57 protein-coding genes and 1 tRNA gene (1 of these 58 only partly in view) are annotated in these 55,464 nt (G+C 56.7%); 36 read left to right on the top strand and 22 right to left on the bottom strand.

What is annotated here, in order from left to right:
* Positions 1–339, bottom strand: partial view of a murein transglycosylase D gene (gene mltD / locus AFL22_RS20225; protein ID WP_022625195.1) — the 5' portion only. Its footprint begins 1,038 nt before the window's first position; only the first 339 of its 1,377 coding nucleotides appear in the window; the start codon lies at positions 337–339; its stop codon lies beyond the left edge, outside the window.
* A 71-nt stretch (positions 340–410) separates the two neighbouring features.
* Positions 411–1,166 carry a hydroxyacylglutathione hydrolase gene (gene gloB, locus AFL22_RS20220; protein ID WP_052272058.1) on the bottom strand — a complete coding sequence of 252 codons (756 nt, stop codon included), beginning with the start codon at positions 1,164–1,166 and terminating at the stop codon, positions 411–413.
* 42 nt (positions 1,167–1,208) lie between these two features.
* Here gloB and AFL22_RS20215 point away from each other — a divergent pair, with 42 nt between their 5' ends.
* Positions 1,209–1,946: a class I SAM-dependent methyltransferase gene (locus tag AFL22_RS20215; RefSeq protein WP_010671138.1), complete on the top strand. Its 738-nt coding sequence runs from the start codon at positions 1,209–1,211 to the stop codon at positions 1,944–1,946.
* Here the strand turns inward: AFL22_RS20215 and rnhA are convergent.
* Positions 1,928–2,395 carry a ribonuclease HI gene (gene rnhA / locus AFL22_RS20210; RefSeq protein WP_010255125.1) on the bottom strand — a complete coding sequence of 156 codons (468 nt, stop codon included), beginning with the start codon at positions 2,393–2,395 and terminating at the stop codon, positions 1,928–1,930. The genes AFL22_RS20215 and rnhA overlap by 19 nt on opposite strands.
* A gap of 51 nt (positions 2,396–2,446) precedes the next feature.
* On the opposite strand from rnhA, the gene dnaQ reads away from it, so the two are divergent.
* Both dnaQ and AFL22_RS20200 read left to right on the top strand, forming a co-directional pair.
* Positions 2,447–3,178: a DNA polymerase III subunit epsilon gene (dnaQ, locus tag AFL22_RS20205; protein ID WP_010255127.1), complete on the top strand. Its 732-nt coding sequence runs from the start codon at positions 2,447–2,449 to the stop codon at positions 3,176–3,178.
* 134 nt (positions 3,179–3,312) lie between these two features.
* Positions 3,313–3,389: transfer RNA gene (locus tag AFL22_RS20200), tRNA-Asp, on the top strand.
* Positions 3,390–3,438: 49 nt separating this feature from the next.
* Here AFL22_RS20200 and AFL22_RS20195 read toward each other — a convergent pair.
* The gene (locus tag AFL22_RS20195; protein WP_033756668.1) at positions 3,439–4,947 is read right to left on the bottom strand and encodes an NCS1 family nucleobase:cation symporter-1; all 1,509 of its coding nucleotides are present in this window, start codon (positions 4,945–4,947) and stop codon (positions 3,439–3,441) included.
* A 144-nt stretch (positions 4,948–5,091) separates the two neighbouring features.
* Here AFL22_RS20195 and AFL22_RS20190 point away from each other — a divergent pair, with 144 nt between their 5' ends.
* From AFL22_RS20190 to puuE, 3 genes are read left to right on the top strand one after another with little or no spacing between them, the layout of a single operon-like run.
* A complete protein-coding gene (locus AFL22_RS20190) occupies positions 5,092–5,814 on the top strand; it encodes a GntR family transcriptional regulator (RefSeq protein ID WP_010255133.1) in 723 nt (240 codons plus the stop codon).
* Positions 5,811–6,542 (top strand): allantoin racemase, encoded by a 732-nt coding sequence (gene hpxA, locus AFL22_RS20185; protein ID WP_010671141.1) that lies wholly within the window; start codon positions 5,811–5,813, stop codon positions 6,540–6,542. Before AFL22_RS20190 ends, hpxA begins: the two co-directional genes overlap by 4 nt.
* Positions 6,543–6,574: 32 nt before the next feature.
* Positions 6,575–7,528 carry an allantoinase PuuE gene (gene puuE, locus AFL22_RS20180; RefSeq protein ID WP_010255138.1) on the top strand — a complete coding sequence of 318 codons (954 nt, stop codon included), beginning with the start codon at positions 6,575–6,577 and terminating at the stop codon, positions 7,526–7,528.
* Between the two features lie 50 nt (positions 7,529–7,578).
* Here the strand turns inward: puuE and hpxZ are convergent, their stop codons facing one another.
* Genes hpxZ through AFL22_RS20160 form a run of 4 tightly spaced genes read right to left on the bottom strand, consistent with a single transcriptional unit; the run spans position 7,579 to position 11,134 of the window.
* Positions 7,579–7,959, bottom strand: a complete 381-nt coding sequence (gene hpxZ, locus AFL22_RS20175; protein WP_052272057.1) for an oxalurate catabolism protein HpxZ — start codon at positions 7,957–7,959, stop codon at positions 7,579–7,581.
* Complete coding sequence (locus tag AFL22_RS20170; RefSeq protein WP_052272056.1) at positions 7,959–9,356, bottom strand: AtzE family amidohydrolase; 1,398 nt, start codon at positions 9,354–9,356, stop codon at positions 7,959–7,961. Before AFL22_RS20170 ends, hpxZ begins: the two co-directional genes overlap by 1 nt.
* Positions 9,353–9,535: an oxalurate catabolism protein HpxX gene (gene hpxX / locus AFL22_RS20165; protein ID WP_003852562.1), complete on the bottom strand. Its 183-nt coding sequence runs from the start codon at positions 9,533–9,535 to the stop codon at positions 9,353–9,355. The genes AFL22_RS20170 and hpxX overlap by 4 nt, the downstream gene beginning before the upstream one ends.
* 12 nt (positions 9,536–9,547) lie before the next feature.
* Entirely contained in the window at positions 9,548–11,134 is a 1,587-nt protein-coding gene (locus AFL22_RS20160; protein WP_033779712.1) for a gamma-glutamyltransferase family protein, read from the bottom strand.
* Between the two features lie 138 nt (positions 11,135–11,272).
* Between AFL22_RS20160 and hpxU the strand changes: the two genes are divergently transcribed.
* The 9 genes from hpxU to uraH all read left to right on the top strand — a co-directional run bounded on the left by hpxU (position 11,273) and on the right by uraH (position 18,472).
* Entirely contained in the window at positions 11,273–12,112 is an 840-nt protein-coding gene (hpxU, locus tag AFL22_RS20155) for a MurR/RpiR family transcriptional regulator HpxU (RefSeq protein ID WP_033771018.1), read from the top strand.
* Positions 12,113–12,304: 192 nt separating this feature from the next.
* A complete protein-coding gene (locus tag AFL22_RS20150) occupies positions 12,305–13,090 on the top strand; it encodes a transporter substrate-binding domain-containing protein (RefSeq protein WP_010255154.1) in 786 nt (261 codons plus the stop codon).
* 10 nt (positions 13,091–13,100) lie between these two features.
* On the top strand, positions 13,101–13,769 hold the full coding sequence (locus tag AFL22_RS20145; RefSeq protein WP_010255155.1) for an amino acid ABC transporter permease: 669 nt from the start codon (positions 13,101–13,103) through the stop codon (positions 13,767–13,769).
* Positions 13,769–14,425, top strand: coding sequence for an amino acid ABC transporter permease (locus AFL22_RS20140; RefSeq protein ID WP_010255156.1), 657 nt, complete (start codon positions 13,769–13,771; stop codon positions 14,423–14,425). Before AFL22_RS20145 ends, AFL22_RS20140 begins: the two co-directional genes overlap by 1 nt.
* Positions 14,406–15,137, top strand: a complete 732-nt coding sequence (locus AFL22_RS20135) for an amino acid ABC transporter ATP-binding protein (RefSeq protein WP_052272055.1) — start codon at positions 14,406–14,408, stop codon at positions 15,135–15,137. Before AFL22_RS20140 ends, AFL22_RS20135 begins: the two co-directional genes overlap by 20 nt.
* Before the next feature lie 20 nt (positions 15,138–15,157).
* The gene (locus AFL22_RS20130) at positions 15,158–16,393 is read left to right on the top strand and encodes an alanine--glyoxylate aminotransferase family protein (RefSeq protein WP_010671148.1); all 1,236 of its coding nucleotides are present in this window, start codon (positions 15,158–15,160) and stop codon (positions 16,391–16,393) included.
* Complete coding sequence (gene hpxK / locus AFL22_RS20125) at positions 16,390–17,643, top strand: allantoate amidohydrolase (RefSeq protein ID WP_022625186.1); 1,254 nt, start codon at positions 16,390–16,392, stop codon at positions 17,641–17,643. The genes AFL22_RS20130 and hpxK overlap by 4 nt, the downstream gene beginning before the upstream one ends.
* A 2-nt stretch (positions 17,644–17,645) precedes the next feature.
* On the top strand, positions 17,646–18,140 hold the full coding sequence (uraD, locus tag AFL22_RS20120) for a 2-oxo-4-hydroxy-4-carboxy-5-ureidoimidazoline decarboxylase (protein WP_052272054.1): 495 nt from the start codon (positions 17,646–17,648) through the stop codon (positions 18,138–18,140).
* Complete coding sequence (gene uraH, locus AFL22_RS20115) at positions 18,137–18,472, top strand: hydroxyisourate hydrolase (protein ID WP_010671151.1); 336 nt, start codon at positions 18,137–18,139, stop codon at positions 18,470–18,472. The genes uraD and uraH overlap by 4 nt, the downstream gene beginning before the upstream one ends.
* Positions 18,473–18,499: 27 nt before the next feature.
* On the opposite strand, the gene AFL22_RS20110 is transcribed toward uraH, so the two are convergent.
* Both AFL22_RS20110 and AFL22_RS20105 read right to left on the bottom strand, forming a co-directional pair.
* Positions 18,500–19,267 (bottom strand): amidohydrolase, encoded by a 768-nt coding sequence (locus tag AFL22_RS20110; RefSeq protein ID WP_052272053.1) that lies wholly within the window; start codon positions 19,265–19,267, stop codon positions 18,500–18,502.
* Positions 19,255–20,415: a pyridoxal phosphate-dependent aminotransferase gene (locus tag AFL22_RS20105; protein WP_033771023.1), complete on the bottom strand. Its 1,161-nt coding sequence runs from the start codon at positions 20,413–20,415 to the stop codon at positions 19,255–19,257. Before AFL22_RS20105 ends, AFL22_RS20110 begins: the two co-directional genes overlap by 13 nt.
* 481 nt (positions 20,416–20,896) lie before the next feature.
* Here AFL22_RS20105 and AFL22_RS20100 point away from each other — a divergent pair, with 481 nt between their 5' ends.
* Genes AFL22_RS20100 through AFL22_RS20090 form a run of 3 tightly spaced genes read left to right on the top strand, consistent with a single transcriptional unit; the run spans position 20,897 to position 22,735 of the window.
* Positions 20,897–21,511, top strand: coding sequence for a methylthioribulose 1-phosphate dehydratase (locus tag AFL22_RS20100; protein ID WP_010255165.1), 615 nt, complete (start codon positions 20,897–20,899; stop codon positions 21,509–21,511).
* On the top strand, positions 21,508–22,191 hold the full coding sequence (gene mtnC, locus AFL22_RS20095; RefSeq protein ID WP_033756691.1) for an acireductone synthase: 684 nt from the start codon (positions 21,508–21,510) through the stop codon (positions 22,189–22,191). Before AFL22_RS20100 ends, mtnC begins: the two co-directional genes overlap by 4 nt.
* Position 22,192: 1 nt before the next feature.
* A complete protein-coding gene (locus AFL22_RS20090; protein WP_010671156.1) occupies positions 22,193–22,735 on the top strand; it encodes an acireductone dioxygenase in 543 nt (180 codons plus the stop codon).
* A gap of 56 nt (positions 22,736–22,791) precedes the next feature.
* Here AFL22_RS20090 and mtnA read toward each other — a convergent pair whose 3' ends face one another.
* Complete coding sequence (gene mtnA / locus AFL22_RS20085) at positions 22,792–23,814, bottom strand: S-methyl-5-thioribose-1-phosphate isomerase (RefSeq protein ID WP_052272052.1); 1,023 nt, start codon at positions 23,812–23,814, stop codon at positions 22,792–22,794.
* Positions 23,815–23,936: 122 nt separating this feature from the next.
* Here mtnA and mtnK point away from each other — a divergent pair, with 122 nt between their 5' ends.
* Positions 23,937–25,136, top strand: coding sequence for an S-methyl-5-thioribose kinase (mtnK, locus tag AFL22_RS20080; RefSeq protein WP_033756697.1), 1,200 nt, complete (start codon positions 23,937–23,939; stop codon positions 25,134–25,136).
* A gap of 192 nt (positions 25,137–25,328) precedes the next feature.
* Here the strand turns inward: mtnK and fadE are convergent, their stop codons facing one another.
* On the bottom strand, positions 25,329–27,779 hold the full coding sequence (gene fadE / locus AFL22_RS20075) for an acyl-CoA dehydrogenase FadE (protein WP_052272051.1): 2,451 nt from the start codon (positions 27,777–27,779) through the stop codon (positions 25,329–25,331).
* 253 nt (positions 27,780–28,032) lie between these two features.
* Here fadE and lpcA point away from each other — a divergent pair, with 253 nt between their 5' ends.
* The gene (lpcA, locus tag AFL22_RS20070; protein ID WP_010255178.1) at positions 28,033–28,611 is read left to right on the top strand and encodes a D-sedoheptulose 7-phosphate isomerase; all 579 of its coding nucleotides are present in this window, start codon (positions 28,033–28,035) and stop codon (positions 28,609–28,611) included.
* A 51-nt stretch (positions 28,612–28,662) separates the two neighbouring features.
* Complete coding sequence (locus tag AFL22_RS20065; RefSeq protein WP_010255181.1) at positions 28,663–29,430, top strand: class II glutamine amidotransferase; 768 nt, start codon at positions 28,663–28,665, stop codon at positions 29,428–29,430.
* Here the strand turns inward: AFL22_RS20065 and dpaA are convergent.
* Positions 29,401–30,144 carry a peptidoglycan meso-diaminopimelic acid protein amidase gene (gene dpaA / locus AFL22_RS20060; RefSeq protein WP_010255183.1) on the bottom strand — a complete coding sequence of 248 codons (744 nt, stop codon included), beginning with the start codon at positions 30,142–30,144 and terminating at the stop codon, positions 29,401–29,403. The genes AFL22_RS20065 and dpaA overlap by 30 nt on opposite strands.
* Before the next feature lie 244 nt (positions 30,145–30,388).
* Here dpaA and dinB point away from each other — a divergent pair, with 244 nt between their 5' ends.
* Positions 30,389–31,444 carry a DNA polymerase IV gene (gene dinB / locus AFL22_RS20055; protein WP_010255185.1) on the top strand — a complete coding sequence of 352 codons (1,056 nt, stop codon included), beginning with the start codon at positions 30,389–30,391 and terminating at the stop codon, positions 31,442–31,444.
* A gap of 36 nt (positions 31,445–31,480) precedes the next feature.
* Here dinB and AFL22_RS20050 read toward each other — a convergent pair whose 3' ends face one another.
* The 4 genes from AFL22_RS20050 to pepD form a co-directional block, all read right to left on the bottom strand.
* Positions 31,481–32,548 carry a sugar ABC transporter substrate-binding protein gene (locus AFL22_RS20050; RefSeq protein WP_010255186.1) on the bottom strand — a complete coding sequence of 356 codons (1,068 nt, stop codon included), beginning with the start codon at positions 32,546–32,548 and terminating at the stop codon, positions 31,481–31,483.
* Positions 32,549–32,573: 25 nt separating this feature from the next.
* Positions 32,574–33,575 carry an ABC transporter permease gene (locus AFL22_RS20045; protein ID WP_010671160.1) on the bottom strand — a complete coding sequence of 334 codons (1,002 nt, stop codon included), beginning with the start codon at positions 33,573–33,575 and terminating at the stop codon, positions 32,574–32,576.
* Positions 33,572–35,077 carry a sugar ABC transporter ATP-binding protein gene (locus AFL22_RS20040; RefSeq protein ID WP_031292786.1) on the bottom strand — a complete coding sequence of 502 codons (1,506 nt, stop codon included), beginning with the start codon at positions 35,075–35,077 and terminating at the stop codon, positions 33,572–33,574. The genes AFL22_RS20045 and AFL22_RS20040 overlap by 4 nt, the downstream gene beginning before the upstream one ends.
* 260 nt (positions 35,078–35,337) lie before the next feature.
* Positions 35,338–36,795, bottom strand: coding sequence for a beta-Ala-His dipeptidase (gene pepD, locus AFL22_RS20035; protein WP_010671162.1), 1,458 nt, complete (start codon positions 36,793–36,795; stop codon positions 35,338–35,340).
* 254 nt (positions 36,796–37,049) lie between these two features.
* Between pepD and gpt the strand changes: the two genes are divergently transcribed.
* From gpt to crl, 3 genes are all read left to right on the top strand, one after another.
* Complete coding sequence (gpt, locus tag AFL22_RS20030; protein WP_009091894.1) at positions 37,050–37,508, top strand: xanthine phosphoribosyltransferase; 459 nt, start codon at positions 37,050–37,052, stop codon at positions 37,506–37,508.
* 116 nt (positions 37,509–37,624) lie between these two features.
* Positions 37,625–38,872, top strand: a complete 1,248-nt coding sequence (frsA, locus tag AFL22_RS20025) for an esterase FrsA (protein ID WP_033779697.1) — start codon at positions 37,625–37,627, stop codon at positions 38,870–38,872.
* A gap of 132 nt (positions 38,873–39,004) precedes the next feature.
* Entirely contained in the window at positions 39,005–39,406 is a 402-nt protein-coding gene (gene crl / locus AFL22_RS20020) for a sigma factor-binding protein Crl (protein WP_003851176.1), read from the top strand.
* Between the two features lie 333 nt (positions 39,407–39,739).
* Here the strand turns inward: crl and ompC are convergent, their stop codons facing one another.
* Positions 39,740–40,852 (bottom strand): porin OmpC, encoded by a 1,113-nt coding sequence (gene ompC, locus AFL22_RS20015; RefSeq protein ID WP_052272050.1) that lies wholly within the window; start codon positions 40,850–40,852, stop codon positions 39,740–39,742.
* Positions 40,853–41,090: 238 nt separating this feature from the next.
* Here ompC and proB point away from each other — a divergent pair, with 238 nt between their 5' ends.
* The 10 genes from proB (at position 41,091) to AFL22_RS24580 (ending at position 49,284) form a co-directional block, all read left to right on the top strand.
* On the top strand, positions 41,091–42,194 hold the full coding sequence (gene proB / locus AFL22_RS20010) for a glutamate 5-kinase (RefSeq protein WP_010255198.1): 1,104 nt from the start codon (positions 41,091–41,093) through the stop codon (positions 42,192–42,194).
* Positions 42,195–42,204: 10 nt separating this feature from the next.
* Entirely contained in the window at positions 42,205–43,458 is a 1,254-nt protein-coding gene (gene proA, locus AFL22_RS20005; protein WP_052272049.1) for a glutamate-5-semialdehyde dehydrogenase, read from the top strand.
* A gap of 360 nt (positions 43,459–43,818) precedes the next feature.
* Complete coding sequence (locus AFL22_RS20000; RefSeq protein WP_010255201.1) at positions 43,819–44,550, top strand: S24 family peptidase; 732 nt, start codon at positions 43,819–43,821, stop codon at positions 44,548–44,550.
* Between the two features lie 423 nt (positions 44,551–44,973).
* Complete coding sequence (locus AFL22_RS24735) at positions 44,974–45,252, top strand: hypothetical protein (protein WP_071785064.1); 279 nt, start codon at positions 44,974–44,976, stop codon at positions 45,250–45,252.
* A gap of 204 nt (positions 45,253–45,456) precedes the next feature.
* A complete protein-coding gene (locus AFL22_RS19990; RefSeq protein ID WP_010255203.1) occupies positions 45,457–45,924 on the top strand; it encodes a glycoside hydrolase family protein in 468 nt (155 codons plus the stop codon).
* A complete protein-coding gene (locus AFL22_RS19985; protein WP_010255205.1) occupies positions 45,921–46,268 on the top strand; it encodes a hypothetical protein in 348 nt (115 codons plus the stop codon). The genes AFL22_RS19990 and AFL22_RS19985 overlap by 4 nt, the downstream gene beginning before the upstream one ends.
* Positions 46,265–46,558, top strand: a complete 294-nt coding sequence (locus tag AFL22_RS19980) for a hypothetical protein (RefSeq protein WP_010255207.1) — start codon at positions 46,265–46,267, stop codon at positions 46,556–46,558. Before AFL22_RS19985 ends, AFL22_RS19980 begins: the two co-directional genes overlap by 4 nt.
* 203 nt (positions 46,559–46,761) lie before the next feature.
* Positions 46,762–48,516: a glycosyl hydrolase family 28-related protein gene (locus tag AFL22_RS19975; RefSeq protein ID WP_033779695.1), complete on the top strand. Its 1,755-nt coding sequence runs from the start codon at positions 46,762–46,764 to the stop codon at positions 48,514–48,516.
* A gap of 381 nt (positions 48,517–48,897) precedes the next feature.
* Positions 48,898–49,110 (top strand): cold-shock protein, encoded by a 213-nt coding sequence (locus AFL22_RS19970; RefSeq protein ID WP_003854408.1) that lies wholly within the window; start codon positions 48,898–48,900, stop codon positions 49,108–49,110.
* A gap of 3 nt (positions 49,111–49,113) precedes the next feature.
* Positions 49,114–49,284, top strand: coding sequence for a cold-shock protein (locus AFL22_RS24580; RefSeq protein ID WP_085978710.1), 171 nt, complete (start codon positions 49,114–49,116; stop codon positions 49,282–49,284).
* A gap of 302 nt (positions 49,285–49,586) precedes the next feature.
* Here AFL22_RS24580 and AFL22_RS19965 read toward each other — a convergent pair whose 3' ends face one another.
* The 3 genes from AFL22_RS19965 to AFL22_RS19960 all read right to left on the bottom strand — a co-directional run bounded on the left by AFL22_RS19965 (position 49,587) and on the right by AFL22_RS19960 (position 52,655).
* On the bottom strand, positions 49,587–51,164 hold the full coding sequence (locus AFL22_RS19965; RefSeq protein ID WP_010255214.1) for a methyl-accepting chemotaxis protein: 1,578 nt from the start codon (positions 51,162–51,164) through the stop codon (positions 49,587–49,589).
* 298 nt (positions 51,165–51,462) lie between these two features.
* Positions 51,463–51,612 (bottom strand): hypothetical protein, encoded by a 150-nt coding sequence (locus AFL22_RS24310; RefSeq protein ID WP_197276793.1) that lies wholly within the window; start codon positions 51,610–51,612, stop codon positions 51,463–51,465.
* Positions 51,613–51,692: 80 nt separating this feature from the next.
* Positions 51,693–52,655, bottom strand: a complete 963-nt coding sequence (locus tag AFL22_RS19960) for a chemotaxis protein (protein ID WP_052272048.1) — start codon at positions 52,653–52,655, stop codon at positions 51,693–51,695.
* A gap of 167 nt (positions 52,656–52,822) precedes the next feature.
* On the opposite strand from AFL22_RS19960, the gene AFL22_RS19955 reads away from it, so the two are divergent.
* Positions 52,823–53,215, top strand: a complete 393-nt coding sequence (locus AFL22_RS19955) for a NirD/YgiW/YdeI family stress tolerance protein (protein ID WP_033779693.1) — start codon at positions 52,823–52,825, stop codon at positions 53,213–53,215.
* 35 nt (positions 53,216–53,250) lie between these two features.
* Here the strand turns inward: AFL22_RS19955 and dbpA are convergent, their stop codons facing one another.
* Positions 53,251–54,633: an ATP-dependent RNA helicase DbpA gene (gene dbpA, locus AFL22_RS19950; protein WP_010255222.1), complete on the bottom strand. Its 1,383-nt coding sequence runs from the start codon at positions 54,631–54,633 to the stop codon at positions 53,251–53,253.
* Positions 54,634–55,464 lie beyond the last annotated feature (831 nt).

The raw sequence follows: 55,464 nt of genomic DNA, 5'->3' as shown, positions 1-55,464 counted from the left end.
GACTATCCAGTACATGTACGGCTCTGCCCGTAATGTTACATCGTGGAGATAGCTCTTATTTTTTAAAAATTTACTTTTTTGTTCGCGGATTGCCGGGTTTTCCGGAATCCCCATCTTCAACTCGTCACTAATGAAACTCCAGAGATCTGCGTCTGCTGCGAGGCCAGTTCCATCTTCCTGCCATCGCGGCGACAAAAACTCGTCTCCGTACTTTCCATTTTCACCTTGACCAGCTGAAGACAGACTCTGTGCATGCTGTACCGGGATATTGGCATCGTTCCTGGACGCCTGACATCCTACCAGCAAGACTGAGGCGAGTAAGATCGCTTTAGCCTTCATGTGTGTGTCAATAGTTCGCTTAAAAGACGAGCAACTATACGTGACGACTTTTCACAACACAACCCGAAAAATCAAAAAGCGTCTTTCTTCTCGCGTAGAACGGCAAATGAACGCCATACGGGTTCATCAGTAACGTTAACGTTTAATGCCCTTTGTAAATCAACGTCTTGCGTGCGAAGAAATAAATTTATTGTCCGTTCGTGCGCCAGTTTTGTGGGCAAACTAATGCCATTTTCAGCGCGTAAGTCCTTAATTTTCTGATATTCGGCCGTTATTTGTGGGTCATGGGGCAGAATAGCCGCAGCAAACTTCAGATTGGATAAAGTATATTCATGTGCGCAGCAGACTAATGTCTCACCTGGAAGCTGGTTAAGCTTTTGAAAGGAATCATACATCTGCTCTGCCGTGCCCTCAAAAAGGCGTCCGCAGCCGCCCGAAAAGAGTGTGTCACCACAGAAAAGATAAGGTGAGCTGTAATATGAGATATGTCCTAAAGTGTGACCAGGGGTGTGGATCACCTCAAACGTCAGGCCCAGTACCGTGACCTTATCGCCTTCGCTGACTATGGTTCTGGCCCCTTTAGCCGCAGTTTCCTGGGGACCATAGACCTCAAGCTGAGGGAAATGCTCGCACAGTGTTTTCACTCCGCCCGTGTGGTCGTTATGGTGGTGAGTCAGCAGAATAGCGACCGGCTGCCAGCCGTTGGAGGCCATTTTTTCTAACACCGGTTGGGCTTCGCCGGGATCGACAATCAGGCATTTACCCTCATCATCAGTCAGCGTCCAGATGTAGTTGTCCTGCAACGCAGGAATACTGGTAAGATTCATCATCACCTCTCGCAGGTCGTAGGAAAAGGAAGAGCGTAAAGCATGAAGCCCGCTAAATCACGCCAGATTCTGAACGCACCGCTGTCATGGCGCGATATGCCGTGGGGAGATTATTTCCGCGACGCGCTAACGCAGCAGCTTCAGCCTTACCTTGGAAAGCTTTATGGCTTTCATATGCTTAAGCTTGGCAACCTCAGCGCAGAAATCAACACCGAAAACTGTGCTATTTCACATCAGGTCAATGTTGGCAGGGAAGGTGAGCTGTTACAGGTGCTGGCTGACCCGATGCAACTGCCGTTTGAGTCGAAGTCGATCGATGCCTGTTTGCTGGCCCATACGCTCGCCTGGAGCCAGGATCCTCACCGGGTGTTACGTGAAGTAGATAGGGTGTTAATTGATGATGGCTGGATGATTATCAGCGGCTTCAATCCATTCAGTCTGCTCGGCGTGAGTAAGATGGTGCCGGGCCTGAACCGCAAAGCCCCCTGGAGCGGACGGATGTTCAGCCAGGTGCGGTTAGTCGACTGGCTGGGACTGTTGAATTATGAGGTGGTCTATCGCACCCGCTTTCAGGTGCTGCCGTGGCATCGGCAGGGCGGAAAACTGATCAGCGCCCACTTACCGGCGCTGGGCTGTCTGAATATTGTGGTGGCACGTAAACGCACCTTCCCGCTGCTGCCGACCCGGGCTAAGAAGAGTATGAGCACCAGCAAGATCCGCCAGACGGTCAATGCCACACGCCAGTTCCGGCAGGCAGAGGATCAGGATTCGGTTTTATAACCGATATCCTCAAAAGCGGGATTTTCAGCTGCGCTGCGGGCCAGCACGTCGCAGCGCTCATTTTCCGGATGTCCGGCATGGCCTTTAACCCACTCCCACTGAATCTTATGGGTGCTGAGTGCTAAGTCGAGACGCTGCCAGAGATCGACATTCTTCACCGGCTTTTTGTCGGCGGTTTTCCAGCCACGCTTTTTCCAGTTATGGATCCAGCTGGTAATTCCCTGACGCACATACTGACTGTCGGTACTGAGCACCACATCGCACGGCTGAGTCAGCGCTTCCAGTGAGACAATCGCCGCCATCAGCTCCATCCGGTTATTGGTGGTAAGGTGATAGCCCGCGCTGAAGGTTTTCTCATGCTGACCGTAGCGTAAAATCGCCCCATAACCGCCGGGGCCGGGATTTCCAAGACAGGATCCATCGGTGAATATTTCTACCTGTTTGCGCATCTCTGGTAGACTTCCTCTCAAAAACGCTAAGTCTGACATAAAACGGGTCTTATGAGCACTGCAAATAACCGCCAGATCGTTCTCGATACTGAAACCACCGGCATGAACATGATCGGGGTACATTATGAGGGGCACCGCATCATTGAGATTGGTGCGGTAGAGGTGATTAACCGTCGCCTGACCGGTAACAATTTTCATATGTATCTCAAGCCCGATCGGCTGGTCGATCCCGAAGCCTTTGGCGTACACGGCATTGCCGATGAGTTCCTGGCCGACAAGCCTGCATTCAGCGAGATTGCCGATGAGTTTCTCGACTACATTCGCGGTGCTGAATTAGTGATCCATAATGCCCCGTTTGATATCGGCTTTATGGACTACGAGTTTGCAAAGCTGAACCGCGGCATTGAGAAAACCGAAACTTTCTGCAAAATCACCGACAGTCTGGCGCTGGCGCGCCGTATGTTTCCCGGCAAGCGCAACAGCCTTGATGCGCTTTGCTCGCGTTACGAAATAGACAACAGCAAACGAACCCTGCACGGCGCACTGCTCGATGCCGAGATTCTGGCTGAAGTCTTCCTGACGATGACCGGCGGACAGACTTCACTCTCCTTTTTATCGGAAAGTGAAAGCGCCCGACAGGCGCAGGGAGAGAGCATCCAGCGCATCGTGCGTCCCACCTCTGCACTGCGAGTGGTCACGGCCAGCGATGAAGAAGTGGTTGCCCATGAGTCACGTCTGGATCTGGTGATGAAAAAGGGTGGCAGCTGCCTGTGGCGCGGCTGAATTACGCATTTTTGTGGATAAAATCAACGGCAAGCTGAAAAAAACAGCAAACGATTTGTTCGCCTGGAAAAAGCGTTGACGTCGCAACAGGCTGCCATTACTATGCGCCTCGTTCCCGACGGGGAACAAAGCGCGGAGCGGTAGTTCAGTTGGTTAGAATACCTGCCTGTCACGCAGGGGGTCGCGGGTTCGAGCCCCGTCCGTTCCGCCAATCTCTTTAAAAAAGCCGATTCAGAAATGAATCGGCTTTTTGCTGTCTGCTATTCAGCGGTGGCCTGGTTCTTCTGCGGCATCACCTCGCCTTGCCAGCGGGCACCATCCTCCGCCTCACGATCTTCACGGGCGATAAAGCGATAGCAGCCTGCCGCCAGACCGGCGCCAATAAACCAGCTGAAATTCGCCACCTGATGCAGGGAAGGGATAAAGCTAATCACCAGGCAAATCGCCACCGATGGCAGCAGTGCGCCAATCGCTTTAGGGTTAAAGCCACCGCGATACCAGTAACGGCCTGCTGGCGTATCGTTAAAAAGATCGTCGACCGAGATACGTCCACGTTTAATCAGATAGAAATCGGTCAGCAGAATCCCGAACAGCGGCCCGATAAACGATCCCAGCACATCCAGCGTATAGTGAATCAGCTCAGGAGACTGGAACAGATTCCACGGCGTTAACAGCACCGACCCCACCGCAGCGATCATCCCGCCGGTACGGAAACTGATTTTCTGCGGTGAACAGTTGGAGAAGTCAAAAGCGGGCGAGACGAAGTTCGCCACGATATTGATACCGATGGTGGCGGTAATCATGGTCAGCAATCCAATCGCGACCGCCAGATCGTTGCCGACCATGCTTACGGTTTCGATGGGATCGGTAATCATTTTGCCAAACAGCGACTGGGTGCCCGACACAATCACTACGGTCACCACCGAGAACAGCAGAAAGTTAAACGGCAGTCCCCAGCGGTTGCCGCGACGGATCTCTGACATGCTTTTGCCGTAGCGTGAGAAGTCACCGAAGTTCAGCAGCGGCCCGGAGAAGTAAGAGACCACCAGCGCCGTCGCCGTAATCATCTGCCACGTCTGCTCGCCTGCGGTCAGCGATTTGCTGGCGAGAGTAAACGAGATCCCATCGAAGCCGGTCTTGTATACAATCCAGCCCGCCAGCGCCACCATCACCACATAGACCGCCGGTCCGGCGACATCAATAAACCGTTTGATGGCGTTCATGCCATGCCAGAACACCATCGCCTGCAGTAACCACATAATGCCGAAGCAGCACCAGCCCAGCAGCGACAGACCAAGCCAGTGCGGCACGGTCATCGACGTCAGCGACGGCGCGAACTTCAGCAGCACCAGCATCAGCGCATTCGCCGCCAGATAGGTCTGGATGCCATACCAGGCGAACGCGATCAGACCGCGTATCACTGCCGGGATATTGGCACCAAACACCCCAAACGCCTGACGGCAGATCACCGCATAGGGGACGCCCGCCATCTGGCTCGGTTTCGCCACCAGATTCGCACAGATCTGCACGATGCAGATCCCCGCCAGCAGGCAGAGCAGCACCTGCCAGCTGGCTAATCCCAGCGTGAAGAAGCTGGCGGCCACCACATAGCCGCCCATGCTGTGCACATCCGACATCCAGAAAGAAAAAATGTTGTACCACGACCAGTTCTGATCGCGAGTCGGTGCCAGGTCGTCGTTACAGAGTCGTGGGCTGTAACGGGCGTTGGCTTCAGAGGCCGTGCTGGCCACCGTTGATTGATTTGGCATGAAACCTGCTCCTCTACCCGAGAGTGGAATGAATAATCTGGTAAAGCGGTATTGCAGGATCCAGGCCAGATCTCTTTTCTTGTATACAATATTTATTTTTCACGTATACGATATGTGGCGTACAGCAAGCGACCGGAGCGGGTAATGACGAGTAAAACAGGACAGCGAGACGCCACCAGGCTGCAGGATAAAGATGAAGGGATTTACCAGGCGTTGATGAACGCCATTGTTGAGCATCAGCTGCCGCCGGGCAGTAAACTGCCGGAAGAGGCCCTTTCCGGGGTCTTTGGCGTGAGCCGCACCGGCATCCGCAAAGTGCTGCAACGCCTCGCGGCGGTGCAAATGGTCACTCTGACGCCCAAACGTGGTGCGCAGGTCTCCACACCCGGCGTTGAAGAGGCGCGGGATATCTTCTCAACCCGCAGTTTAATGGAGTGCGCTAATCTGCCAGCGGTCCTGGCCCATCTGCAGCCCCCGCATCTGGTGGCGCTGGAGCAGCTCATCGCGCAGGAGAACCAGGCGCACGCCGATCATGATGGCCCGGCAGCCATCCGGCTGTCAGCGGCCTTTCATATTCAGTTACAGGCGATCTCCGGGAATCAGGTGCTCACCGGCATGGTGACCAGCCTGACGCAGCGCTCATCACTGGTGATCGCCGCCTATGGCGCACCCTGGCAGCGTGGCTGCCGCTGTGACGATCATGCGAATCTGCTTCAGTTACTGCGCGCGCGTGCGCTGCAGCCGCTGACGCAGGCGCTACAGCATCACTTCGAGCACATCGTCTCCAGCCTGCACTTCGAGCGCAGCGGGGAAACGCTGCCCGACTTTTCCCGACTGTTTGCCGCAGGCTCTGGAGCGGCCTCATGAGCCTGATTCAGGTTATTAACCCTAATACCAGCCTGGCGATGACCGAAACTATCGGTCAGGCCGCGCGTGCGGTCGCCGCACCGGGCACCGAAATTCTGGCTGTTTCGCCGTCGCAGGGTGTGCCCTCCATTGAAGGGCATTTCGATGAGGCGATCGCCGCCATCGGCGTGCTGGAGCAGATTAAACTGGGCAGAGCGCAGGGCGTCAGCGGCCACGTCATTGCCTGCTTTGGCGATCCGGGTTTGCTGGCGGCACGCGAACTGGCCAGCGGACCGGTGATCGGCATCGCGGAAGCGGCGATGCATACCGCCACGCTGCTGGCGACGCGTTTCTCCATTGTCACCACGCTGCCGCGCACCCTGGTGATTGCGCGTCATCTGCTGCAGCAGTATGGCTTTACCCATCACTGTGCCGCACTGCATGCCATCGATCTGCCGGTACTGGCGCTGGAAGATGGCAGCGGCCTGGCGCAGGAAAAAGTGCGGCAGCGCTGCATTCAGGCTAAACGGGAAGATGGCAGCGGGGCGATTGTGCTGGGCTGTGGCGGAATGGCGACGCTGGCCGGGGAGCTGACCCGTGAGCTCGGCCTGCCGGTGATCGATGGCGTCAGCGCGGCGGTGAAGATGGTGGAGTCGCTGGTGGCGCTTGGTTTTGGCACCAGCAAACATGGTGATCTGGCCTGGCCTTTGCAGAAACCTCTCTCAGGTGCGTTTCAGCATCTAAACTAACGGAACTTTCCCGAATCAAAACAGGTGGAGTGATGACTGACGCTGCAGAGAAGAAAGAGTACAGCTTTAACAAAAACTATCCGCGCGATTTAATCGGTTATGGCGCTCATCCGCCGCACGCCGCCTGGCCCAACAACGCCCGTGTGGCGGTGCAGTTTGTTCTGAACTACGAAGAGGGCGCAGAAAACAGCGTGCTGCACGGCGACACCGGCTCAGAGCAGTTCCTCTCCGACATCATCGGGGCAGCCAGCTATCCCGATCGCCACATGTCGATGGAGTCGCTGTATGAGTACGGCTCACGCGCCGGTTTCTGGCGTATCCACAACGAATTCCAGAAACGCGGTCTGCCGTTAACGGTTTTCGGCGTGGCGATGGCGCTGGCGCGTCATCCGGAAGTCGTCGAAGCGATTAAACAGGCTGACTACGATGTGGTCAGTCACGGCTGGCGCTGGATCCACTATCAGGGCATGGATGCAAAAACCGAACGCCAGCATATGCAGCAGGCGGTCGATGTGCTGGTTGATCTGTTTGGTAAAGCGCCGACCGGCTGGTACACCGGCCGCGACAGCCCGAATACCCGGCGGCTGGTGGTGGAGCAGGGCGGTTTTAGCTATGACAGTGACTACTACGGCGACGATCTGCCTTTCTGGACCCAGGTCACCTGTCAGGATGGAACGGTTAAACCGCACCTGATTATCCCCTATACCCTGGAGTGCAATGACATGCGCTTTGCCTCGCCGCAGGGATTTAATACCGCGGAACAGTTCTTTACCTATCTGCGCGACAGCTTCGATGTGCTGTATGAAGAGGGCGAAACCGCACCGAAGATGATGTCGATCGGTATGCATTGCCGCCTGCTGGGTCGTCCTGGCAAATTCCGCGCGCTGCAGAATTTTCTCGATCACATCCAGCAGCATGAGGATGTCTGGATCTGCACCCGTCAGCAGATCGCTGACCACTGGATCAACACGCACCCGGCACCTTAAGCCGGTTCCGGCGCTCGGCCCGCGTTGATCGGGCGAAGCGCCGGACGATGTCAGCTCATCAGGCTGACCTGCGCCGCCACGATGCACCAGCCGTGGGGCATACGTACCCAGGTCTGCTGCTGACGGCCAATTTTATCGCTGCCGGTGCGGGTAAATTCGGTGCTGCAAACCGCATAATCCTCGCCAAAGGTGGTGATCACGGTGTTTCGCAGCGTCCGGTTCAGCCCGGCTGAAGGACGCGCGGCGCGGAAGGCACGAATCTCATCAATGCCATACAGATTCTCACCCGCGCCGAGGCGCACGGTTCGCGGGTCGTGCCAGAACAACGCATCCAGTTCGGCCACGTCATTGCTGACCAGCGCCTGCTCGTAGCGGTAAAACTGCGCCGTCACCTCGGTGACTACCTGCGGTAAATTAATCTCTCTGCTCATCAGGCTCCAGCCATATTGATTTGCGGTATCGTAATGCCGCGTTGTTCCAGTGCCCAGGCGGCACGTAACACCGCCTCTTCATTAAATGGACGGGCGATAAGCTGTAATCCAATCGGCAGACCGCTTCGGGTCGCCAGCGGCACGGTACAGACCGGCAATCCCAGGAAGGAGATCGGCTGCGTCAGCATACCCATGCTCGCCTTAGCGGGCAGCGATTCCCCCTGAATCGACAGGGTCTGCTGACCGATGGTGATCGCGCTGCAGGGTGTCGCCGGCGCTATCAGCACATCAAACCGATCAAAAAGCGGCAACACCTGCTGCTGGAAATGGCGGCGGAAACGCTGCGCCTGCACGTACCAGGCACCTGGCATCATGGCACCGGCCAGCAGACGCTCGCGTGAATTGGGTTCAAACTGCTCAGGCGTCTGGCGCAGGGCGGGCAGATAGTGATTGCCGCCTTCTGCCGCGGTCATGATAAACGCCGCCGAGCGTGCCAGCTCAGCGTCTGACATCAGCACCTCTTCCTGTGCATCAAGTGCTGCCGCGATCACCGCGACGGCAGCGCGGGCATCCTCATCGCACCAGCGGGCAAAAAAGCCACCCAGTACGCCGCAGCGCAAGCCTTCGCTGCCCTGTGACAGCCCCGGTAGCGTCGCGGCCAGCGGGCGATCGGCCTGAAACGCATCGGTGTGGTCTGCGCCCTGCAACAGATCATATACCAGCGCCAGGTCTTCAACCCGCCGCGCCAGAGGACCGATGTGATCGAGGCTGGCGACAAACGGATGGCTGCCGCTGCGTGACAACCGGCCAAAGGTCGGCTTAAGACCAAAAATACCGCACAGCGACGCGGGCACCCGAATCGAGCCGTTGGTGTCGGTGCCCAGTGAAAAGTGGACCAGACCGGCGGCCACGGCAGCCGCCGAACCGCCTGACGAGCCGCCAGCCACGCGGCTGAGATCGCGCGGATTGTGCGTCGCGCCGTAGTGGCTGTTTTCGGTGGTAAAACCATACGCGTAGGCATCCATGTTCAGCATGCCAGACAGCAGCGCACCAGAGCGACGCAGTTTATCGACAGCAAACGCATCTGCACGTGCCGCCGGCCGGTCGCTGAACAGGCTGGCACCGGCCAGGGTAGTGTGACCCGCCACATCAAACAGGTTTTTTACCGCATACGGGATGCCCGCCAGCGGTGGCAGGGTTTCGCCGCGCTGCCGCTGCGCATCAATCGCACTAGCTTCTTTTAACATGCGCGGCCCGGTCACTTCCGTCCAGGCATTCAGCGCCGGATTGTGCTGCTCAACCGCCTGCAGCGTGCGCTTTGCCACTTCCAGCGCACTGATTTCACCCTGCTGAATCGCCCGCTGCAGGGTCTGAATCGAAACGTCACCTAATCTCATGCCTGGTATACTCCTGCCACTTCAAGCCGGTCATCCAGCGGAAACGCCATCAGCGGCGCGGCCATCTCCGCGATACGCGACAGCTGGATCAGCAGTTCAGCGCGGCGGGCGTCATCCAGTTCAAGTTGCAGTATCTGCTCCATATGGCCGATGTAGCTGGCCCAGTCGTGTTGATTCATGATTCGCTCCTGTTAAAAACCGGCGGCGCTGCCGTTACTGCGTGGATCGCTTGCGCCCTCAAACATGCCGTTGCTGTGGCGCACAATGGCGCCCGCATGGCCTACGGATTCGCTGAAGTCCGGCAGCAGCTCCACCTCATGTCCCCACAGACGCAGCATCAATACCGTTTCGTCGTCAAAACGACCTTCCAGTTTCAGCGAGTCTGATGATTGCCCCCAGGTCCGGCCCAGCAGCCAGCGCGGCGCACTGACCGCCTGTTGTAACGGCAAGCCCTGAATCACATGGCGGGTAAAAATCGCCGCCTGAGTCTGCGGCTGTCCATCCCCACCCATCGCGCCATACACCAGCGTCCGGCCATCTTTCAGCCGTGCGGCGGCAGGATTCAGGGTATGAAACGGTTGCTTACCGGGTGCCAGGGCCAGCAGATGGTCAGGATCAAGGCTGAAAGCGGCGCCGCGGTTCTGCCAGGTGATACCCGTGCCGGGCAGCACCACACCACTGCCAAATTCGTGATAAATGCTCTGAATAAAGGAGACGGCCAGGCCGCTGCTGTCCATCACGCCCATCCAGACCGTATCGCCCGGCCCGCGTCCGTTTCCCCATGCCGCCGCCTCTCCATCGGTGATCTGGCTGGCGAGTGTGGCAAGGTGATCGCTGTCCAGCAGCGCCTGCAAATCTTCCGTGACGTGACGCGGATCGGTGATGTGTTTGTCGCGCAGTGCAAACGCTTTTTTGGTGGCTTCCACGATACGGTGCACCGTCTGCGCATCGTCAGCCTCCGCCATCTCCAGCCGATCGGTGATGCCCAGGATCGCCAGCGACACCATGCCCTGCGTTGGCGGGGTGATATTCCAGATGTCACCTTCGCTGTGGGAGAGATGCAGCGGCGTCGTGCGGCGGGCGCGATGCTGCTGCAGATCGGCCAGCGTCACCGGCATGCCCAGCGTGGCCATCTCATCGGCCATATGGTGAGCCAGCGGGCCGCGATAAAAGCTGTCGAGTCCCTCTTCAGTAAGCTGGCTCAGGGTGTTTGCCAGGGCGGGCTGGGTAAAACGGCTGCCTGGCTGCGGCACGTTGCCGTCAGGCATAAAGGTGGCGCTGAAGCCGGGCTGATGCTGCAATTCACTGCGGAACGTCGCGGTGGCGGCGCTCTGTGAGGCAGTCACCGGAATACCGTCGGCGGCGTAGCGAATCGCATCGCGCAGCAGACGTGTCAGCGGCAGCGGCGGGGTGCCCATCTCAGCCGAGAGATTCAGTGCCTCCTGCCAGCCGCTGACCGTACCGGCCACGGTCAGCGCCGCTTTCGGCCCGCGATGCGGAATCTTAGGGTGATCGGCGTAGAAATCGTGATGAGCCAGCGAACCGGCTGCGCCACTGGCGTCGATAGCGACAGGATCGCCGCCGGGCGGCAGAATCAGCCAGAAACCATCACCGCCCAGTCCATTCATATGCGGGTAGACCACGGCGATGGTCGCGGCAGCGGCCACCATCGCTTCAATGGCATTACCGCCATCACGCAGAACCGCGAGCGCGCTTTCACTCGCCAGATGGTGTGGCGTCACCGCCATCCCCTGCGGGGCCATATTGCTTTGAATCATCTTTTTCTCGTTATCCGGGTGACAGAACCGATAACAAAGCAAGAGCTGTTCCAGTTTTCACCCTGAGCTGACAATGCGCCGCTTAACCTGGCGCAAATTGTGCTAGCTTCTGCTGAAACAAAAGTTACAGGACGGGGTATGAAACAGCTTGATGAACGACTCAGGAGTCACTATTCCCAGCTCTCTCCGCAGGAGCAGCGCATTGCCGACTTCGTGTTTGACCACTTCGATGACCTGATCAGCTACAACAGTGCCGAGCTGGCGCGGCTCAGTGGCGTGTCGAAAGCCACGGTCAGCCGGCTGTTTAAGCGTCTGGGCTATGAGAAATATAAGGATATGCGTGATGAGTTACGCATCCTGCGCCAGAGCGGCATGCCGCTGACCGACAACCGGGATGCGGTGCAGGGCAATACGCTGCTGGCGCGACACTACAAGCAGGAAATGGCTAACCTGACGCAGTGGGTGAACAGTCTGGATGCCCGACACTTTAATGAGGTTATCCAGCAGCTGGCGCAGGCAAAACGCGTCTTTATCATCGGCATGCGCAACGCCTATCCGGTGGCACTGCATCTGCGACAGCAGCTGGTGCAGGCGCGTTCGCAGGTACATATCCTGCCGCAGCCGGGCCAGACGCTGGCTGAGGAGCTGGTGGATATTACGCCGGAGGATATGGTGGTCGTGATGGCCTTCCGTCGTCGTCCCCGCATCATTCGCCCGCTGATGCAGCAGTTGCAGGCTGCCGGTATCCCGCTGCTGGCGCTGTGTGAGCCGCAGGCGCAGACGGTGATTGCGCTGGCGCGCTGGCAGCTCTGTACGCCGCTGGACAGCGTTTCCGCCTTCGACAGTTATGGCTCCGCCATGAGTCTGGTTAACCTGATTGCCAATGCACTGCTGCATGAAATGCTGGCACAGGGACGCCAGCGCATTCATCAGATCGCCGACCTTTACCAGCAGTTTGACGAGCTGGAGCACCGCTAACAGGCACCATTTTGGTGCTTTGCCCCATTTCAGAACAGACCTTCCCCCGGCGTAGTCGTCCCGATTACGCCAGATTTCAGCTGAATGCTTTGCCGCTTAACCCTTTTTCTGTGGCCGTCCGGATTGGCACATTAGTTGCAGATTTCATCTCAAAGAATCTTTTGTTTCACGTTAATCTCACCGGGGTGCATAATGAAAAAAGTTTTGATGGCGGTTGCGACAGCGGCATTACTGATGGCACAAGCAGGAAGCGCGCTGGCCGATCAACTGCAGGACATCCAGAAACGCGGCGTCATTCGCATCGCCGTGCCGCAGGATTTCCCGCCGTTTGGCTCGGTTGGCACCGATCTGCAGCCGCAGGGGTATGACATCGACACGGCCAGATACCTGGCAAAGCAGATGAAACTTAAGTTGCAGCTGGTGCCGGTCAGCAGTGCCAACCGCGTGCCTTATCTGCAAACCGACAAGGTCGACCTGGTCATCTCCAGCATGGGTAAAAATGCCGAGCGGGAAAAAGTGATCGACTTCACCCGCGCCTATGCGCCGTTCTTCCTGGGCGTATTCGGGCCGAAAGGCGATGAAATCAAAGCGGCGTCTGCCCTGAGCGGCAAATCGATTGGCGTAACACGTGGTGCAGTAGAGGACATGGTGCTCAGTGACGTTGCGCCGAAAGATGCACAGGTGAAACGCTACGAAGATAACAACACTACCTTGTCTGCGTATCTCTCCGGTCAGGTGCAGTATGTGGCGACCGGCAACCTGGTGGTCGCCGCCATTGCCCGTCAGAATCCGGCTAAAGCGCCGGTGGCGCAGTTTATGCTGAAAGATTCTCCCTGCTATATCGGCCTGAAGAAAGATCAGCCGGCACTGAAAGCGAAAGTGAATGCGCTGATTGAGCAGGGCATCAAAGATGGCACCCTGAATAAACTGTCAGAAGAGTGGCTGAAAGCGCCGCTGCCCGCCAACCTCGGCGCCTGAGGAAAGATTCATGACCGGGCAACTTAACTTTCCCGCCCTGTGGCCCTACTGGCCGGAGCTGCTCTCCGGTCTTTGGGTCACCATTCAGCTGACGGTGCTGGCGACTACCGGTGGTGTGGCGCTCGGCATTGCGGGCGCGGCGCTGCGCAGTGGCAGACCCAGCTGGATGAGCCGCCTGTGGGGCATCTATGTCGAGCTGATCCGCAACACGCCGTTTGTGGTGCAACTGTTCTTTATCGTTTTCGGTCTGCCTGCGCTGGGGCTGAAACTCACTGCTGGCGAGGCGGCGCTGCTGGCGATGCTGATCAACCTCGGGGCGTATAGCACCGAGATCATTCGTGCCGGAATACAGGTGACACCCAAAGGGCAGTGGGAAGCGGGACGAGTGCTGGGATTAACCCGCAGCCAGACGTTTCTGCGGGTGGTCTTGCCGCCCGCGCTGCAGCGCATTTATCCGGCGCTGGTAAGCCAGTGCATCATCGTGATGCTGGGTTCGTCGGTGGTGTCGCAGGTCTCCTACGAGGAGCTGACCTTCGCCGCCAACCTGATCCAGTCGCGCACCTTCTTAAGTTTTGAGGTCTATCTGGTGACCACGCTGATCTACCTGGCGTTGTCGATTGCGATGCGCCATCTGCTGCTGGCGATTGGCCGTAAATGGTTTGGAGTGCAGCCATCATGATGACGACCTTTACCGACTGGGACATCCTGCGCAACCTGCTGCTGGCGGCACGCTGGACCCTGTTGCTGTCGCTGGTGGCCTTTGTCGGCGGCACGCTGGTGACGCTGCCGCTGCTGTTTATGCGCCTGCTGCAACGCAAATGGTTAACGCGCCTGGTACGCGGTTACACCGCGCTGTTTCAGGGCACGCCGCTGCTGATGCAGCTGTTCCTGGCGTTTTTCGGCGTCGGCCTGTTCGGCATTGATGTTGCACCCTGGACGGCGGCCTCGCTGGCGCTGACCTTCTACACCAGCGCCTTTCTGGTCGATATCTGGTACGGCAGCATCCGCGCCCTGCCAAAAGGCCAGTGGGAAGCGTCGCGCTGTCTCGGCCTGACCTTTGGTCAGACGCTGTGGCGGGTCATTGCGCCGCAGGCGATCCGCATCGGTATTGCCCCGACGGTGGGGTTTGCTGTCCAGGTGATCAAGGGCACCGCGCTGGCGTCAATTATCGGGTTCATCGAGCTGACCAAGGCGGGCACCATTCTGAACAACGTGACCTATCAGCCGTTTAAAGTCTTTGGGCTGGTGGCGCTGGGCTACTTCCTGATGTGTTATCCGCTGTCTCGCTACAGCCAGTATCTGGAGAAAAAATTCAATGCCGCTCATCACCATTAATCAGGTGCAAAAATATTACGGCGACAACCATGTGTTGAAAGGCGTGGATCTGGATATCGACATGGGCGAGGTGATCTCAATCATCGGTCGCAGCGGATCGGGCAAAAGCACGCTGCTGCGCTGCATGAACGGGCTGGAAGGCTATCAGGAGGGCAGCATCAAGCTCGGCGGTATGACGATTACCGATCGCGACTCGCAGGCGCGTGAAATCAGCCGCTCGGTCGGGATGGTGTTTCAGAGCTTCAACCTGTTCCCGCACATGACGGCACTGGAGAACGTGATGCTGGCGCCGCACCGGGTGCTGAAAAAAAGCGAGGCCGAGTGCCGGGCGCTGGCGGCGCAGATGCTGGAGAAGGTCGGGCTGGGCGAGCGTCTCAACTACTATCCTGCCAGCCTCTCCGGCGGTCAGCAGCAGCGCGTGGCGATCGCCCGTGCACTGGCGATGACGCCGAAAGTTTTACTCTGTGATGAGATCACCTCCGCGCTCGATCCCGAGCTGGTGGGCGAAGTGCTCAAAGTTCTGGAGCAGCTGGCGTCAGAAGGAATGACGCTGATCCTCGTCACGCATGAAATGAGCTTCGCCCGCGATGTGGGCGATCGTGTGGTCTTTATGCATCAGGGGCGCGTATGGGAGCAGGGCGACAGTAAGACGCTGTTCGCTCAGCCGCAGTCACCGGAGCTGAAGCAGTTTATCTCTTCGGTTCGCCTCTGATTCTGAAAAAGGAAATTACGATGGATATCAATCACTACCCGCAACTTAACCCGCCACAGCGTCTGCTGATGGGGCCTGGACCGATCAATGCCGATCCACGTGTGCTGCGCGCCATGTCGAGTCAGCTGCTGGGGCAGTACGATCCCGCGATGACCCACTACATGAATGAAGTGATGGCGCTCTATCGCGGCGTGTTTCGCACAGAGAACCGCTGGACACTGCTGATTGACGGCACCTCCCGCGCCGGTATCGAATCGATTCTGCTGTCATCGATCCGGCCTGGCGACAAAGTGCTGGTACCGGTGTTTGGCCGCTTTGGTCATCTGCTGTGCGAAATTGCCCGCCGCTGTCGGGCGGAAGTGCACACCATTGAAGTGCCGTGGGGCGAAGTCTTTACTCCCGACCAGATTGAAGATGCGATCAAAAAAGTGCGGCCGCGCCTGCTGCTGACCGTACAGGGCGACACCTCAACCACCATGCTGCAGCCGCTTGAGCAACTGGGTGCGATCTGCAAACAGTATGGCGTGCTGTTCTACACCGATGCCACCGCGTCGCTGGCGGGTAACGCGCTGGAAACGGACGCCTGGGGGCTTGATGCCGTATCCGCGGGGATGCAGAAATGCCTGGGCGGTCCATCGGGTACCTCGCCGATCACGCTGAGCGCAGAGATGGAAGCGGTGATCCGCAAACGCAAATGCGTAGAGCAGGGGATCCGCACCGAGGCGCATCAGGATGGCGAAGAGGAGATGATCTACTCCAACTATTTTGATCTCGGCATGATCATGGATTACTGGGGGCCGGAGCGGCTCAACCACCATACCGAAGCGACCAGTGCGCTTTTTGGCGCGCGCGAGTGCGCCCGGCTGATCCTGCAGGAGGGGCTGGACAACGGCATCGCCCGCCACAAGCTGCACGGTGAAGCATTACTCAAAGGCATTCAGGGGATGGGGCTGGAGACCTTCGGCGACCTGAAACACAAAATGAACAACGTGCTGGGCGTGATGATCCCGTCTGGCGTAAACGGCGATCAGGTGCGCAAGCTGATGCTGGAAGATTTCGGCATTGAGATTGGCACCTCGTTTGGCCCGCTGCATGGCAAGGTGTGGCGCATTGGCACCATGGGCTACAACGCGCGTAAAGATTGCGTGATGCAGACTCTCTCCGCGCTGGAAACGGTGCTGACCTATGTCGGCTATCGCACGCCGCAGGGTGCCGCGGCGCAGGCCGCCTGGGATCACTACGGGAGCCACGCATGATGATGAGCGCCAGCGAAGCCCAGGCCGCTGCACAGCGCGTTATGGCGCGCTGCGATGCGCTGGCGGCGATCAGCGAAACGGCCGAGGGGCTGACCCGCGTCTACCTCTCACCCGAACATCTGCGCGCCAATGCCTGTGTCGGTGAGTGGATGCAGGCGGCGGGGATGCAGGTGTGGCAGGATGAAGTGGGCAATATCTGTGGGCGCTACGAGGCGGCAGAAGCGGGTGCACCCGCGTTATTGCTTGGTTCGCATCTCGACACGGTGCGCAACGCCGGTCGCTATGACGGCATGCTGGGCGTGCTCAGCGCCATTGAAACCGTACAGTGGCTTAACGAAAATCAGCGCCGCTTACCGCTGGCGATTGAAGTCATTGGCTTTGGTGACGAAGAGGGCACCCGTTTTGGCATTACGCTGCTCGGCAGTCGTGGCATTACCGGCAGCTGGCCGCAAAGCTGGGTGACGCATCCTGACGGCAACGGCATTACCGTGGCGCAGGCGATGGCGGATGTCGGGCTCGACAGCGACAGGATCGCATCTGCGGCGCGGCGGGTTGAGGATATCGTCGGTTATCTTGAGCTGCACATCGAGCAGGGCCCCTGCCTGGAGCAGGAGGATCTGGCGCTCGGTGTGGTCACGGCCATCAACGGTGCGCGCCGCCTCAACTGCCGTTTCACCGGTGAAGCGGGCCATGCGGGCACGGTGCCGATGACCCACCGCAAAGATGCGCTGGCTGCCGCTGCCGAGTGGATGGTGTTTATTGAGCAGACCACCCGTGAGCAGGATCCTCAACTGGTGGCTACCGTCGGTACGATTAACTGCGCGCCGGGAGCGGTCAATGTAATCCCTGGCGAGGTATCGCTGTCGCTGGACGTGCGCGGTCCGCTGGATAACCCACTGGAGACACTGCTCTCCAGTCTGTTAACCCAGGCGGAGGCGATTGCGCTGCGGCGTGGACTCCGCTTTGAGTCGAACGAATATTATCGCATCGGTGCCACCGCCTGTGACTCCGCGCTGCAACAGGCGCTGAGTCATGCGGTGGAAACGGTGCAGGGGCGCAGCCTGTCACTGCCGAGCGGTGCGGGGCACGACGCCATCGCTATCGCTGAACGCTGGCCGGTCGGCATGCTATTTGTGCGTAACCATCGCGGTATCAGCCACCATCCGGCAGAGTCCGTGGCGGTGGCTGATGTGGCGCCCGCGCTGCAGGCTTATTTACAGGCGGTCTCGCTGATTGCTGAACGGAGCTGAACATGGAATTAGCCGCATTTAATCAGCTGTCGGCTGATGAGGCGCAGGCGGCCATCCGGCATTGTGTTGCCATTCCGCACTGGCAGCAGTCGCTGGTGGCGGCGCGGCCTTTTGACACCCTGGATGCGCTACGGGCAACCGCCGATGCGCTGGCCCGCCAGTGGCAGCGGCCTGAGCTGGAGGCCGCACTGTCGGCGCATCCCCGCATTGGCGAACGCGCGAACGGTGCGGATAAAGAAGCGGCACTTTCACGGGGAGAGCAGTCCGCCATGCAGCAGGCCGACAGCGCTTTGCAGCAGGCAATGCAGCAGGGGAATCAGGCGTATGAAACGCGTTTTGGCCGGGTGTTTCTGATTCGCGCCACAGGGCGCAGCGGCGAGCAGATGCTGGCAGAGTTGGAGCGTCGGTTGCAGAATAGCGATCCTGCCGAGCAGCAGGAGGCGCTGGATCAGCTGCGTGAAATTACCCTGTTACGCCTGAAGGAGACGATTCAATGAGTACTGTTACCACCCATATTCTGGACACGGCGCTGGGCAAACCGGCCAGCGGTGTAGCGATTTCACTTGAGCAGAACAGCCCGGAAGGGTGGTTTCCGATTTCACAGGGTGAAACCGACAGCGACGGGCGTCTGAAAGATCTGACGCCCGAGCCGCTGACGCCGGGCCACTACCGTTTAACGGCAGAAATCGGCGACTATTTTGCCGCCGCTGGTCGGGATGCACTCTACGTCAGCGCGCAGATCGATTTTATGATTGCCGAAGCGGGCAGTCATTTTCATCTGCCGTTTCTGATTTCGCCCTGGTCGTGGTCAACCTATCGCGGCAGTTAATGGGCGGTCTGACTTCCCGCCCGCCATTCACAGCGAAAAGCGATCCGCATCCTGCCAGGCCGGGAAGCGCTCGCGATAAGCATTCAGTGCGTCCAGCGACAGCTCTGCGTCCAGCCTGGCGCGCTGGTGCGGCTCAGCCCCACTGAGGATCTCGCCCTGCGGTGAAATAATCTGGCTGTCGCCGCTGTATTCATGCTGATTGCCGTCACTGCCGACGCGGTTACAGCCTGCTACATAAGCCTGATTCTCAATTGCCCGCGCCAGCAGCAGTGCCTGCCAGTGCAGTGCACGCGGTGCAGGCCAGTTGGCGACATAGAGCGCCAGATCGTAATCGTTGCGGTTGCGCGAGAAGACCGGGAAACGCAGGTCGTAACAGATTTGCGGCAGGATGCGCCAGCCGCGCCACTCAAACACCTGACGCTGTTCGCCAGGCAGATAGTGGTGATGCTCGTCCGCCATGCGGAACAGGTGGCGCTTGTCATACTGATGCAGCGTGCCGTCCGGCTCCACCAGCAGAAAGCGGTTTACCGCGCCGTGTTCGGTCTGAATCGCCGCACTGCCGCCGACCAGGGCATCGTTGCGACGTGCATGCTGATGCAGCCACTCCACCACCTGGGCCTGAGGCAGCGAGCTTTTCGCCGCTTCCATTGCAAAGCCGGTGGTAAACATCTCCGGCAGTAAAATCAGATCGCGCCCGGTGAGTCCATCCAGTTGCTCGTCAAAATGGCGCAGGTTGGCCTCGCCATCCATCCAGCTCAGCGTCTCCTGCAGTAACGTGATTTTTAAAGCTGACATAAGCGCTCCGCGGCGGCATCTAATGTCGCCGGCTGTTTGGCAAAACAGAGGCGGATCAGTTTATGAGGAAAGGCATCGGCGCAGAACACCGACAGAGGAATCGCGGCAACGCCCACTTCGCGGGTCAGCCACTGGCAGAAACTGACATCATCCAGATCGGAGACGGCGCTGTAATCGACCAGCAAAAAGTAGGTACCTTCGCAGGGAAGCACCTTAAAGCGGCTGCTGCTTAGCGCCGTTGCCAGCCGATCGCGGCGGTCGCGATAAAACGCTGGCAGCTCAAGATAGTGCTCCGGATGCTCACGCAGCATATCGGCAATCGCCAGCTGCGCCGGCGTATTCACCGAGAAGGTCAGATACTGATGCACCTTGCGCAGTTCAGCGCTGATCGCGGCAGGGGCAATGCAGTAGCCCACTTTCCAGCCGGTCATATGGAAGGTCTTACCAAACGACGACACCGCGATAGCACGCTGGCGCAGTTCGGGATGTGCCAGCACGCTGGCGTGGCCTGCCTGATCGAAGCAGATGTGCTCATAGACTTCGTCGCTCAGCACATAGACCGGCCGCGCAGCAATCGCCTGCCACAGCGCGGCGAAATCCTGCTGCTGCCAGACGGTGGCGGAAGGATTGTGCGGCGTATTCAGGATCACCAGCCGGGTTTTATCACTCAGCAGCGCAGCAAACGCCTGCCAGTCCACACGGAAAGCGGGCGGCTGCAGCGTAATGCGTTTCATCACGCCGCCCGACAACTCTACCGCAGGCGCATAGCTGTCGTAGCTGGGATCAAAGCAGATCACTTCATCGCCTGGCCGCACCAGCGCGGTAATCGCCGCATAGAGCGCTTCGGTTGCGCCTGCCGTCACCGTAATCTCCGTTTCGACATCAGGACGATAGTCATAGAGCCGCGCGGTTTTCTCTGCTATCGCCTCACGTAACGGCAGCGCACCGGTCATCGGTGCATACTGGTTCGCGCCCTGGCTGACGTGATACGCCAACCGCTGCTGCAGATAATCCGGGCCGCTAAAATCGGGAAAGCCCTGAGAGAGATTGATGGCGTTATGCTGCTGCGCCAGCGCACTCATCTGGCTGAAAATGGTGGTGCCGAGCAAAGGGAGTTTACTCTCGGGGATCAGGTTGTGCTGCGTCATGATGTCAGGCCTTAAGCGCGAAGATTGATGCGGTGTCACCCGGTGTTTGTGCCACTATAAACAGGATGATAGTATTTGGCAATCAAGACGCTTAGATGGCTAAATGCGTCATGCTCCACACCTCAGCTTCGTTAGCTTCGTTTGCTTACCCCGGTCACTGACAAGTGTCAGCTCCCGGGGATGCGCGCACTTGCTGCCTTACTGAGATGCGGATCATTTAGCATTTACATGCGTCATGCTCCGGGCGTCAGCGGCGTTGGCTGCACTTACTTACCCCGGTCACTGACGAGTGTCAGCTCCCGGCGATAAGCGCTTGCCGCCTTGCTGAGATGCGGATCATCTGGCAGGACCCGGAGAGTATGGTTCAGCAGTCGGGCACGTTTGCTAACTGTTTAAGATTTTCAACCTGTTGTAATTTTATAGCCATTATCGTTATCTGGGCTGAGCCACCCGAGATCACATTTCACCGCAAGGAACTTTTATGTCGCAGAGTCTTCCATTAGATCAGCTGGTCGCCGCCTGTCACTGGATTGGCGCGAAAGGCTGGGCACCGGCCACCGGCGGAAATATGTCGGTGCGCCGCGATGAACATGTCTGCCTGCTGAGTGAATCGGGCAAAGATAAAGGCACGCTGACGCGGGATGACTTTATCGAGGTCGATATTGCCACCAGCCAGTCGCTCTCTGGCCGTAAGCCGTCGGCAGAAACCGGTCTGCACACGATGATCTATCGACTCTTTCCCGAGGCGGGCGCGGTGCTGCATACCCACACCGTGAATGCGACTGTTCTGTCGCGGGTGGAGCAGGGCGCGGCGCTGCTGCTGCACGGCTATGAGATGCAAAAATCGTTAAGCGGCCAGCACACCCATCTGGATACGCTCGCCATTCCTGTGTTCGACAACAGCCAGGACATTGCGGCGCTGGCGTCAGAAATTGAAGATTACGCCGCCCGCTTTCCGCTGCGTTACGGCTTTCTGCTGCGCGGTCACGGCTTAACCTGCTGGGGCCGGGATGTCAGCGAAGCACGCCGTCATCTGGAAGGTCTGGAATTTTTATTTGAATGTGAACGTCAACGTCGCCTGCTGGAGAGAGCATGATTCGCGCCATTGTTACTGATATCGAAGGCACCACGAGCGATATCCGTTTTGTACATAACATCCTGTTTCCCTACGCCCGCCAGCATCTGGCGAGTTTTTTGCGTGAAAATGCGCATCAGCCCGAGGTCGCCGCAGCGCTGCAGTCGGTACGTGAGGAGGCCGGTCAGCCGCAGGCCGACCTGGATGCGGTGACAGAGATTCTGCTGGGGTTTATGGACCAGGATCGTAAATCAACCGGCCTGAAAGCGCTGCAGGGCATGATCTGGCGCGATGGCTATGTTAACGGCAGTTTTACCGGCCATCTCTATCCTGACGTCCTGCCAGCACTGAGCCGCTGGAAGGCGCAGGGCATTGAACTGTATGTATATTCCTCCGGCTCGGTTGCGGCGCAGAAATTGTTATTTGGCTACAGCGACGAAGGTGATATTACTGACCTCTTCAGCGGCTATTTTGATACGCACGTGGGTGCCAAACGCGAAGTCGCAGCCTATCGCGCTATCGCCGCTGAAATTGGTCAGCCAGCGGAGCAGCTGCTGTTTCTCTCCGATATTCATCAGGAGCTGGATGCCGCCGCTGAGGCGGGCTGGCAGACGCTGCAACTACTGCGTGGCGATGCGGACGGCGAGAGCCGCCATCGTCAGGTGACGGATTTTTCCCAGATTAACCCGGAGTCAATTTAGGATGAGCGCACTGACTATTTTTACCGACCGCGAAGCCAGCCAGCCGGTGTGGCACAGCACTGACGCGGAAGAGATTCGTGAACGCCTGAGCACCAAAGGCGTCCGTTTTGAGCGCTGGGAAGCCGATCGCGATCTGGGTGAAAATCCGGATCCCGAAACGGTGATCAACGCCTATCAGCATGCGATCGATCGGCTGGTGGCAGAGAAGGGCTATCAGAGCTGGGATGTGATCAGCATGCGCGCCGATAATCCCCAGAAAACCGTGCTGCGCGAGAAGTTTCTCTCTGAACATACACACGGCGAAGATGAGGTGCGTTTCTTTGTTGAGGGGGCCGGACTCTTTTGTCTGCACCTGGATGGCGAGATCCTGCAGATCCTCTGCGAAAAAAACGATCTGATCTCGGTACCAGCGGGAACACCACACTGGTTTGATATGGGATCGTCACCGCACTTCACGGCTATCCGTATTTTCGATAATCAGGAAGGCTGGGTAGCGAACTTTACCGGCGATAAGATTGCGGATGCCTATCCGCGTCTGGCGTAAACCGCCCGTTGTTTTCGCAAGGCGTTTACCGTGAGCGGCAAACGCCTTGCAGACCGTTATTGTGGCTGGAAAATGCCACCCTGAACCTGGTAAGGCGTGACTACCCCGGTGTCCAGTACCCAGCCGCTGATCAGGGTGGCGGGCGTGACATCAAACGCCGGGTTATAGACCTTCGCCGCTTCCGGCGCCCACTGCACGCTGCCAAAACTGCCGGCAACGCCCGTCACTTCACTGGCGGCGCGCTGCTCAATAGGAATCGCTGCGCCGTCCGGACAGCTGCGATCCAGCGTGGTATGCGGGGCCGCCACGTAAAACGGAATCTGATGATAATGGGCCAGCACCGCCAGGCTGTAGGTGCCGATTTTATTCGCCACATCGCCGTTGGCGGCAATGCGGTCAGCGCCTACCCATACGGCATCGACCTCTCCACGGGCCATCAGGCTGGCGGCCATGGAATCGGTAATCAGGGTGTAAGGAATCGCCAGCTCACCCAGCTCCCAGGCGGTTAACCGGCCGCCCTGTAATAGCGGACGGGTTTCATCAACCCAGACATTCTTAATCAGCCCCTGCTGATGGGCGCGGGCAATCACGCCAAGGGCGGTGCCCACACCGGCGGTGGCCAGTCCGCCGGTATTACAGTGGGTCAGCAGCTGGCTGCCGGGTTCCACCCGCGTACAACCCGCGTCAGCAATGGCGTCACACAGCTGCTTATCTTCCTGCACCAGCCGCCAGGCTTCTTCTGCCAGCGCGGGGGCAAAGTCCGGCTGCGCCAGCGCCAGTTTCATCCGGTCCAGATTGTTCATCAGATTGACAGCGGTAGGGCGGGCGGCGCGCAGGGTCTCCAGTGCCTGCGCCAGTTCAGCGCGCGTCTGCCCCTGTTCTGCCAGCAACGCCAGCAGCAGCGAGGCGGAAAGGCCGATCAGCGGCGCACCGCGCACCCGCAGCGCATGAATATGTTCAATCAGCTGGGGCACGCTGTGCGCGGACAGCCAGTTCTTTTGCTGCGGCAGTGCCTGCTGATCCAGAATCCAGAGCTGATTGTCACGAACCTGTAAGCTGGTGGTTTGAAGTGTCTGCATTGTGGGTGAAATCCATGTTGCGTTAATGATACCTATTGTGCCAACATGCTGAACGGATGTATAGACGTCTGAACGGCTTATTACACCCAGGTTATCCCCCTTCGATTGATGAGGAACAGGCAATGTCGCAATACCGTACCTTTACTGCTGCTGATGCTGTGGAATATGCCCGACAATTTGGCGGCGTGGACAATCCTGCCGCGCTGAGCAGCGCAGAAGAGATTGGTGATGGCAACCTCAACCTGGTGTTTAAAATTTATGACGATCAGGGCAACAGCCGGGTGGTGGTCAAGCAGGCGCTGCCCTATGTGCGCTGTGTGGGTGAGTCGTGGCCGCTGACGCTGGATCGGGCGCGGCTGGAAGCGCAGACCCTGGTCGAACACTACAAATATTGTCCGCAGCACACGGTGAAGATCACCCATTACGATGCGGAGCTGGCGGTGATGGTAATGGAAGATCTCTCCAGTCATCGCATCTGGCGCGGCGAGCTGGTGAAGGGCGCTTACTACCCGGAAGCGGCTCAGCAGTTAGGCGACTATCTGGCACAAACCCTGTTTCATACCTCCGATTTCATCCTGCATCCGCACCAGAAAAAAGCGGAAGTGGCGCGTTTTATTAATCCGGAAATGTGTGAAATCACCGAAGATCTTTTCTTTAACGATCCCTATACCGACCATGAGCGCAATAGCTATCCCGAAGCGCTTGAACCGCTGGTCGCCAGCCTGCGTAATGACGATGCACTGCGCATTGCGGTGGGCGGTCTCAAGCATCGTTTCTTTGCCCACGCTGAAGCGCTGCTGCATGGTGATATTCACAGCGGATCGATTTTCGTTGCTGATGGCAGCCTGAAAGCGATTGATGCGGAATTTGGTTATTTTGGCCCTATCGGTTTTGATGTCGGCACCGCCATCGGCAACCTGCTGATTAACTACTGCGGCGTGCCGGGTCTGCTGCCACCGCGTGAGGCCGCCGATGCACGCGAGCAGCGTCTCAGCGATGTGCACACCCTCTGGACCACCTTTGCCTCGGGCTTTCTGGCACTGGCGGCTGAGAAAACCCGTGATGAGGCGCTGGCTTATCCAGGCTATGCGGAGGCGTTTCTGCGTAAAGTATGGGCTGATACCATTGGTTACTGCGGCACCGAACTAATTCGCCGCACGGTGGGGATGTCACACGTGGCGGATATGAAGCTGATTGCCGATCCGGCGATGCGTACCGACTGCATCCGTAATGCAATTAATCTGGGACGCACGCTGATTCTGGCGGCCGATCATGTAGAAGATGTGGATGCGCTGATTGCCCGCATCCGTCAGGCGGGATAAAAAAAGCCGACGTGATGTCGGCTTTCAGGTAAATCAAAGGCTGGCTGTAAGAGTGTGCCCGCGCCGGAAACAGGGGCAGATCGGAAAGTCGCTAAAGCCATCCCTGGCTCGCTCGGCCCGCGTTGTCCTGACGCGGGACGCTTTCCTCTTCTGACCCTGTTCCTGCGCCGGTGATGCAGGCTAACGCTAACCCTATGCTGCCTCACTCGCCCGCGACGCAGCCTGAGGGGCTTTCTCTGGCACCGGCACTGCCAGCGCATCCGCCTCAAACTCATCGACGTTAATCGAACGCAGGCGGCTGGCCTCAGCACGCTGCAACACTTCAGCCTCTTTAGCATCAATCCAGCCCTGCTCCAGCGCGCGCTTCGCCAGCGCATCCAGCCGGGTAAAGGAGAGGTGCTGCTTCGTCTGTTTGCACAGCCTGTCATGGATCACTTCTGCCGCCATCACATCCTGCAACGCCTGTTCCAGCTGACCGGCAGGGTTGTGCTCGCTGGGCGTCAGGTACATGCCACGGCCCAGACGGCTGCGGGTAGCTGACGGCTGTTGCAGCAGTTTTGCCAGCTGATGGTCCAGACGGTCAGACGGAGCAGGGCAGTGATGACCGCCTGCAAAAATAGTCATCCGCAATGCGCCCGCGACCAGACGGTTCGGGAAGTTACGCAGCAGATCGTCCATCGCGACTTCCGCCTGATGTAACGCATCCTGCACGCCCCAGTGCACCAGCGGCAGATCGGCTTCGTTGCGGCCTTCATCGTCATAGCGTTTCAGCGTCGCCGAGGCGAGATAGAGCTGGCTCAGCACATCGCCCAGACGCGCCGAAATACGCTCACGACGTTTCAGGCTGCCGCCCAGCACCGCCATCGACACATCAGAGAGCAACGCCAGGTTGGCACTGATGCGGTTCAGATGCTGATAGTAACGACGGGTGCCATCGCGGGTCGGGGTGGCGCTGGTGCGTCCGGCGGTTAAGCCCAGCCACAGGCTGCGCATGGTGCTGCTGCCGACATGACCGATGTGGCTGAACAGCGCCTGATCAAACGCGTTAACATCGTTGCTGGCTGCTGCCGCCATCTCCTGCAGTACGTAAGGATGGCAGCGAATCGCACCCTGTCCGAAGATAATCATGCTGCGGGTCAGAATATTAGCGCCTTCCACCGTGATGGCGATGGGCGCACCCTGATAGGCGCGGGCCAGGAAGTTGCTGTTACCCAGCATAATGCCTTTACCGCCGGCAATATCCATGGCGTCGATAATGGCGCGCTGACCGCGATGGGTGCAGTGATATTTCACAATCGCCGACAGCACTGCCGGTTTTTCACCCTGCATAATACCGGCCGTAATCAGCGTGGCCGCCGCATCCATCACGTAGGCGTTACCGGCAATGCGCGCCAGCGGCTCTTCAATCCCTTCCATCTTACCGATTGAGACGCGGAACTGACGACGGATATGGGCATAGGCGCCTGTCGCCAGCGCCACACTTTTCAGGCTGCCGGTTGAGTTCGATGGCAGCGTAATGCCGCGACCCACAGACAGACACTCCACCAGCATCCGCCAGCCCTGACCGGCCATTTGTGGGCCGCCGATAATATAATCAATCGGCACAAAGATATTATTGCCGCGTGTCGGCCCGTTCTGGAACGGCACGTTAAGCGGGAAGTGGCGATGACCTATCTCCACGCCGGGCGTGTTGGTCGGGATCAGCGCACAGGTAATGCCAGGATTTTCGTTATCGCTGAGCAGATGATCCGGATCGGAGAGTTTAAATGCCAGCCCCAGCACGGTGGCGATCGGCGCCAGCGTAATATAACGCTTGTTCCAGGTCAGCCGCATGCCCAGCACCTGCTGACCCTGCCACTCGCCTATGCAGACCACGCCGGTATCGGGGATGGCTCCGGCATCTGAGCCCGCTTCCGGACTGGTCAGCGCAAAGCAGGGGATCTCATCGCCGCGTGCCAGCCGGGGTAAATAGTGATTTTTCTGCTCTTCAGTGCCGTAGTGTTGCAGCAGTTCGCCCGGACCTAATGAGTTAGGCACGCCTACGGTAATCGCCAGAATCCCGGAGACGCCCGACAGTTTTTGCAGCACGCAGGCCTGCGCATAGGCGGAGAAATCGAGTCCGCCATACTCTTTTTTGATAATCATCGCGAAGAAACGATGCTCTTTCAGATAAGCCCAGAGTTCCGGCGGCATATCGGCCAGCTCATGGGTGATCTGGAAATCATTGGCCATGCGGCATGCTTCTTCAACCGGACCATTGAGAAAAGCCTGCTCGTCGGCAGTCAGGCGCGGCTGCGGATAGTTGTGCAGCTTCTGCCAGTCTGGTTTGCCCTGAAACAGATCGCCTTCCCACCAGGTGGTGCCCGCATCGATCGCTTCTTTTTCGGTGCGTGACATCGGCGGCATCACCTGCTGGAAGCGCTGAAACATCGGCTTTGAAAACAGGCTGCGGCGCAGTGACGGCAGGTTGAACGGCAGCAGGATGATCGCCAGCGGCAACAGTAACCATGGCGTCCAGAGGTGAGCAAAAGCCATCGCAGCAGTCCACAGCAGCAGAATCGCGCTGCTGAGCCGCAACGACAGGCGGTGGTAGAACAGGGCGCCAATCAGCGCCACCGTGGCAAGTATCGAGACAACCATCATAATGAACCGCTCCAAGTAGTAAGAGGTCTGACCTGTTATGTAGAGAGGTTTAGAGCAGTTGGGTTGATTTATCAATTTGTTTACATCGCAATTACAACCTGCCTCACAAAAACCGATTTCGGTCCATTTTTGCATCACCTGCTGCAGCGATAATCACCGCCACTGCCTGGCCAGCCATGGCATGACGCTTTGCGCTGACCGGCCATTCCGTTAAACTTGCTGCGATTAAACTCTCCTAAAAAAGGACATCCCTATGTACCAGGACATTATCCGCTCTGAGCTTAATGAAGCTGCTGATACGCTGAATAAATTCCTCAGCGACGAGGCCAATATCCATGCGATCCAGCGTGCGGCGGTGCTGCTGGCTGACAGCTTTAAGGCGGGCGGCAAGGTGCTTTCCTGCGGTAACGGCGGTTCACATTGCGATGCGATGCATTTCGCTGAAGAGCTGACCGGTCGCTACCGCGAAAATCGTCCTGGCTATCCGGCGATTGCCATCTCTGATGTCAGCCATCTCTCCTGCGTCAGTAATGATTTTGGTTATGACTATGTCTTTTCACGCTATGTGGAAGCGGTAGGGCGTCCGGGCGATGTGCTGCTAGGCCTCTCAACTTCCGGTAACTCTGCCAATATCATTAAAGCGATTGAAGCTGCCCGTGCGCAGGGGATGAAAGTGATCACCCTGACCGGTAAAGATGGCGGTAAGATGGCAGGCAGTGCCGACATTGAAATCCGGGTGCCACACTTTGGTTATGCCGATCGCATCCAGGAGATCCACATTAAAGTGATCCACATCCTGATGCTGCTGATCGAAAAAGAGATGGTGAAGTAACTGCGCTGGCCTCCCGCCTGACGGGAGGCCGCTTACTCTAAGGCGGTGGCTATGTGCGAATTGCTCGGGATGAGCGCCAATGTTCCCACGGATATCTGTTTCAGCTTTACCGGTCTGGTTCAGCGTGGCGGCGGAACCGGGCCTCACAAAGATGGCTGGGGCATTACCTTCTACGAAGATAAAGGTTGTCGTACGTTTAAAGATCCGCTGCCGAGCTTTAACTCGCCGATTGCGCGTCTGGTGCAGGAGTATCCGATCAAATCGCATTCGGTGGTGGCGCACATCCGCCAGGCGAATCGCGGGCAGGTGTCGCTGGAAAATACCCACCCGTTTACCCGTGAGTTGTGGGGCCGTAACTGGACCTATGCGCACAACGGGCAGCTCAGGGGCTATCGGCAGCTGGAGACCGGCACATTCCGGCCAGTAGGCGAAACGGACAGCGAGAAGGCGTTCTGCTGGATCCTGCATCAGCTGGCGACGCGCTATCCACGTACGCCAGGCAACTGGCCTGCGGTATTCCGTTTTATCGGGGAGCTTGCCGGCACGTTGCGGCAGAAGGGCGTGTTTAACATGCTGCTGTCAGACGGCCGTTATCTGATGGCCTTTTGCTCCACCAATCTTTACTGGATCACCCGTCGCGCACCCTTTGGCCGGGCGCAGTTACTGGATCAGGATGTGGAGGTCGATTTTCAGCAGCACACCACGCCGCATGACGTGGTGACGGTGATTGCTACGCAGCCACTGACGGCCAATGAAACCTGGCAGCGGATCGTGCCAGGTGAATGGGCGTTATTCTGCCTTGGAGAGCGCCAGGAATGAACGTGAAGCCGCTTCGGGACTGGCTAAAACCGGTGCCGGGCTGCTGTTCATCACATACTTACCGCTGGCGACATTAACCATCGGCGGCTGATGATATTTGGCAAAGTAAGCATATCCCGGCTGCAGCTGCTGCCAGAAACTGGCATAGGTGGAGTAGCGGTGACGCTGCATATTGCTGTCGGTCATGCGGAATGGATAGATGCTGATGCTGATATCCTGCTGGCCGTTACGCAGTGCGGCATTCACATAGGTAAAAATCTCATCCATATAGGCGTTAGTCATGGCATAGCAGCCAATCGACTTACAGTCGCCATGAATCATCAGGTAATTGCCGCTGTAGCCCTGATTACGATCGTACTGATTCGGAAAGCCGATGTTGATCGCGCGATAAAACCGGCTATCCGGCTTCAGCTGATTCAGCTTCACGTTGTAAAAACCTTCCGGGCTTTTGAAATCGCCTTCACGGCGTTTCGGGCCAAGGCCGCCAGAAAAGTTACAGATGCGGTAGGTGTCCAGCAGGCGGTATTCGTTACCGATTTTGCCGTAGAGTTCGAGCGTGCGTTCTTCCTTGAAGATCTGGATATAGACCGGGGTGCCAAGTAACTGCTTCTTTAATTCTTTGCTGACCGGTGCCGTTGAGACGGGTTCGGGTGTCATTGCCATGCTGAGGGCTGGCAGTAAAATCATCGCAAACAGGAGTGCGATTTTGCCCATGCTGTGTGTACCTTGAGGTGAAGAGAACATGACGCAAAATGTGCGTCTCTGTTTGCATTATCGGAACTGTCCGCTACCGCAGCGCAACATTAAACATTGTCTGTTTTTTTAGCAAGACGGCGTCAGCCAAATTCGCGATTTACTGAAGGATATTCGGCCAGAAATTTGTAAACTTTAATCGTCAGCGCGACAAATATTGCAGTTACCCCTGCCAACTGTATACTTATCCAGTGCCGGAGGGGGTATGCGTAAAATCATTCATGTCGATATGGACTGCTTCTATGCCGCGGTGGAGATGCGTGATAATCCCCAGCTGCGCGACATCCCGATCGCCATTGGTGGCAGCCGCGAACGTCGCGGCGTGATCAGCACCGCCAACTATCCGGCGCGCAAATTTGGCGTGCGCAGCGCGATGCCAACCGGCATGGCCCTCAAGTTATGCCCGCATCTGCGTCTGCTGCCAGGACGCTTTGACGCCTATAAAGAAGCCTCCGCGCAGATCCGCGACATCTTTACCCGCTATACGCCGCTGATTGAACCGCTCTCCCTTGATGAAGCTTACCTGGATGTCACCGACAGCCCCCACTGTCACGGCTCTGCCACGCTGATGGCGCAGGCGATCCGTGCCACCATCTACCGTGAAACCGGGCTTACCGCCTCAGCGGGCATCGCCCCGATTAAATTTCTGGCGAAGATCGCCTCTGACCTCAATAAGCCGGACGGGCAGTTCGTGATTACCCCGCCGGAGATGTCCGGTTTTCTGCTGACCCTGCCGCTGGCGAAAATCCCTGGCGTCGGCAAGGTCTCGGCCAAAAAGCTGGAAGAGATGGGGCTGGTGACCTGTGGCGACGTGCAGAAGGCGGACTTAGCGCTGCTGTTAAAGCGCTTTGGCAAGTTTGGCCGGGTGCTGTGGGAGCGCAGCAATGGCATTGATGACCGCAGCGTGATCGTTGAGCGCGAGCGTAAATCGCTGGGGGTTGAACGGACGCTGGCGGAAGATATCAGCGACTGGGATGCCTGCCTGGAAATTATCGATTTTCTCTACGCCGAACTGGAACGCCGGCTGACGCAGATCCGACCTGACAAGCAGGTGGCGCGACAGGGCGTCAAACTGAAGTTCAGTGATTTTCAGCAGACGACCCAGGAGCATATCTGGCCGGTGCTGAATAAAGAGGACATGATTGCCATCGCCCGTAAAACCTGGGATGAGCGTCGTGCCGGGCGCGGCGTGCGGCTGGTGGGATTACATGTGACTATGGTGGATCCCCAGCTGGAGCGTCAGCTGCTGCTGGGTCTGTAACCGTCAGCCTCACCGACCGGCAAGGCTGACATCCGATTACTTCTTATATTTCGCCGCCAGGGTCGCAAACCACGGGGCAACGAAATCCTCATTGCTGCCCCAGCCCGGAATGATCTTGTTCAGTGACGCGACGTTCACCGCGCCAGGCTGGCTGTTAAGCTGCTGCTGAGAGATCGATGCCGCTTTAAACTGATAAGTCGCTGGCGTCTCTTCACCGGCAATTTTCTTCGCCACCAGACGCATATTCACCGCGCCAATAGTTTTAGGATCCACCGCTACCGTCTGCACCCACGGGCTGTTTTTCTCGCGCATCAGCTGCAAATCCTGGTTCGAAACATCAATGCTGTAGAGCTTGATCTCGGTACGGCCATTCTCCTGCAGCGCTTTGTAAGCGCCCTGGCTGAAGGCGTCCCAGGCACCCCAGATGGCGTCGATTTTGCCTTTCGGGTATTTCGCCAGAATCGCGCCAATTTTATTGGCGGTGTCGCCCTGAACGTCAGTTGAAACCGCACCAATCGACTCAAGCTGATGAATGCCCGGATTCTCTTTCAGCAGTTTTTCATACACCACCTGACGGCGTTCCATCGGCGGGAAACCGGCAACCCATAGCTTGACGATGTTCGCCTTGCCGTTGAAATCATGGATGAGCTGGCCCAGCGACAGCTGCGCCAGTGAAGCGTCATCCTGCGCGGTGACGGTGACGCCCGGGATCGGGCTATCCACCGGCGTATCAAACACCGACAGCTTAATGCCTGCATCGGCAATGCGCTTCACCAGTCCGCTGGCGTAGGGCGCTTTACCGTGCGACAGCACGATGCCGTCATATTTCTGGCTGATCGCCTGATTCACGAAATCCTGGAAGCGCGCATCGTCGCCATTGCTGAGAAAGGTGCTGACCTTGAAGCCAAGCTGGCGACCCTGCTGAATGGCACCGGCAACAAACTGGGTGGTGTTGTCATCGGAGCCGAGATTGCGGATTACCGCAATACGGATCGGGCCATCATGACTGGCGATAGCCGCAGGCACCGGCGTGACGGTATCCGCGAAGGCGGCGCTGGCGTTCAGCAGGCTCAGGGCCAGCAGCGAGAGTGTTATTTTTTGCATTGTTATCAACTCCGGTAAACGCGCCTCAGCGGCGCTGGATATAGGTGATCGCCAGTGCTAAAGCCAGCACCAGCCCTTTAATAATGTCCATGGCGTAATAGGGAACAGAGAGCATCACCAGACCGTTCTGCAGCACGCCGAGGATCACCGCGCCGACCAGCGTGCCCAGTGCATTCGGCTTGCCGGAACCCGCCAGTGAGAAGCCGATCCACGCCGCCGCGACCGCGTCCATCAGGTAGCCGCTACCGGCATTCACCTGCGAGGAGCCGATACGCGAGGCGAGCAGAATGCCGCCCAGGCCGGCCAGCAGTGAGGCGATCACATAAGCCAGCACCCGATAGCGGGTGGTGCGGATGCCGGAGAGGCGCGCCGCTTCCGGATTGCCGCCCAGCGCATACATCCGGCGACCATGTTTAGTCAGTGAGAGCGCCAGCTGCGCGGCGACGGTGACGACCAGCATGATGATGACGATGGTGGGCACCTGGCCGAGCAGGCCAAACGCCGCCGGAATGGTGCCTTCCGCCATATCGCCGCTCGGCAGCACCATGTTCTCGGTGATCGATCCGCCAAAGCTGTAGGTCATCGCCACACCCTGAATCACGAACAATGTCGCCAGCGTTGCCAGCATGTCGGGAATGCGCAGGATCACAATCAGAAAGGCGTTAAACAGCCCGACCAGGGTGCAGAGCGCCAGGGTGAGCAGGATGGCGGTGGTAGTGCCGAAGCCGTACCAGACAAACAGTGAAATCACCAGTGCATTGGCCAGCGAGGCGGTCGATCCGACCGACAGATCAAAGCCGCCAACGGTCAGCGAGATCGAGACGCCGATCGCAATCACCGTGACAATGGCAATTGAGCGCAGAATATTGATGATGTTGTTGGGTTCAAGGAAGCTGTCGGAGGCGAGACCAAAGGCGGCGATCAGGATCACCACCGTGAGCAACATGCCCCATTTATAGAGAAAGTCGAACAACTGGTGACGCCACGGCGAGGCTGTCAGATTCAGGCTGGTTTCTTTGCTGCTCACGCAGGGGTTCCTCCGGTGGAATAGAGCAAAAGCGTCTCTTCGGTGACGTCGCGTGCAGCCAGTTCGGCCACAATGCGTCCATCCCAGAGCACGCAAATCCGGTCGCATAAACCGACCAGTTCAGAAAACTCTCCCGACGCGTAAATGATGCCTTTCCCCTCGCGCGCCAGGTTATCGATCAGGGTGAAGAGTTCGGTTTTGGCTTTGATATCGACGCCTTTCGTCGGCTCATCGAAAATCAGCACGTCGGCGTTGTTGCGCAGCCATTTGCCTATCGCCACTTTCTGTTGATTGCCGCCGGAGAGACGGCGCAGCGTCTGTGCCGGACCGGTGGTGCGCACCTGCAACTGCTGGATAACCTGCTCCGCCCAGCGCCACGCCTGGCGATGGCCAAACAGGCTCCAGCGCGAAAAGCTGTCGTCTGCGCTGACGCTGAGGTTCATTGCCACCGACTCATCAATAAAGATCCCCTCTTTGCGCCGCTCCTCCGGCACCAGCGCCATGCGGCGACTGACGGAGTCATGCGGCGAACGGGGCTGCCACGGCTGGCCATGCAGTTCACCGCGACTGACGCGGCTTTTGCTGGCACCAAACAGCGCCTTACAGAGTTCGGTTTTACCGGCACCGGCCAGGCCTGCAATGCCCAGAATTTCCCCTTTGTGCAATCGTAGCGAGATATCCTGCAGCAGTTGCTCATCATGAAGACCGTCAATCGCCAGCAGCAGCGGCTGAGTCTGCTGCGCACGACGGGCCGGGAAGATATCGGTGAGCTGATGCCCCAGCATCTTCTCCACGATCTGCTCACCGCTCAGTGCCGCCATCGGGCCGGTTTCGATCAACCGGCCATCACGCAGCACCGTCAGCTGGTCACAGATTGCTTTCAGTTCATGAATGCGGTGAGAGATAAACACCACGCCGATGCCGCTGGCCTGCAGGCGACGCACCACAGCAAACAGCCGCTCACTTTCATGCTGATCCAGCGGGGCAGTGGGTTCATCCAGAATCAGAAAGCGGCAGTGGTGCGACAGCGCGCGCGCCAGCAGAATTTGCTGCTTTTCAGCCAGGGTGCAGCGCTCCACCAGCCGGTTGACGTCCAGCGCCACGTCGAGCTGAGCCAGCAGCGCCCGCGCCTGACGCCGAACCTCGCCCCAGCGATAGCGGTGGCCAGGCTCTGCCAGCCGATCCAGCAGAATGTTTTCCGCGACGCTGAGCTGCGGCACCAGCGCCACGTCCACTTCCTGCTGAACCAGATGGATACCCAGCCGTTTCGCATCACGCGGCGTACGGATGGAGACCGGCTCACCATCCAGCAGGATCTCGCCGCTGTAGTGGCTGTGCGCACCGGAAAGGATCGCCATCAGTGTTGACTTGCCCGCGCCGTTAGCGCCGGTCAGAGCATGTACTGAATGGCCGTCACTGCGGAAATCCACCGACGATAGCGCGGCAAACCCGCCAAAAGCGATGGAGATGTTACGCATCTCAAGGCAGTTTAACCCTGGCATGTCATTACTCTCCTGAAGAATCACTGGCCGCATTTTTTCCTGAACCTTCAGGCGCGGCAACAGCCGAAAGCGCATAAGCTAGCACGAAATCTTATTAGCCATCCAGACATCTGGACATAATGGCGGCTGTGACCAGCGAAGCGCGGGAAAGCGGCGGAATAACGGGGTAAAGGACGGAAAAGGCAGCGAATTATGCTGGGGGAAAGTCACAGGCATAAAAAAACCAGGCCGGAGCCTGGTTTACTTTTTTTGTGACAGAATTACTTTTCTGGCACCACATTCAGCAGGGTGGTCAGCAGTTTCCAGTAAAGGCCAACGCTTTCGATGTGAACCTGCTCATCCGGCGAGTGCGGCCCGGTGATGGTCGGCCCAATCGATACCATATCCATCTCCGGATACGGTTTTTTGAACAGACCACACTCCAGACCGGCGTGGATCACCTGAATGTTCGGGGTCTTATCAAACAGCGCGATATAGGTCTGACGGGTCAGCGCCATAATGGCGGAGTCCGCATCAGGCTGCCAGCCTGGGTAGCCGCCTTTCGCTTTGGTCTGTGCACCGGCCAGCTGGCCCAGTGAGGTCAGCATCTGCACCACATAATCGCGGCCGGTGTCGATCAGCGAACGGATCAGGCAGTTGATCTCTGCATGATCGGCTTCCATGGTCACCACACCAATATTCAGTGAGGTTTCTACCACGCCTTTCGCCACGTCGGAGTTGCGGATCACGCCGTTTGGCATGCTGTTGAGCAGGTTCAGGAAGCGATCGCGGCTGTCAGCGTTCAGCGCATCACCCTGATGTGCCAGCGGCTCAGTGACCAGGGCGATGTTCGGCTCTTTGATGCCGTGCTCATTTTTGATGGCGCTCAGGAAGTGCGCCGCCGCTGATTTCAGCGCATCCGCTTTGTGGCTCTCGACCGCCACGGTAGCGAAGGCTTCACGCGGGATCGCGTTGCGCAGCGTACCGCCGCTGAAGGCCAGCAGACGCAGATCCAGTTCAGCAGCGTGTGCCGCAAGGAAGCGCGCCAGCAGTTTGTTGGCGTTGCCGAGGCCCATATGAATATCGGCACCGGAGTGACCGCCACGCAGGCCTTTCAGCGTCAGCTTCAGGGTCTGGAATTCAGCAGGCACCGCTTCACGGGTCAGCGGCAGGGTGGTGACGAAGTCGATACCGCCCGCGCAGCCCATGTAGATCTCACCTTCTTCTTCGGAGTCGGTGTTGATCAGGATTTCTGCCTGCAGCCAGTTGGGTTGCAGACCGAATGCGCCATCCATACCGGTCTCTTCAGTCATGGTCAGCAGCACTTCCAGCGGGCCATGCGTCAGGCTGTTGTCAGCCAGTACTGCCAGCGCAGAAGCCATACCGATGCCGTTGTCCGCGCCCAGCGTGGTGCCGCGCGCTTTCACCCACTCGCCGTCAACCCAGGGCTGAATCGGATCTTTGGTGAAGTCATGAACGGTGTCGTTATTTTTCTGCGGCACCATATCCAGATGCGCCTGTAGCGCAACCGGGGTACGGTTTTCCATGCCTGCGGTGGCGGGCTTACGAATCAGGATGTTGCCGACCTGATCGCGCTCACACCAGAAGCCTTGCTCTTTGGCCCAGCCGACGATGTAACTCGCCAGCGCTTCTTCGTGAAAAGAGGGATGGGGAATAGAGCAGATCTTAGCGAAAATATCCCACAGCGGCTGTGGAGAGAGTTGAGACAATTCAGACACGACAGGTCTCCTGTGTCAGTGTACCGGCGAGGCCGGACATCGCGAGTTTCCAGTGAAAAATCGCCGTCAGAGAATCTGACGAGCCAGGCCCGAGAATATCACTGTTTTCTACCGGGTGCGCTCTCAGACGCGCTAAAAAGCCGCAACCAGTGCGCGGGTGCTGGTTTTTAGTGCGTCAACTCCTTATAATCTCGCGCAACCTTTTCCCCGTTGCACATTTTTACGCCACCTCGGTTGGCTGGGATTTCTATTCTATGAGCGAAAAATACGTCGTTACCTGGGACATGCTTCAGATTCATGCCCGTAAACTGGCCCAGCGCCTGCTTCCTGTTGAACAGTGGAAAGGCATTATCGCGGTGAGCCGCGGCGGTCTGGTACCGGCTTCGCTGCTGGCACGTGAACTGGGTATCCGCTACGTCGATACCGTCTGCATCTCCAGCTATGACCACGATCATCAGCGCGAAATGAAAGTTCTGAAGCGCGCAGAAGGCGACGGTGAAGGCTTTATCGTGATCGATGACCTGGTGGATACCGGCGGCACCGCCCAGGCGATTCGCGAGATGTACCCGAAAGCGCGTTTCTGCACCATTTTCGCTAAACCGGCCGGTCGCTCACTGGTTGATGACTATATTGTCGATATTCCGCAGGATACCTGGATCGAGCAGCCGTGGGATATGGGCGTGGTCTACATCCCGCCGATTGTTAAAAGCTGATTGATATGCATCAGACAACGCCCGGTTTTCCGGGCGTTGTGCTTTCTGTGCCTCGCACCCCGAATTGCCGTACAGTACACTTAGCCATCGCCGTTTCTGTTGCAGGAGAAGTGAGTATGTCGAGCAAAAATCTCAGCGAGGAGTTGTTCAAACCGCGCTTTAAACATCCTGAAACCTCAACCCTGGTTCGCCGCCACCATCATGCTACTTCGGATGTCCACTCAGCCCTGGATGGTGACAGCCAGCGTGGCTGGTATCGTATGCTGAATAAGCTGATGTGGACATGGCGTGGCCTGACGCCGCAGGAGATCAGCGAAGTGCTGGCTCGGATTGCCATCAGCAATGTTGAACATACGGATGAGACGCTGCTCGACACTGTAATCGGTTTTCGCGGCGGCAACTGGCATTTCGAATGGTGTAAACAGGCGGGTATCTGGCAGCAGAAAGCGCTGGAGGCCACCGACGACAGCGAGGCGGGCGACTACTGGCTGCACGCGGCGCATCTCTACAGCGTTGCGGCCTATCCCTATATAAAAGGGGATGAGCTGGCCGACCAGGCGCAGACGCTGGCGAACCGCGCCTATGAAGAGGCGACTCAACGCCTGCCGGGCGAGCTGAAACCGCTGACGTTCGCCATTCAGGGTGGCAGCCCGGTTAACGGCTTTCTGCACATGCCGCCTGACGTTGAAGCGCCTTATCCCACCGTGCTGTTCTGTGGCGCGCTCGACTCATTACAGAGCGATCACTATCGCCTGTTCCATGATTACCTTGCACCGCGCGGCATCGCCATGCTGACCATTGATGTGCCGTCGGTAGGCAACTCGGTGAAATGGACGCTAAATCAGGACACCAGCTTTCTGCATCAGCAGGTGCTGCGCGATCTGAAAAACGTGCCCTGGATCGACCATACCCGCGTGGCGGCGTTTGGTTATCGCTTTGGCGCTAACGTGGCCGTACGACTGGCCTATCTGGAATCGCAGCGGCTGCGTGGGGTCGCCTGTCTTGGCCCGATTGTGCATGCGCTGCTGACGCAGACAGCGTTGCAGGATGAGATCCCGGATATGTATATGGATATGCTGGCGAGCCGGCTGGGCATGGCAACCGCTTCTGACAGTGCGCTGCGTACCGAACTCAATCGATATTCGCTGAAAACTCAGGGATTGCTGGGCCGCCGGACGCCGACACCCATGCTGTCGGGCTACTGGCAAAACGATCTTTTCAGCCCGGAAGAGGAGAGCAAGCTGATCGCTAACTCTTCGTCAGACGGTAAGGCGTTGCTGATTCCCGTGAAGCCGATGATGGCCAGTTTCGACAAGGCGCTGAATGAAATTTGCGACTGGCTGGAGAAGCGTTTAAAAAGGTAACTGGCAAAATTTACAGTATTTGCTACAACTAGTAGCGGAATTCTTCCGGGCTGCCGTTAAGCGAAACATGACATCCCCTGGCCGTCCGGAAAATCAAGGCTGTATAGCGGTCAAAATCTATGGAGATTCAGCATGACGTTACCAAGTGGTCATCCCCGCAGTCGCCTGCTTAAGCGCTTTACGGAGCTTGGGCCTTATATTCGCGATGGGAAATGTGGCGAAACCCGGTTCTTTTTCGACTGCCTGGCTGCCTGCGTTAATGTGAAACCGGCACCGGAACTGCGTGAGTTCTGGGGCTGGTGGATGGAGCTGGAAGCGCAGGCTGACCACTTTACCTATGTCTACCATATCGGTCTGTTCGATAAAGAGGGTGACTGGTCGGTGGCAACCATCAAAGGCAAAGAGAATACGGCGCGCGTGGAAGAGACCTTACGGAATTTCCATACCCGTCTGAAAGCGATGCTGAAAGAGTTCGAGCTGGATCTGATTCCGGCCAGCGATTTCGATGAGAAACCGGTGAAGCTGAGTGCCTGATTGGGTGTTGAGAGATTAAAGGGTGAGTTAAAACGCTTGCCCACAAACTGCTGACAAATCTCAAGTAGGGTGAATCTGGCAGCAACGAATAAGCTCAACACGCAGGGAACACGGGCAGAAGAGGAAAGCGTCCCGCGCCAGGGACGGCGCGGGCCGAGCCTGTCAAGGATGACGTCTTTTGCGTCTTTCCGATCTGACCGTGTTCCCTGCGCCAGCTCGATCTCATAGCAGAGCGGGCCAGATGCTGTTAACAAGCAAAGGGCGCGTTGAAAAACGCGCCCTTTTTCATGCTCACACATTCTGTAACTTATGCTGTGCGGCATTAGCCTGAAATCAGAACTGGTAAGTCACACCCATCGCGACCACGTCATCGTTGTTAATCGACAGCGCGTTGTCATCATCCAGCTGGTTGATTTTGTAATCAACGAAGGCGGACATATTTTTGTTGAAGTAGTAGGTCGCGCCCACGTCGATATATTTCACCAGATCCGCATCGCCGATACCGTTTTCGATATCTTTGCCCTTGGTCTGTACATAGCCAATAGAAGGACGCAGGCCGAAATCAAACTGATACTGCGCCACCAGTTCGATGTTCTGCGCTTTGTTGGCTGCGCCCGCGACGGTAGCACCGGTGTTACGGTTGGTGCCGCTGATTGGTGTCATGTTGCGGGTATCGGTATAGATCGCCGCCAGGTAGACGCTGTTGGCATCATACTTCACGCCTGCACCCCAGGAATCCGCACGGTCACCGCCGCCATAGGCGCGTGCCTGCTGCTGGTTGGTACGGTCAGAAGAGGTGATGGCACTCATCAGGCTCACACCGGAATCACCCAGGGCATAGCCCAGTGAGGCACCGTAGCCGTCGCCATTCTGACGGTTGATGTCGGTGCGGGTGTTGGCGCTGGTGGCGTCGTTTTTACCCTGATACTGCAACGCAAACTTCAGCCCATCGACCAGACCAAAGAAGTTGTTGTTACGGTAAGTCGCCACACCGGTTGCACGCTGAGTCATAAAGTTATCGGAACGGGCTGTACCGTCACCGCCGAATTCCGGGAACACGTCGGTCCAGGCCTCAACGTCATACAGCACACCGTAGTTACGACCGTAATCGACCGAACCATACTGCGAGAATTTCAGACCGGCAAACCCAAGGCGGGTTTTGTTGCCATTGTTGGCGTCGCTGCCTTCGGAGTTATTGACGTTGTACTGATATTCCCACTGACCATAACCGGCCATCAGGTCGTTAATCTGTGTCTGACCCTTAAAGCCGATACGGGTATAGGACTTGTCTCCATCCTGGCTGGCATTATCGCTGATGTAGTGCTCAGCTTTAACTTTGCCGTATAAGTCCAGTTTGTTGCCATCTTTGTTATAGATTTCGGCAGCCTGCGCGGCGGATGCCAGCGTCAGCGTGGAGAGGATCATGGCCAGTGTGCTTTTCTTCATTTGCTATCAATCCCAATGTGAACGCCGTAAAAAAATGAAAGTTTTTGTAAAGCACGGACTTTTTACCCGTCGGCGATGAACTTTTTATGACACTTTTCATGATTTCTTGTTAACCCTGAACTTTTGGTCTACGTCCTTGTCCGCGTAAATTCGTGCTTTTCCCCCGCTGGCTGTTGGCTTCCTTATCGACTCCTGTTAAAACGTCCTTTCGTAAAAATTTTTCACTACGGCAGGAAATATGAGTGGCAGTCAGACCTTAGTGGTCAAGTTGGGTACCAGCGTTCTCACCGGCGGCTCCCGCCGGTTGAATCGGGCGCACATGGTGGAACTGGTTCGTCAGTGTGCGCAGCAGCACGCGGCGGGCCACCGCATTGTGATTGTGACCTCTGGCGCGATGGCCGCCGGACGCGAACATCTGGGTTACCCCGAACTGCCACCCACCATCGCCTCAAAGCAGCTGCTGGCTGCGGTGGGGCAGAGCCGTCTGATTCAGCTGTGGGAACAGTTGTTCTCAATCTACGGTATCCATATTGGTCAGATGTTGCTGACCCGTGCCGACATGGAAGATCGCGAGCGCTTCCTGAATGCCCGCGACACGCTGCGCGCGCTGCTGGATAACCACATTGTGCCGGTGATCAATGAGAACGATGCCGTCGCCACCGCTGAAATCAAAGTGGGCGATAATGACAATCTCTCGGCGCTGGCGGCGATGCTCGGCGGTGCCGACAAGCTGCTGCTGCTGACCGACCAGCAGGGACTGTTCACCGCCGATCCGCGTAACAATCCTGAGGCTGAGCTGATTAGTGATGTCCATGTGATCGATGATGCGTTGCGTGCCCTGGCGGGCGACAGCGTATCGGGTCTCGGCACCGGTGGCATGTCGACCAAGCTTCAGGCGGCGGATGTCGCCTGCCGCGCCGGTATCGATGTGATCATCGCCTCAGGCAGCCGCAGCGGCGTGATCAGCGATGTTATTGACGGCAAGCCGGTCGGTACGCGCTTTCATGCGCAGCAATCGCCGCTGGAAAATCGTAAACGCTGGATTTTCGGTGCGCCTCCGGCAGGTGAACTCACCGTCGATGATGGTGCGCTGGCAGCAATTATTGAACGCGGCAGTTCGCTGCTGCCGAAAGGGATCCGTGCTATCCAGGGGAATTTCTCGCGTGGAGAAGTGATCCGTATCCGCAGTTTGCAGGGCAGGGATATCGCGCATGGTGTTTCACGCTACAACAGCGACGCGATGCGGATGATTGCCGGTCATCACAGCCAGCAGATCAGCGAAATCCTGGGCTATGAATATGGCCCGGTGGCGGTTCACCGCGACGACATGATCGTCAGTTAAGGAGCGGACAATGCTTGAAGAGATGGGAAAAGCGGCGCGCGCCGCAGCTTACACCGTGGCCGATCTGTCGACTGCAGAGAAAAATCAGGTTCTGATGACCATTGCCGACCGTCTGGAGGCGGAAAGCGCAGACATTCTGGCGGCCAATGAGCTGGATTTAGCCGATGCGCGTCAGAACGGCATGAGCGCCGCGCTGCTGGACCGGCTGACACTCAATCCGCAACGCCTCGGCAGCATCGCCAGCGATGTGCGCCAGGTCTGCCAGCTGGCCGATCCGGTTGGACAGCTAATTGACGGCGGTCAGCTCGACAGCGGGCTGCGCATTGAGCGTCGTCGCGTGCCGCTGGGCGTGGTGGCCGTAATCTACGAGGCGCGTCCCAATGTCACGGTGGACGTCGCCACTCTGTGCCTGAAAACCGGCAACGCCGCCATTCTGCGCGGCGGTAAAGAGACCTGGCGCACCAATGCGGCTACGGTACGAGTGATCCAGAACGCGCTCAAACAGCACGGTCTGCCTGCGGCGATCGTTCAGGCGATCGAAAATCCGGATCGCGAGCTGGTGAATCAGCTACTGAAGCTGGATCGCTACGTCGATATGCTGATCCCGCGTGGCGGAGCCGGGCTGCACAAGCTGTGCCGGGAAAACTCCACTATTCCGGTGATCACCGGCGGCATCGGCGTTTGTCATATCTATATTGATGAGACGATGGAGATCGAACCTGCACTTGATCTGATCGTCAACGCCAAGAAACAGCGTCCCAGCGCCTGTAACTCACTGGAGACGCTGCTGGTGGATCATGCGATTGCCGATCGTTTCCTGCCCGCCTTCAGCACGCGTATGGCACAGGAAGCGATCGCGTTGCATGCTGACAGCAACGTGCTGGCGCAACTGCAGCAAGGCCCGGCATCGGTCACGCAGGTGAATCCGCAGCAGTACAATGATGAGTGGCTGTCGCTGGATCTTAACGTCAAATTAGTGGCGGATATGGATGAGGCGATCGATCATATTCGTACGCACGGCACGCAGCACTCGGATGCCATCCTGACCCGTAATACCCGCAACGCCGCGCGTTTTGTCCGTCAGGTCGACTCCTCAGCGGTCTATGTCAACGCAAGCACCCGCTTCACCGATGGCGGACAGTTTGGCCTGGGTGCCGAAGTGGCGGTCAGTACCCAGAAACTGCATGCACGTGGTCCGATGGGTTTAGAGGCGCTGACGACCTATAAATGGATAGCATGGGGCGACGATACGCTCCGGCCATAACTGCCATAATTTTTAACAAAACGGGAGTCTTTCAGAGACTCCCGTTTTTTTTAGCTCCATTTTCCGGTCCAGTGAAAGATAGAGTTTTCTGCGCATCAGCTTAATTTCCGTTCCGGTCTCGTCACTACTGGCCATTATTCTGGCTGATATTCACGCAATTTTTTACGGAACATTCCTGAAAGCCGGGGCTGTACGCGGCCTGAGGCAATATTTTTTGTCCAGCCGCGGGCTGAAGCGGATAATGATTATCAGGAATGCTTGATAAAGCGGTTAGGTAGTAAACGAGCGGTAATATAAAATGAACTGGTAGCAATAATGAAAATAACATCCAGTATCTCTTCTATGGCTGATTATTAACTAATGGTTAAAAAAGAAAGTACAAGACAAGCTTTCACCGCCAGGCTGATAGCGGCCTGTGAGAGTGCCGGCATTGCCGGACATGGACGAAACAAACAGGTTGCCAGGGCTCTGCAGCAGCAAGGCTGTAAGATTTCAACGCCGGGAGTGTGGAAGTGGTTTAACGCGCAGTCAGTGCCGGATGGCGGCAATTTACTGGCTCTCAGTCAGCTGCTGGGCGTCAGGGTTGAGTGGCTGCAATACGGTATGGAACAACCTGCTGAACCGGTGACGCTAAGTGCGCTCACCGGTCAGAAGAATGTGTTTCGGATTGATAGCCTCGACATTGGTCAGCGAAGTGCTGCAGGCCTGCCCGCGCGTGATGAGTTTGTCGAGACTATCCAGGCGATCGAATATGGTCTGGATGAGGCGCGGGTGCTGTTCAACGGGCGCCCGGCGGAAAACATCCGGTTAATCGCTATCAACAGTGACTCCATGGCTGACACCTTTGCGCCGCGCGATCAGCTGTTTGTGGATATCAGCGTGCGGATGTTCGACGGCGACGGCATCTATATTTTCACCCTCGATGAGCAGCTCTATCTCAAGCGCCTGCAGCTGCAGCATAAGAAAATTGCTGTTATATCAGATAATAAGCGCTATGAAACCTGGTATCTCAATCATGATGACGTCACCAGCCTGAAGGTACTGGCCAAAGTGATCATGAGCCAGGCGCGACATTATCAAATCCTCGGTTAAGGCCACTTCTGCCGGTTTTTTCAGGAAGGCTGAAAAAAAAATAATCGGCATAAATTCATAAATTTAACCAGCGGTAAATAAAAAATTAACCAACAGTGTTTGATAAAGCATAAGAACCTGTTAATAATTTGGATATGGATGAACGAAGCAGTTCTTTCAGGGACGAGCCGCTCTTAAACAATTGAGGCGCTGCACAAGCGCGAATCATACCACCCCAAAGTTAGTGAACTTTGGGATGGGGTGGATGCGCAAAATGCAGCGTCGTCAGATGCCGTTTATTTCCCCTCGCTTACTTTCCACCTGACTGCTAATGCAGCCGGGCGGTAAGCGTGCGACCGTGATACGCGACATTCGGGCCCGTTCGGTTCGCCGAAAGCTCGCGCCTGCCACCCCATCGCCAAAGACTCATTCACAGGAGGAGTTATGGCGATAATTCACTATGGCAAAAGCGTTTTTATAGGCAACGCACGTACTCGTCGCCACCGGCGGCGCCAACCTCTCAGCAGCCTGACACAGAGTATCGACGAGGCCCTGAACTTCCCAACTGAAACACCCACCCTGAGACGTGCAGAGCAAATCTGCCAGCGTCAGGTCGCCCCGCGCGTTGACCGCGCAATTACTGCACCCCGCGTCACCAGTCAGGAAACACCCAGTTTCGACAATTGCTGTCTTCCGCACGTTCATCTCTACGCCGTGAGCTGAAACGCGCAGAAAACGCATTTTTCCGTTCCGGCTAACTCTTCGCTTTCTCCAGTTCTCACTGGGCGCAATTTGCTGAATTACTGTTCAGTTTTGCTGCAGGGTCAGTAAGGCCTTCTGCTGCGCCGTGCTGAGTAATGATCAGCGAGCGTTATGTATTTCTTTTCACAAGGCTGAGTTGCTTTAACCCGTCATTGAGGAGTCGTTATGAGCCAGATAATCGCAGTACTGAATTTTGAAGAGGGGTATGTCGACACGCCCTATCTCGACACGCTGGGCTTTCCCACGGTGGCCGGTGGCATTCGCATTGGACCCAAGGGGGCGTCTCTGAGTAATTACGCTTTCCGCGTGCCACGGCGCGTCGGTGATGTCTGGAAGCAGTGCATTCTTGAAAACAAAATTCAGGAGATGCAGGGCAGGGAGCTGCTGCGTAATGCGCTGGCGAAGTGCAACGACGCCCGCACCGACGTGCTGCTGAGCATGGCTTATCAGCTGGGCGTCGAGGGCGTCCTGCAGTTCAAAAACATGCTCAGCGCAATCGTGGCTGAACAGTTTAATGATGCGGCTGACGCGATGATGAACAGCCTCTGGGCCCGTCAGACGCCGGGCCGCGCCAGACGTCACGCGGAGATGATGCGCAGCGGAACCTATGCGGTTTACAGGGGGTTGCTATGAGATGGCTCATGTTTCTCACCGCCGTGCTGACGGCAATCATCATTCTGCTGCTGCTGCAGCGCTTTACCACCCTCCAGTTTGTCTCTCATGCCCGTCTGCTTTTCAAAACCTGGTCTGTCTGGCTTGCGTCGCTGGGTTCCATGCTCAGCGCCTGGGCGCAGTCGTTTCCTTCGGCCGCCGTTGATGCCTGGAGTGCACTGCCCGAAGACGTTAAAGCGATTCTGCCGCACAACTACCTCGGGCTGGTGGGCGCCTTCATGGTGGCGATGGGGGTGATTGCACAATTTGTTCGTCAGAAAAACCTGCTCAATGCGAAGGAGCAGTCTGAAGGAGCGAAGCCATGACTCTGATTACCACCTTACTTGGCGGCAGCTGGCACTGGATCGCCGCGCTGGCTGCGGTCATCGCGGCGCTGGGCGCCAGTTATTTCGGCGGCAAGAAAATCGGCAAAGTGCAGCAAAAAGCGCGTTCTGACGTCGATAACGCGCAACAGGAGGCGTCCCGCGTCACCGCGGTGGCGCAACAGCAACAACATAACCGCGAGGAGGCTAACCGTGTGGCGACTGACAACCATAGCCTTGATGACGCTGCTGCTCGCGACAAGCTGCAGCAGTCGAAATACCACAAACCCTGAGCCGGTGGCGATCACCGACTCTGCCTGCGTACTTTTTTCCCCTCTTTATACCTACGGCGATGACGCGCAAAAAATGGACGTTCGTACGGTGCGCGCCATCAACACCCACAACGACATGTGGGACTCCCTTTGCGGCCATCCGGCTGCGGCTAAGTAGTGCGCTGATTTCAGCGCGATATCTCTATGATCCTGAGGAGGATTCTATGATCGAAGTTAACTCTTTTGCTGAACTGCGTACCACTGTTCCACCAAAATCAGGTGAAGTCGCGAGCCTTAAACGCTATTACGATAAGGACTCCAGCTTCCGTGGCGGCGCAGACTTTGTTGGTTTCCTCAGCACCACTCCGCTGAAAGATGATGGCGGTACGGTGGCGGTGGGTAACGGTTTCTACTGGAAGCGCACCATCAACGATCCCGCCGAAGTGAACATTCTGCACTTTGGCGCGAAAGGGGATGGCGTGACCGATGACACTGAAGCCTTTAAGCGGATGCTGGCATGGACACAATCCTACAACGCCTACGCGAAAGCCATTCCGGTGCGTTTTCCGGGGGGTCGCTTCCTGATTTCACCCATCGATATCAGCGATACGGAGTTGTCGTTTTTTGGTCTGGCAGGCGATGATATCGAGCTCGGCTCGGCACCGCGCACCACCATTGTTTCTGATAAAAGCGCGAATACCGTGTTTAAGGTTAATGCGCGTCGAATCGTCATTAAAGGCATCTGCTGGCATGGACAGGCTAACGCCGGGACTGTCGACACCGCGGCCAAAGTCACCGTCACGCCTGAACAGTGCAGTAACACGCAGCCGTTCTTTGAAAATACCATTGTCGGAGGCCAGATCGTCAATATCTTCTGCTTCAAGGCGCAAAGTACCGGGGGAACCGTCTTTAAGCTGCAGGATACGCTCGACAGTAAGTTCGATCAGATTTACAGCTCCAATACCTTTTCACGGGTGTTTGATGTCGGCTGGTCAAACACACCGAAGGGGAACTGGGACCACTCAACCGCCATTGAGCTGTGTAATGCCAACTTCCAGTCGGGCTATGGCGACGCGACGCTCTATATGCCACGCGTCACACAGGGGCTCATGCGTAACGTCTGGATTGAGCACACGACTAACCCAGGAGATCTGTCGGATGGCGGCTGGAACATCGAAACGCTCAACATTGAAGATTGCGGCACGCCGCTCAATCTCAATAATGCCCGCGTGGTGATGCGTCATATCAACCTGCAGGCGGGGGCGAAAATCACCAATGATCTGGCCGGAAGTAAGTGGTTATCGACCTTCGAATATGGCTATCGTCGGGATGAGAACTACGGCACCTTCATGACCGGTTCGCTGCGTGCCGGCTACTACAGCGGCTATAAAGTGGTGAACAACACCGATACCGACAACTGGTATCGGCTGGGGCAGCTCTATTTCCCGGCGCCTAACCAGCAATGGGTAATGGAGCTGATCGGGAAAGCGGATGCGACCACGCCCTCCGGCACTGCCGGTTCACCGGTTAATATGCCAGCTACAGGTAAAACCCTGATCAACCTCCAGCGACTGGAGACGGTCTGGGCGGATGCTTACCATATGGGTCAGCCTTCCGTGCTGGACATTCGTTATGGCCGGGTAGGGACCACCTATGCCGTAATCTGGGTCAAGCTGAGAGCGAACAGCGGCGAAACCATGTTCAACCTGAAGACGACGGGTCCGACCCGCTTCGATACCGGTTCCTGCTCGCTGTTCCAGGCTGATATGTCGGTGGTTACGGACATCACCAAAATCAGCAACCTGAAACCCGCTGCACGTTTTGGCATGCACAACGGGCTGGCGGGCATCGGGGCCAACGAAAAAGGGGTGGTTACGCTGGCTACCGCAGCGGGTACGCCGACCAATAAGACCGCTCCGACCGGTTTTGTGCTGATCAATATCAACGGCGTTGACCGTAAGGTTCCTTACTACGATTGATGATCGGCATGTTTTGGGCGAGGCTCCGGCCTCGCCCTTTTTTGATCTGACATTATCTCCGCTTCTTTTTACGTCGCCAGAAAAGTCACCGCTGCACTGTGAAGCCAGACAGTCTCCCTGACACAGCCTTTCGCCTTCATCCTCGTCAACGGGCTGATTGCGATTAATTTGAATTACGGCTTGCGTCACTTTAAGAAGTGTGGCCTAATGAATCGTCGGTTTGATTAACAGACACTATCAAAGTAAGTAACCAAAGCAGTTCTCATCTCTAAGTTTGTCGCGAGACATCCCTTCTTTTTGAGTCTTCTCTTACGTTCTGATTAAAATCTGTTCTCAGGCCATTATGTATGCCGGAAGGCTCGATATATTAAGGATTTAAGCATGTCTAACAAAATTCGCGGTACCGTTAAATGGTTTAACGCAGAGAAAGGCTTCGGTTTCATCTCTCCTGCAGACGGCAGCAAAGATGTATTCGTACATTTCTCTGCAATCCAGGGCACCGATTTCCGTTCATTAGATGAAGGTCAGCAAGTTGAATTCACAGTAGAAAATGGCGCCAAAGGCCCAGCTGCTGCGAACGTTGTTGGTCTCTAAGGACTGAAAATTACTTTTAAATGTCCTCACTGTAGTGGCTCACAGTTTCGTACATCACATTTTGATGTTACAAGAGCCAACCCGCATGGAGCGAAATGCATTTTCTGCAAATCTGTCGTGGTTCAGGTGAACCTGGCAAGGATTGCAATTCAGAGCCAGCTTCGCGCTCTCTGATTAAGGCTAGTGAGCTTTATAGCGTTGTTGCATTTACAGTAATAAAAGGCTGCCTCTGGCAGCCTTTTTTGTTTCTGCGTTTCCTCCTTCTCAAACCTCACGCTTTATTCTTGTAACCTGCCTGTTTACTTTCACTTTCCCTGTATATTTGCAATTCCCTTGTATAACGCTTACCACTTACCACTTACCACTTACCACTTACCACTAACCGCTAACCGCTAGCCGCTCTGTTGCCTGTAACCTATCCGCTCTTATCGTCATCATTCTTAAACTGGCCCGCCGAAGCAGGCCGTTGAGAGAGATTAACGCAGTACGGGTTGCAGTGAGAGCTTGCCGGTATTAAATACGCTCATCGCCTGCGCCATACGCTCTGCCTGATCCTGCAGCGCTTGTGAGGCGGCTGACGCTTCCTGTACCAGCGCGGCGTTCTGCTGCGTCACCGCTTCCATCTGGGTAATCGCCTGATTGATTTCATTGATGCCGCTGCTCTGCTCGCTGCTGGCAATGGTGATTTCGCTCATGATGTTTGCCACGCTCTGCACGCTGTTCACCACTTCGCCGATAGTTGAACCGGCGTGTGTCACCAGCTTGCTGCCTTCATCGACTTTAGCGACGGAATCTTCAATCAGTACCTTAATCTCTTTGGCCGCTGAGGCTGAGCGCTGCGCCAGATTACGCACTTCACTCGCCACGACCGCAAAGCCACGACCCTGTTCACCCGCGCGTGCCGCTTCAACCGCGGCGTTCAGGGAGAGAATATTGGTCTGGAAGGCGATGGAGTCGATAACGCTGATGATATCGACAATTTTTCGTGAGGAGAGGGCGATCGCTTCCATCTTCTCAATGACCTGCTCCATTACCACGCCACCTTCACGCGCCACGCTGGAAGTGGTTGAAACCAGGTGATTGGCTTCACGCGCGTTGTCGGCATTGTGTTTCACGGTCGACGTCATCTGCTCCATGGCAGAGGCGGTCTCTTCCAGCGAACTGGCCTGCTGTTCGGTTCGGGTCGAAAGATCAAGGTTCCCGCTGGAGATCTGATTAGAGGCCACCGCAATAGTGTCGGAGCCGGTACGCACTTCGGTCACAATCGACAGCAGGTTATCGTTCATCCGTTGCAGCGCCTGCATCAGGACACCGGTTTCATCACGTGAGGTCACCTGCATCTGTGAACTCAGATCGCCTGCGGCAACGCGTTCAGCAACGTCAACCGCTGCAACCAGCGGACGCACAATAGAACGGGTCAGGAAGTAGCCCAGCAGAATAGACGCCAGAATCGCCAGCGCGGAGAAAATCAGCGTAATGGAGATAGCTGACTGACCATTTTCCACAATACCCTGACCTTCACTGCGCAACTGTGCGTCCTGAGAGTTGGCAAAATCCACGGCATCCTGAAGGAATTTGTTCTGGGTGGCGGTCATCGATTTCAGGACATAGGTGCTGGCAGCCTCAAAATCACCCGCTTTCACCAGGGTGATCAGCTCTGCTTTAACCTTCTCAAAAGCCTGGGAAGAGGCCAGCAGACCGGCGATCTTTTTCTTGCCGACCGGCGTGACCTGAATATCTTCGATCCTTTTCATTGCGCTGTTGGTGCGTTGCGTGGCTTCATCCAGCTGACCATAACGCTTCACATTCATTTCCGGACGTGTCGTGTCGATCACCATGCCGCGCAGGTATTTGATCTGATCGTTGACGCCATCGCGCACATCAAATGCCAGTCGTACTTTCACATAACGATCGTCAACGATCGAGGCGATCGCCGTATTAATGCTGTTAATCCTGGTTATGGATGTCACGCCAATCACTATCAGTAACGTCACAATAATACCGAAGGCTGCTGCGAGCCGCATTCCCACCTTCATATTCTTGATACTGAACATGTTCTCTTCCCCGTTTTATTATTAATCAATTTGTTAGCAACACTCAGGTTTCCTGCTGTTGTGCGCAGTGCCTTGCTGATGTCTGTGGTCACAGCCGCAGGCAAAAAGGTGATCTCGCGCATACTGTTATCGGAGCACGAAGTTGTACCTTTAATAATTTTTAAGTAATAACGCCGGGTGAATAAATAGTCAGTAAAAAACATCAGAAAGGGTTAAGTAATAACCATAGGAAATACAGACAAAAAAAGGGCTGTCAGCAGTGATGCTGACAGCCCGATCCAGACAAGGAAGAATGGATTCAGAAAACTAAGAAGTAGAGGCCTGTCCAGAACGCGACGCTTAACGTGACGGCGCTAATCCAGGCCAGCTGGCGTAAACGGCCACGCAGCAACTTTTGACGGGAAGGCGTAGCAGGTGCAGGCGTAACGGGTAAGGTTTCAATGTGCATAGTCGGTTCCTGATCAGGTCAGCCATTCTGCTGGCTAAAAAGTAAAAGCGTGCCGGGCATTCTTAGCGGCCCGCATTCGCTTAGCGGGCAGTATCCAGAACGTTGAAAATCACGTCTGACAGCTCATTCAACTCAAACTTCGCCACATAACCGTCGGCACCCACTTTGCGCACATGATCTTCGTTGGCGCTGCCAGAGAGTGAAGAGTGAATCACGACCGGCAGAGCCTTGAGGATCGGGTCACGCTTGATGTTGCGGGTCAGCGTAAAACCATCCATCTCTGGCATTTCCAGATCGGTCAGCACCAGGGCGATTTTGTCGTGAATCGATTCGCCGGCAGCCTGCACTTCCTGGCTCATCAATTTAATTTTTTCCCAGGCATCCAGACCGGTGTTAAACATCAGCGCCGGAATGCCCATACTCTTCAGGCCCTGCTCCAGCAACTGACGTGCGACTTTGGAATCTTCTGCCACAATCGCCACCGCACCTGGGCGGTAGTTGAAGGCACGCGGTCTGGCTGCTTCCGGTTCGACGCCGCGCACCGATGGGATGATGTCATAAAGGATTTGCTCAACGTCCAGCACCATCGCCAGCTCGTTGCTCTGCTTGTCACTGTCCAGGCAGGCGATGCTGGTAATGTTGCGGCCGCCGATACCGGCTTCAGCGGTATGCACCTGGCTCCAGTCGAGACGCACAATGTTCTCAACTGACTCTACGGCAAACGCCTGAGTGTTACGGGCATACTCGGTAACCAGCAGCAGGTTAAGCCCGGTTTCCGGCACACAACCCGCCACGGCAGGCAGGTCGATGACCGGAATGAACTGGCCGCGAATACTTGCCATACCCAGCAGCGGCGAACGCATGCCTGCAGCTTTGGTGATAGTGGGCATCGGCACAATTTCACGCAGCTTGAAGACGTTAATGCCAAACAGTTCAGACTTGCCTTTCAGCTGGTCGGAACCTAAGCGAAACAGCAGCAGTTCAAACTTGTTCGATAACGCGAGGTTCGCTCTCTCATCGATCTCTTTCTGAAAATTATCCATGGTTGCCTCTGCATTAACGCAGCTGGTGAAATAGGGTGTGAACAGGTTATCGGCAGCAAACGAAAAAAGGTGAGAAGAGAAGGGTGAAATAAAACGGACGCCAATTAATGTGCCAGGATTAACCCTGAAGGTTCAACATGGACACCTTTCCAATAAAGGAGTGTGAAATGAAAAAAGTGATTCTGGCGTCGTTGCTGGTGATGATGAGTGCGGGTGTTTCGGCCGAAGAGGGCGGATACAAAGCGGGCGATACGCCGCCACCGCAACACAAGCAGGATGCCGGCTATAAAGGTTCAGAAGATACCGGTCAGACGCATATTGATCAGATCCGCGATTTCCGTCAGGGCGGATATGTGACGCTGGAAGGTTACATCCTGAAGAAAGAGCAGGGCGAACGGTATCAGTTCCGTGACAACACCGGTACCTTACCGATTATCGCGCCGAAGAAGACCTTTGGTGGTAAAACCTACACCGCAGAAGACAAAGTACGCGTCAGTGGCAAGGTACAGGGCAAAGGGGATAAAACCACGCTGCATGTGACCCAAATCGAAGAGCCGTAACAAACCGGGCGAGATAATCTTCTCGCCCGTTTTATTTAGTCCTTCAGCAGAATCGCCCGGCAGGTTTTGCCTTTGATTTTGCCCTGCTTGAGTTTAACCAGCGCATTTTTAGCCTGATTCGCCTCAATCGCCACGTAGGCATGGGTCGGCGTCAGGACAATTTTGCCGATCTGCTCGGCACGATAACCCGCTTCACCCGTCAGCGCGCCCAGAATATCTCCCGGACGTATTTTGGCTTTACGGCCACCATCAATGCATAAGGTCATCATAGCTGCAGGCAGCGGCTTGCTGCTGCCCTTTTTCAGCGTGCTGGCAGAGACCCACGGCAGCTTCTGCTGCAGGAAATCTTCCAGCGCATGCGCACGAGCCATCTCATCGGCAGCAACCAGGCTGACCGCGACGCCATGTTCGCCCGCACGCGCCGTACGACCAATACGGTGCAGGTGAATTTCAGGGTCCCAGGCGAGCTGATAGTTAACCACCATCGCCAGCGATTTGATGTCGAGTCCGCGTGCAGCGACATCGGTGGCGACCAGCACGCGACCGCTGCCGTTAGCGAAGCGGATCAACACGCGTTCGCGATCGCGCTGCTCCAGATCGCCATGCAAGGGCAGGGCGCTGATATCACGCGCGTTAAGCGCCGCGGCGACATCATCACATTCACGTTTGGTGTTGCAGAAGACCACACAGGATGAGGGCTGACGATCGCTGAGCAGGGCTATCAGCAGACCCAGTTTTTCATTGTGGCTGGCTTCGAAAAACTGCTGATCGATTGAAGGCAGTTCGCTGACATCTTCTGTCACCACGCTCAGCGCATCACGCTGAAAGCGGGTGCTGATGGCCGTAATGCCGTCTGGCCAGGTGGCGGAAAAGAGCAGCGTCTGGCGCGAAGCGGGCGTCGCTTCAATGATCGTTTCCATATCATTCAGGAAACCCATCTCCAGCATCCGATCGGCTTCATCCAGTACCAGCGTGCTGAGCTGGTCCAGCTTGAGGTTTTCGCGGTTAATGTGGTCGAGGATACGACCCGGCGTGCCGACCACGATATGGGGCGGATGCACCAGCGAATCACGCTGTGCGCTCATCGGCTGTCCTCCACACAGAGTGAGAACTTTGATGTTGCGGGTGAAGCGCGCCAGCTGGCGCAGCACATTGCCTACCTGATCCGCCAGTTCACGGGTCGGACAGAGAATGAGTGCCTGGGTCTGAAAGCGGGCGCTGTCGATATGGTGCAGTAAACCAATACCAAAGGCAGCCGTTTTACCGCTGCCGGTTTTCGCCTGCGCGCGCACGTCGCGTCCCTGCAGAATGGCGGGCAGCGTAGCGGCCTGCACGGGCGTCATGCTGGTGTAGCCCATCTCGCGCAGGTTTTCGAGCTGGCTGTCGGGAAGCGAATTGAGGGTAGAAAAAGCGGTCACGGGCGCGGCCTCTGAGGCTGAAAGTGTAGGGCATTATTGCGGGGCAAGTCTGGCAGAAAGCACGCCTGACAGCAACGGGAACCTCGATGGTTAGCAGTATGAAACTATATCTGTCAGAGGGCTTAGGAATAGACTGAAGTTTACGGGAAAAAGGTGGTTTATTTTTATAGATTAACCCCGACTCAATGTGATTGTTCCAGGATGAGGATCTTTTGAGGCCAGCGATTATTTGATAAGTGGCCGTTTTTAAATATTTATTTCATTGTTAATCAGATAAATCCTTAACTACTACTCCAGTAATAGAATTAATCATTAAAAAATATCACCACTGGTGCCGATAAAAATCCTGAGCTAATTGCTTTATATTTAGCGCGCCATATTCCTGGTACAACGACCGGTAGAGGGTATTTGCATTGAGTAATCGCATCCAGGGACCACATGAAAATGTGCTTAAAATAGTAGGCCGCGCCGTACTGACACTGCATGTTCATGGAGAGAGCTTATCGGCTGATAAGATCGCTTCGATGATTGCGTGTTATGCGGAAGATGAGCCCTGTGATCAGGAAGATCGTCGCTTATACGCGCTGGCAATGGAACTAATGTCGAATGATAAATGGGCCAAAAGCGCGTAACCCGCACTCCGCTCAGGTAAATGCAGAGCCTCCCTTGTGGAGGCTCTGTTGTTTTTGGGGGAGTGGGTTTGCGTTGTGGAGCAGGTACTGGCTCCCGGCGCTTTAGGTAAGGTGGTCGTCTGTAACCGGGCCGGAGCCAGCTCGATCTCTCCGCATTTGCTGAGAAGGCTCAGCGCGGGCGATTACGCACCTCATCCCT

Source organism: Pantoea sp. CFSAN033090, from assembly GCF_001264395.1.
Taxonomy (GTDB): Bacteria; Pseudomonadota; Gammaproteobacteria; order Enterobacterales; family Enterobacteriaceae; genus Pantoea; species Pantoea agglomerans.
This window is presented reverse-complemented; position numbering and strand designations above follow the sequence as displayed.

What these genes read in the sequence shown, in the direction of transcription:
- frsA (WP_033779697.1), top strand. Translation starts at nt 37,625, where the DNA reads ATGTCGAGCAAAAATCTCAGCGAGGAGTTGTTCAAACCGCGCTTTAAA.
- AFL22_RS19970 (WP_003854408.1), top strand. Translation starts at nt 48,898, where the DNA reads ATGTCTAACAAAATTCGCGGTACCGTTAAATGGTTTAACGCAGAGAAA.
- AFL22_RS19955 (WP_033779693.1), top strand. Translation starts at nt 52,823, where the DNA reads ATGAAAAAAGTGATTCTGGCGTCGTTGCTGGTGATGATGAGTGCGGGT.
- AFL22_RS20170 (WP_052272056.1), bottom strand. Translation starts at nt 9,356, where the DNA reads ATGAGATTAGGTGACGTTTCGATTCAGACCCTGCAGCGGGCGATTCAG.
- AFL22_RS20040 (WP_031292786.1), bottom strand. Translation starts at nt 35,077, where the DNA reads ATGCCAGGGTTAAACTGCCTTGAGATGCGTAACATCTCCATCGCTTTT.
- AFL22_RS20145 (WP_010255155.1), top strand. Translation starts at nt 13,101, where the DNA reads ATGACCGGGCAACTTAACTTTCCCGCCCTGTGGCCCTACTGGCCGGAG.
- dnaQ (WP_010255127.1), top strand. Translation starts at nt 2,447, where the DNA reads ATGAGCACTGCAAATAACCGCCAGATCGTTCTCGATACTGAAACCACC.
- uraD (WP_052272054.1), top strand. Translation starts at nt 17,646, where the DNA reads ATGGAATTAGCCGCATTTAATCAGCTGTCGGCTGATGAGGCGCAGGCG.
- gpt (WP_009091894.1), top strand. Translation starts at nt 37,050, where the DNA reads ATGAGCGAAAAATACGTCGTTACCTGGGACATGCTTCAGATTCATGCC.
- mtnA (WP_052272052.1), bottom strand. Translation starts at nt 23,814, where the DNA reads ATGCAGACACTTCAAACCACCAGCTTACAGGTTCGTGACAATCAGCTC.
- mtnK (WP_033756697.1), top strand. Translation starts at nt 23,937, where the DNA reads ATGTCGCAATACCGTACCTTTACTGCTGCTGATGCTGTGGAATATGCC.
- gloB (WP_052272058.1), bottom strand. Translation starts at nt 1,166, where the DNA reads ATGAATCTTACCAGTATTCCTGCGTTGCAGGACAACTACATCTGGACG.
- AFL22_RS19985 (WP_010255205.1), top strand. Translation starts at nt 45,921, where the DNA reads ATGAGATGGCTCATGTTTCTCACCGCCGTGCTGACGGCAATCATCATT.
- AFL22_RS20130 (WP_010671148.1), top strand. Translation starts at nt 15,158, where the DNA reads ATGGATATCAATCACTACCCGCAACTTAACCCGCCACAGCGTCTGCTG.
- hpxA (WP_010671141.1), top strand. Translation starts at nt 5,811, where the DNA reads ATGAGCCTGATTCAGGTTATTAACCCTAATACCAGCCTGGCGATGACC.
- ompC (WP_052272050.1), bottom strand. Translation starts at nt 40,852, where the DNA reads ATGAAGAAAAGCACACTGGCCATGATCCTCTCCACGCTGACGCTGGCA.
- AFL22_RS20215 (WP_010671138.1), top strand. Translation starts at nt 1,209, where the DNA reads ATGAAGCCCGCTAAATCACGCCAGATTCTGAACGCACCGCTGTCATGG.
- AFL22_RS20140 (WP_010255156.1), top strand. Translation starts at nt 13,769, where the DNA reads ATGACGACCTTTACCGACTGGGACATCCTGCGCAACCTGCTGCTGGCG.
- AFL22_RS20110 (WP_052272053.1), bottom strand. Translation starts at nt 19,267, where the DNA reads ATGTCAGCTTTAAAAATCACGTTACTGCAGGAGACGCTGAGCTGGATG.
- AFL22_RS20190 (WP_010255133.1), top strand. Translation starts at nt 5,092, where the DNA reads ATGACGAGTAAAACAGGACAGCGAGACGCCACCAGGCTGCAGGATAAA.
- hpxX (WP_003852562.1), bottom strand. Translation starts at nt 9,535, where the DNA reads ATGAATCAACACGACTGGGCCAGCTACATCGGCCATATGGAGCAGATA.
- AFL22_RS19965 (WP_010255214.1), bottom strand. Translation starts at nt 51,164, where the DNA reads ATGTTCAGTATCAAGAATATGAAGGTGGGAATGCGGCTCGCAGCAGCC.
- AFL22_RS24310 (WP_197276793.1), bottom strand. Translation starts at nt 51,612, where the DNA reads ATGCACATTGAAACCTTACCCGTTACGCCTGCACCTGCTACGCCTTCC.
- AFL22_RS20105 (WP_033771023.1), bottom strand. Translation starts at nt 20,415, where the DNA reads ATGACGCAGCACAACCTGATCCCCGAGAGTAAACTCCCTTTGCTCGGC.
- AFL22_RS20135 (WP_052272055.1), top strand. Translation starts at nt 14,406, where the DNA reads ATGCCGCTCATCACCATTAATCAGGTGCAAAAATATTACGGCGACAAC.
- proA (WP_052272049.1), top strand. Translation starts at nt 42,205, where the DNA reads ATGCTTGAAGAGATGGGAAAAGCGGCGCGCGCCGCAGCTTACACCGTG.
- AFL22_RS20090 (WP_010671156.1), top strand. Translation starts at nt 22,193, where the DNA reads ATGAGCGCACTGACTATTTTTACCGACCGCGAAGCCAGCCAGCCGGTG.
- AFL22_RS19975 (WP_033779695.1), top strand. Translation starts at nt 46,762, where the DNA reads ATGATCGAAGTTAACTCTTTTGCTGAACTGCGTACCACTGTTCCACCA.
- AFL22_RS20000 (WP_010255201.1), top strand. Translation starts at nt 43,819, where the DNA reads ATGGTTAAAAAAGAAAGTACAAGACAAGCTTTCACCGCCAGGCTGATA.
- fadE (WP_052272051.1), bottom strand. Translation starts at nt 27,779, where the DNA reads ATGATGGTTGTCTCGATACTTGCCACGGTGGCGCTGATTGGCGCCCTG.
- AFL22_RS20160 (WP_033779712.1), bottom strand. Translation starts at nt 11,134, where the DNA reads ATGATTCAAAGCAATATGGCCCCGCAGGGGATGGCGGTGACGCCACAC.
- hpxU (WP_033771018.1), top strand. Translation starts at nt 11,273, where the DNA reads ATGAAACAGCTTGATGAACGACTCAGGAGTCACTATTCCCAGCTCTCT.
- hpxK (WP_022625186.1), top strand. Translation starts at nt 16,390, where the DNA reads ATGATGATGAGCGCCAGCGAAGCCCAGGCCGCTGCACAGCGCGTTATG.
- proB (WP_010255198.1), top strand. Translation starts at nt 41,091, where the DNA reads ATGAGTGGCAGTCAGACCTTAGTGGTCAAGTTGGGTACCAGCGTTCTC.
- AFL22_RS20050 (WP_010255186.1), bottom strand. Translation starts at nt 32,548, where the DNA reads ATGCAAAAAATAACACTCTCGCTGCTGGCCCTGAGCCTGCTGAACGCC.
- uraH (WP_010671151.1), top strand. Translation starts at nt 18,137, where the DNA reads ATGAGTACTGTTACCACCCATATTCTGGACACGGCGCTGGGCAAACCG.
- AFL22_RS20195 (WP_033756668.1), bottom strand. Translation starts at nt 4,947, where the DNA reads ATGCCAAATCAATCAACGGTGGCCAGCACGGCCTCTGAAGCCAACGCC.
- AFL22_RS19960 (WP_052272048.1), bottom strand. Translation starts at nt 52,655, where the DNA reads ATGGATAATTTTCAGAAAGAGATCGATGAGAGAGCGAACCTCGCGTTA.
- AFL22_RS20150 (WP_010255154.1), top strand. Translation starts at nt 12,305, where the DNA reads ATGAAAAAAGTTTTGATGGCGGTTGCGACAGCGGCATTACTGATGGCA.
- mtnC (WP_033756691.1), top strand. Translation starts at nt 21,508, where the DNA reads ATGATTCGCGCCATTGTTACTGATATCGAAGGCACCACGAGCGATATC.
- AFL22_RS24735 (WP_071785064.1), top strand. Translation starts at nt 44,974, where the DNA reads ATGGCGATAATTCACTATGGCAAAAGCGTTTTTATAGGCAACGCACGT.
- AFL22_RS20065 (WP_010255181.1), top strand. Translation starts at nt 28,663, where the DNA reads ATGTGCGAATTGCTCGGGATGAGCGCCAATGTTCCCACGGATATCTGT.
- dpaA (WP_010255183.1), bottom strand. Translation starts at nt 30,144, where the DNA reads ATGGGCAAAATCGCACTCCTGTTTGCGATGATTTTACTGCCAGCCCTC.
- puuE (WP_010255138.1), top strand. Translation starts at nt 6,575, where the DNA reads ATGACTGACGCTGCAGAGAAGAAAGAGTACAGCTTTAACAAAAACTAT.
- crl (WP_003851176.1), top strand. Translation starts at nt 39,005, where the DNA reads ATGACGTTACCAAGTGGTCATCCCCGCAGTCGCCTGCTTAAGCGCTTT.
- rnhA (WP_010255125.1), bottom strand. Translation starts at nt 2,395, where the DNA reads ATGCGCAAACAGGTAGAAATATTCACCGATGGATCCTGTCTTGGAAAT.
- AFL22_RS20100 (WP_010255165.1), top strand. Translation starts at nt 20,897, where the DNA reads ATGTCGCAGAGTCTTCCATTAGATCAGCTGGTCGCCGCCTGTCACTGG.
- lpcA (WP_010255178.1), top strand. Translation starts at nt 28,033, where the DNA reads ATGTACCAGGACATTATCCGCTCTGAGCTTAATGAAGCTGCTGATACG.
- hpxZ (WP_052272057.1), bottom strand. Translation starts at nt 7,959, where the DNA reads ATGAGCAGAGAGATTAATTTACCGCAGGTAGTCACCGAGGTGACGGCG.
- dinB (WP_010255185.1), top strand. Translation starts at nt 30,389, where the DNA reads ATGCGTAAAATCATTCATGTCGATATGGACTGCTTCTATGCCGCGGTG.
- AFL22_RS19980 (WP_010255207.1), top strand. Translation starts at nt 46,265, where the DNA reads ATGACTCTGATTACCACCTTACTTGGCGGCAGCTGGCACTGGATCGCC.
- AFL22_RS19990 (WP_010255203.1), top strand. Translation starts at nt 45,457, where the DNA reads ATGAGCCAGATAATCGCAGTACTGAATTTTGAAGAGGGGTATGTCGAC.